The organism is Streptomyces sp. HSS9-12 (assembly GCF_054963655.1).
Window position 1 is genome coordinate 55,086 of sequence record NZ_JBUEGC010000012.1, and the last position, 57,389, is coordinate 112,474.

The following is a 57,389-nucleotide window of genomic DNA, read 5'->3' on the forward strand; positions in this document are numbered from 1 at the left end:
CGAGAACGACGTGCGCGAGGTGTCGATCGCGGCCGTCGGTCCGCGCTGGGCGGATACGGATCTGTCACCGCTGGTCGGCTGACATGCGACGTCCGTGTGTACGTTCCGACAAGACGTCGGCAAGATGTTGCGCGTGCGGTGCCAGGCGTGGTCACATGGATACAGAAGGACTGGTTAGGTCTACCTAACCATGCCTGCCCAGCTGCCCCAGGAGGCACCCATGCCGCGCCATGAGTCCGACGCTGACGCGCTGAGGCCGGGGCGCTCGAGCGACGAACCGTCGATGAGCCAGCTGCTGGCGGCCTGTGCCGCCGCGTCCGCGGTGTCCACACCGCCGGAGGCTCCGGAGGCGGCCACGGAATCGGGGAACGACGAGCGGCCGCAGGGGCCCCAGAGCGGGATACAGCGGGACGCCGCGTAGCCCGTTCGAGTGAATCAGGCCACTACGACGACCTTGGTGCCGACGGTCGCGAACGACCACATCGCGGCGCCGTCCGCGCGCTTCTCGCGGATGCCGCCGGTCTTCTTCTCGGCCTGGGGATCCGGCATCGAACCGTCCACCGCCGCACTGAAGCCGATCGTCACGCCCCCGGCCACCGTGAACCGTACGACGTGCTCGACGGGCACGTTGTCGGAGCCGGTGACGCTCGCGGAGCGGGACGCGACCGCGTACTGGCCGGGCGCCGGGCTGACCGTGCTCGGTACGACCGGGAAGGTGCGGGTGACCGTACCGTCCGCGCCGACCAGCCACACCCGCCGCTCATCCAGCGCATAGACGACGCGCTTGCCGGCTCCGGAGTTCGCCGGAACGGCGGGCTGCTTCGGCTCGGGGGCGGCGCTCTGGCCGGGGGAGCCGGGCCGGCCGGCGGAGGCCGAGTGGCCGGGGCGGTCCTTGCCTTGGCCATGGGGGGCGGTGGCGGCCGCCTGGTAGGCGAGGAAGCCGACGGCGGCGAGGGCCGCGGCGGTGAGCCCGGCCACGATCGTCCCCGAGTTGCTCCGTGCCACGCTGTGCCACCCCTTCGTCCCGCGTAACAGCTGTGCGGGCTGACCGTAGCACCGCAGCCGCCCGCCTCCGGGCGGCGGCGCGGGCAGTGGGCCGGACAGGGGCCCGCCGAACGCGCCGTACGCTGTACCCGTGCTGCTGCTCGCTCTTGACACCGCCACCCCCGCCGTCACCGTCGCGCTCCACGACGGGGCCGGCGTCGTCGCCGAGTCGCACGAGGTGGACGCGCGCCGCCACGGGGAACTGCTGCTGCCCGCCGTCGACCGGGTGCTGGGCGAGGCCGGGGTGCGGCTCGGTGATGTGACCGGGATCGTGGTCGGGGTCGGCCCCGGGCCGTACACGGGCCTGCGCGTCGGGCTCGCGACCGCCGCCGCCTTCAGCGCCGCGACCGGCATCCCGACGCACGGGCTGTGCACCCTGGACGGCATCGCGTACGCCGCCGGGCAGGCCGGCCTCGAGGGCCCCTTCACCGTGGCCACCGACGCCCGGCGCAAGGAGGTCTACTGGGCCCGGTACACCGACCCGCGGACCCGGATCACCGAGCCCGCCGTCGACCGGCCCGCCGAGATCGCCGGCCTGGTCGCCGGGCACCCGGCGGTCGGCGCGGGCGCGCTGCTGTACCGCGAGGCGTTCCCGGAGGTGCCGGACGGCATGCCGGAGCACCAGTCCGCGGCAGCCCTGGCGGCGCTCGCCGCCGAGAAGCTGGCCGCGGGCGAGGACTTCCTCCCCCTCCGGCCGCTCTACCTGCGCCGCCCGGACGCCCAGGTGCCGGCGAGCTACAAGGTGGTCACGCCGCGATGAGCGCGCGCACTGTCGGGACCGCGGGGGCGGTCGCGCTGCGTGAGATGCGCTGGTGGGACCTGGAGCCGGTGCTCGAGCTGGAACACGAACTGTTCCCCGACGACGCCTGGTCGCGCGGCATGTTCTGGTCCGAACTCGCCCACGCCCGCGGCCCGTACGCCACCCGGCACTACGTCGTCGCGAACGACGGTGGGAAGATCGTCGGCTACGCCGGGCTCGCCGCCGTCGACCGTACCGGCGACGTCCAGACCATCGCCGTCGCCCGCGAGCACTGGGGCACCGGCCTCGGCGCCCGCCTGCTGACGGACCTGCTGTCCGCCGCCACCGCGTTCGAGTGCCGCGAGGTGCTGCTGGAGGTACGGGTCGACAACACCCGCGCCCAGCGCCTCTACGAGCGCTTCGGCTTCGAGCCCATCGGCTTCCGCCGCGGCTACTACCAGCCGGGGAACGTCGACGCGCTGGTCATGCGCCGTACCGGACCCGTCGCGGACGAGAGCAACGACAAGCGGGCGGCCAACCAGTGAGCGCCGCAGTCAGGAACGTCGGCACCGGGTCCACGGGCCCGGCGGCGGGCGAACGCCAAAGAGGGAGAACGACCATCCATGGCTGACGAGCCACTTGTCCTCGGTATCGAGACCTCGTGCGACGAGACCGGCGTCGGCATCGTCCGTGGCCACACCCTCCTCGCCGATGCGGTCGCCTCCAGCGTGGAGGAGCACGCCCGCTACGGCGGCGTCGTCCCGGAGGTCGCCAGCCGCGCCCACCTGGAGGCGATGGTCCCCACCATCGAGCGGGCGCTGAAGGAGGCCGGGGTCGCGGCGAGCGACCTCGACGGGATCGCCGTCACCGCCGGTCCCGGCCTGTCGGGCGCGCTGCTGGTCGGTGTCGCCGCCGCGAAGGCGTACGCGTACGCCCTCGGCAAGCCGCTGTACGGCGTCAACCACCTCGCCTCCCACATCTGCGTCGACCAGCTGGAGCACGGCGCGCTGCCCGAGCCGACGATGGCGCTGCTGGTTTCCGGCGGCCACTCCTCGCTGCTGTTGTCGGCGGACATCACCGGCGACGTACGGCCGCTGGGCTCGACCATCGACGACGCCGCGGGTGAGGCCTTCGACAAGGTCGCCCGCGTGCTGAACCTCGGCTTCCCGGGCGGCCCGGTCATCGACCGCTACGCGCGCGAGGGCGACCCGAACGCGATCGCGTTCCCGCGCGGCCTCACCGGTCCACGGGACCCGATCTACGACTTCTCCTTCTCCGGCCTCAAGACCGCCGTCGCGCGCTGGATCGAGGCCAAGCGCGCCGCGGGCGAGGACGTGCCGGTCGCCGATGTGTCCGCGTCCTTCCAGGAGGCGGTCGCGGATGTGCTGACCCGCAAGGCCGTACGGGCCTGCGAGGACAACGGCGTCGACCACCTGATGATCGGCGGCGGCGTGGCGGCCAACTCGCGGCTGCGGGCGATGGCGGAGCGGCGCTGCGAGGACGCGGGGCTGAGGCTGCGGGTCCCGCGGCCGAAGCTGTGCACGGACAACGGGGCGATGGTCGCGGCGCTCGGCGCGGAGATGGTGGCCCGGGGGCGGCCCGCCTCGGCCTGGGACCTGTCCGCGGACTCCTCCCTGCCGGTGACCGAGACCCACGTACCGGACCCGAACCACCCGCACACCCACGACCACGACCACTTCCACGAGTTGAGCAAGGACAACCTCTACTCATGACCGTCGCGCTGATGTGGGAGGCGCGGGCCGTCGAGGGGCGCGGCGCACAGCTGCTGGAGTGGGCCCGCGGCCAGCGGCTCGACCCCGCCCCCCTGCGGCAGGAGACCTTCCGCGCCCCCGAGGACCGGGTGCTGGTGATCACTTGGTGGGACGCGCCGTACGACGCGGAGCTGCCCGAACTGCCCGAGCCTGACGGGAAGTTGGTGCGCCGCGCGGTGCACCGCTGGCGCTTCGAGCAGGTCTAAGCGGGCTGTCCCAGCAGCATCGTGGGGGCGCCGGCGACCCGAGTCAGCACGACCACGCAGGAGTTCGGCCCCTCCAGCTTGAGCTTCTTGCGCAGCTCCTCCGGCTCGACGGCCGAGCCGCGCTTCTTGATGACGGCGACCCCGACGCAGCGCTCGCGCAGCAGCGCCTTGAGCCGCTTGAGGTTGAACGGCAGCACATCGGTGATCTCGTACGCGGTGGCGTACGGCGTCGGGCGCAGCTCGTCCGCCGTGATGTACGCGATGGTCGGATCGATCAGCCGGCCCCCCACCTGCGCCGCCACGTCCGCCACCAGACGGGCACGGATCACCGCGCCGTCCGGCTCGTACAGCCAGCGCCCTACGGGGCCGGGCTCAGGGTCCGGCAGGCCGCTGCCGACCAGCGAGTGCGGGCCGGGGAGCAGGGTGGCCCGCCGCCGGCCGGGCGCCGTGCCGAACCAGAGCACGGCCTCCTTCACATCCCCGCCGTCCGAGATCCACTCGGCCTCGGCGTCCTCCGGTACGGCCTCGTGCGGCACGCCGGGCGCGATCTTCAAGGCCGCGTACGGGGTGGCACGGGCCATCTCGACCGCCCGGGACAGCGGCGGTGAGTACGCCTCGGGGTCGAACACCCGGCCGCGGCCCCCGCGCCGCGCCGGGTCGGCGAACACCGCGTCGTACGGCGAGGTGTCCACCTCGGCGACGTCGGCGCAGCGCACCTCGATACGGTCCGCCGACCCCAGCGCCTGCGCATTGGCGCGGGCCACGGCGCAGGTCAGCGGGTCCCGGTCGACGGCCAGTACTGAGATGCCCGCCCGGGCGAACGCGATCGCGTCGCCGCCGATGCCGCAGCACAGGTCGGCGACCCGCCGTACGCCCAGGGCCGCGAACCGCTCGGCGCGATGGGATGCGACCGAGGTGCGGGTCGCCTGCTCGACGCCGTGCGCGGTGAAGAACATGCGGTGGGCGTCCTCGCCGAACTTGGGATACGCGCGCTGCCGCAGCCGGGCCTGCCCGAGCGCGGCGGACACCAGGCCGGCCGGGTGCTCACGGCGCAGCCGGGTGGCGGTGGCCAGCTCCTGTGCGGGCTCGTAGTCGCGCAACTGGGCCAGCAGGGCCTGGCCCTCGTCGGTGAGCAGCGCGGAGAAGGAGTCGAGGTCGTTCACCGGCCCATTGTGGGCCAAGCGGCGGACGGGGAGGCAGGAACCAGTACACGTTGCGGGCCGCCCAGTCCTGCGGGTATCCGGGCCGTCCCGCTGTGGAACGAGGAGGCGTTCCCGGACCGGATGGAGTACCGCCTGGCGATGCACCGGCTCGTCCCCGCGCCATCGCAAAGGGGGCCTCGCCGTTTGTTCAGCTGCTCGTGCAGGCATCGGCCAGATCAGGAAGGCCAGACTTTTTCTGGTTTGCACCGGAGTGGGATAGTTGGTTACCAGGGACCTTTTGTGGCCAGGATGTCGTAGAGAGCATGGGGTGTGACGACGATGGCCTGGATGTCTGCGCTCATTGCCGCCGCCCAGCGGGGTAACCGGGCGGCGCGGGTCGCCGCCGGCCTTCGGGGCGCCGGGGTGAGCTGGCCGGTGCCGTGGCCGGGGCTGGCGGATCGTGGTGAGCGTGGGCAAGGGGTTGCCGGGTCGCGCCCGGTGTGGTTCGCCCAGGGCGAGGCGGCCGGCCTTGGCCGGGTGACGGTGGCTTACGAGCGGCAGGGCTGGGGGGAGCCGGTGATCCTGCTGCATGGGCTGGGCTGCGACCGCCGGGCCTGGGAGCCGGTCGGCCCGCTGCTGGCCGAGCAGCGGGAGGCGATCGCGATGGATCTGCCCGGCTTCGGGCAGTCACCCGACCTCGACCCGGCCGTGCCCCGGACGCTGGAGACAGCGGTGGCCTGGATGGGCTCGGTGTTCAGCGCCCTGGGGGTGGAGCGCCCGCACGTGGTGGGCCACTCGCTGGGTGGACTGATCGCGCTGCACCTGGGGCAGGCCGGTCTCGCCCGGAGCGTGACGGCCCTGGCCCCGGCAGGGTTTTGGACCGAGGCCGAGCGACGGTATGCCTACGCGGTGCTGAACGCGGCCCGCCAGGGCGTGCGCCTGGTGCCGGACGCCGCGCTGGGGCTCCTGGTGGGTAGCCCGCCCGCCCGCGCCGTCCTGAGCAGCGTCTTGTACGGCACGTCGGGCCCGTGTGCGCCGGGGGCGGTGGTGGAGGCGTTGCGGACGCTGCGGGAGTCGGCCGCCTTCACGGCGACCTTGCGGGCCGGTCGCGCACCGGGCCTGTTCACCGGTGACATCCCTGATGTGCCGGTCAGCATCGCCTGGGGCACCTGTGACCGCCTGCTGCCGCCGCGGCAGGCCGCCCGGGTGCAGGCCATGATTCCCAACGCGCGCCTGGTGCCCCTGAGCGGCTGCGGACATGTGCCCATGCTGGGCGCGCCCGAGCTGGTCGCACGTTTCATCCTGCATGCCACCGAGCCGCCGAAGGCCCAGCCGGTGCCGTTCCCGGGTCGGACGGCCAGCGACGAACGGTGAGATTCCGCCCCCATCGCGGTGTCAGGGCCCTCCTTCCGGGAACCATGCAAAAGGTACTAAAGGTGCATGACTCGCGAAAGGGAGTCGCTATGACACTGCCTGTACGACGCGGCACCTCCAGCACTCTTGCCCCCCAGCGCTGGACCCGCGGCCCCCTGGCAGAGTTCGATGACATCTTCGGCCGGCTGAGCAGTCTGCTGGCATCCACCGTCGGCGGAGCCATGGCACCGCTGGGAAGCCTGGGCTCCGCTGGCGGATGTGTCGGAGACCGAGGACGCCTCCTGATCGAATGCGACGTGCCCGGCGTCAAGCGCGACGACCCCGACATCGAGATGAGCGGCCCGGAGCTGGTCATCACCGGTGACCCGGAGCTGGTCATCACCGGTGACCCGGAGCTGGTCATCACCGGTGAGCTGAAGAAGCGCGAGCGGGCCGGCGTGCTGCGCCGCAGCACCCGCAGGACCGGCCACTTCGAGTACCGCACGAGGCTGACCAGCGGTATCAACGCCGAAGGCGTCGAGGCCAGCCTGAGTGAGGGCGTGCTGACGGTGAAGGTGCCCAAGGCCGAGGCGGCCAAGCCGCGCCACATCGAGATCACCGCCGGAGATTGACGGCATTCCGCATCCGCTTCAGTCGGTGCGACGGCGGCACGGAAGGCCCGGGACCACAGGAAGCCACACAGGTCCGGGGGCCGTCATGCCGTACATCACGCCACGCTGTGCGGTATCCGCGGCGAGCGCCTGGCCCCTTTCCTGCTGGTTGGGCGGCCTTCATCAACACGACGTTCCAGATGTCGGCCGCAGCGACCGGCCCAAGAGCCCATTCCCCCCCGAACGCGCGGTGATCAGCCGCCTGAACCCCCAGGAGAACCCATGGCAGTGATGGAGGCACCCCTCGCAGCGAGGACCCAGACCCTCATACCGGCGCTGAAGGACGCCCGTGCGTCCCACGCCGACATCGTCGACCGCATTCGCACTGATGTGACCGTCACACCTCCCGGTCCCTACCGGCAGATGCTCCAGCGCCAGGTCGACGACGTGCTGGACAACCTTGAGCGCATCGACGACCACCTGCGCCAGATCCAGGCCCACGACATCGTGGACCGCACCGTGGAGGTGACCCGGTCCCTGGCCCGCACCACCATGCGCATGACCAGGCTGCCCCTGACGGTCGGAGCAACCCTCGTCACCAGGTTGCTGACCGACCGGCGCTCGGCCGACCAGCGGCGGCTGCTGAAGAACGCGGAGGAGGAGTACGCGGTCGCCGCACGGGCGCTGGCGGTCAGCCGGGCCGGGGAGAGCATCGCCGAGCAGGTCTACGACCAGGAATCCGTCGACCTGCTCGCCTCGCTGCGCCGCCAGGACCAGCAGCTGCTGCAGCAGCTGGAGGGCAGTGTGGCCGAGCACGCGCGGGCCGTGGTGGCGGCTGCCGACGGCTTGCGCCGCGAACCCATCGGTGGGCCGGTCGGGGCGCTCACCCGCGCGGTGCGCACCGCCGTGGACCGGCTGCGGGAGGCGACCCGCACCGGCGGGCGGCGTACCAGGGATACCGCCGCCGGGGTGGTGCGGGAGATGCCCGATGCGACCCGCGTGGCCGAGGGAGTCCAGGGCGCGGTCATGCGGGAGCAGGACCTTCCCATCCCGAACTTCAGCCAGCTGAGCGTCAGCGAGGTTCAAGATCGCCTGCGCCCGCTGTCCCAGTCGGACCTTGCGGTGATCGAGGGATATGAGCGTACGCACGCCAACCGGCGCGGGGTGCTGGAGGCCATCGAGCAGCTGCGCGGCAGCGAGCCGTGGCCGGACTACGACACCATGGACGCCGATCAGATCACTGCCCAGTTGCAGAACGTCTCCGCCAGCGTGGCCCTCCAGGTGCTGGAGTACGAGCAGCGCCACCGGCGCCGCCAGACGATCACCAGTGCCGCTGAGGGGCGCGTCCCCATGTAGATGTCCTGCCCTTGGCCGTTGCCTGTCCCGCACCGCCGACGCGGGGCAGGCCACGCTGGTGTCGCCTCGGCGGCGTTGCTGAACTACGCAATCGGCCGAGCAAAGCGCCGCGCCCAAGCGCCACGCATCCGCTCGGGAGCACGGCATGCACGCCCTCAGGCATTTCCATGCCTCCGTGCTGCTCGACGCCGGCGAGAGCATCAGGGCCGTGAGCGTGTACCTGGGACACGCCGACCCGGCACTGACGCTGAGGGTCTACGCCCCACCTGATGGCGAGCAGTCGGACGCGCACCAGGCGAGCTGTCGATAGGCCCTTCCAGGGGCCCGGCCAGGGCCCTGACCAGGGCGGAGACGGCCCACAGACGGCCCAAGCGGACGAGCGGCGCCCCCATCGGTGCGAAAGCGCTGGTGGGGGCACCCCGGCACCCTGTTGGCACTCTAGTTGACTGAGTGCTAACGCCGTCATAGTCTCGGCGTTGGCACTCTCTACCAGGGAGTGCCAATACACGCGAGCGAGCCGAAGGGCGCGCCCGTGCCGAGAGCGATGAGGCCGAGCGCAGCGGAGCGCAGTGCCGAAGAGCGTCGGCAGGGGGTCCAAGCGCCCGGAGGTGAGGGAGCGACAAACACAGCGACGGGCAGATCCGGCACCCGCGACGACGGATCTACCAGGTCGCCACCTCAGACAGATAACCCCGTGAGATCTCCGAAGGGGGAGGTCGGATCGTGACGACCGCCAGCACCAAGGTTGCCATCAAGCCGCTTGAGGACCGTGTTGTGGTCCAGCCGCTCGACGCCGAGCAGACGACTGCTTCCGGCCTGGTTATCCCGGACACCGCCAAGGAGAAGCCCCAGGAGGGCGTCGTCCTGGCCGTGGGCCCGGGCCGCTTCGAGGAAGGTAACCGCGTGCCGCTCGACGTCAAGGTCGGCGACGTCGTGCTGTACAGCAAGTACGGCGGCACCGAGGTCAAGTACCACGGCGAGGAGTACCTCGTCCTCTCGGCTCGCGACGTCCTCGCGATCGTCGAGAAGTAGGACGGGCAGTGGGGGTGGCCCCCACATGACTCCGTAGCACGTTTTTCGACTGCGCCCCGGCTCCCGTGTCTCAACAACCGGGCGTTCGGGGCGCAGTTCTTCCGAGCGATAGCGGCCGCTCCCGGTAGGGGCTGAGCATCGCAACGAGAGGACATACGCAACTCATGGCGAAGATCCTGAAGTTCGACGAGGACGCCCGTCGCGCCCTCGAGCGGGGCGTCAACAAGCTTGCCGACACGGTCAAGGTGACGATCGGCCCGAAGGGCCGCAATGTCGTCATCGACAAGAAGTTCGGTGCTCCGACCATCACCAACGACGGTGTGACCATCGCTCGCGAGATCGAGGTCGAGGACCCGCACGAGAACCTGGGCGCCCAGCTCGTGAAGGAGGTCGCGACCAAGACCAACGACATCGCGGGTGACGGCACCACCACCGCGACCGTGCTGGCCCAGGCGCTGGTCCGCGAGGGCCTGAAGAACGTCGCCGCCGGCGCTTCCCCGGCGGCCCTGAAGAAGGGCATCGACGCCGCCGTCAAGGCCGTCGCCGACGACCTGCTGGCCACCGCCCGCCCGATCGACCAGAAGTCCGACATCGCCGCCGTTGCCGCGCTGTCCGCCCAGGACAAGCAGGTCGGCGAGCTGATCGCCGAGGCGATGGACAAGGTCGGCAAGGACGGTGTCATCACCGTCGAGGAGTCCAACACCTTCGGCCTGGAGCTCGACTTCACCGAGGGCATGTCCTTCGACAAGGGCTACCTGTCGCCGTACATGGTGACCGACCCGGAGCGGATGGAGGCCGTCCTCGACGACCCGTACATCCTGATCCACCAGGGCAAGATCTCCGCGATCGCCGACCTGCTGCCGCTCCTGGAGAAGATCATCCAGGCCGGAGCCAGCAAGCCGCTGCTGATCATCGCCGAAGATGTCGAGGGCGAGGCCCTCTCCACTCTCGTCGTCAACAAGATCCGCGGCACCTTCAACGCCGTCGCGGTGAAGGCTCCCGGCTTCGGCGACCGCCGCAAGGCGATGCTCGGTGACATCGCGGTGCTGACCGGCGCCACGGTCGTCGCCGAGGAGGTCGGCCTCAAGCTCGACCAGGTCGGCCTTGAGGTGCTGGGCTCCGCCCGCCGCGTGACCGTCACCAAGGACGACACCACCATCGTCGACGGTGCCGGCAAGCCGGAGGATGTGCAGGCCCGGATCGCCCAGATCAAGGCCGAGATCGAGACCACGGACTCCGACTGGGACCGCGAGAAGCTGCAGGAGCGGCTCGCGAAGCTGGCCGGCGGCGTGTGCGTCATCAAGGTCGGCGCCGCGACCGAGGTCGAGCTCAAGGAGCGGAAGCACCGTCTGGAGGACGCCATCTCCGCGACCCGCGCGGCGGTCGAGGAGGGCATCGTCTCCGGTGGCGGCTCCGCGCTGGTCCACGCCGCCAAGGTGCTCGAGGACAGCCTCGGCAAGCAGGGCGACGAGGCCACCGGTGTCGCCGTCGTGCGCCGCGCCGTCATCGAGCCGATGCGCTGGATCGCCGAGAACGCGGGCCTGGAGGGCTACGTCATCGCCGCCAAGGTCGCCGAGCTGGAGAAGGGCCACGGCTTCAATGCTGCGACCGGCGAGTACGGCGACCTGGTGAAGGCCGGCGTCATCGACCCGGTCAAGGTCACCCGCTCCGCGCTGGAGAACGCCGCCTCCATCGCCTCCCTGCTGCTCACCACCGAGACCACGGTGGTGGAGAAGAAGGAAGAGGAGCCCGCCGAGGCCGGTCACGGCCACGGGCACGGGCACGCGCACTGACCTCCCGGTCAGCGACCGTAAGACGCCTCGGGCCCGGCCTCCCTTCGGGGATGCCGGGCCCGGGGCGTATCTCCGGTATCCCCGCCCACTCGCTCCGCCGGCGCGGGGTCGGCTACACCTCGACGAGTCCCAGCCGGCGGAGCATGCCAAGGGTGTCCCAGTTCCACCAGGCCTCGGCGATCTTGCCCTCGGTGAACTGCCGTCACTGGGGCCCGTACCGGCGGCCGGTGCGCGAGGTGATCCCACTCAGCGCGCTCCTCGGCGCCAGCTTCACCAGGCCCGTCAGCGCCTTGTAGCGGGGGTCCGGCACGGACACCGTCTTCCCGCGCGACAGGTCCTTCATCGCCGCCGCGACCAGCCGGTCCGCGTCCAGCCACATCCACCCGGGCACATTGCCGGTGTCCATTCCCGCCCGCTCGTGGAACTCGGTGCGCACAAAACCCGGGCACAGGGCCATCAGCCGTACGCCCGACCCGGCCAGATCCCGCGCCGCACCCTGGGTGAACTGCACCACCCACGCCTTGCTCGCGCCGTACGTCCCGCGCGGTACGAACGCGGCCACCGACGCGACATTGATCACCGCGCCGCGCCCGCGCTCCCGCATGCCCTCCGACGCCGCGCTGGTCAGCCGCAGTACGGCCTCGCAGTGCACCTTGAGCATGGTCAGCTCGTCCGCCATCGGGACCTCGAGATAGCGGCCCTTGTTGCCGAAGCCCGCGTTGTTGACCAGCAGGTCCACCGGGTGCTTGCGCCCCGCCAGCCGCGCCTCGACCGCCGCGATCCCATCGTCCGTCGACAGGTCCGCGACCAGCACGTCCGCCTCGATCCGGTGCCGGTCGTGCAGCTCGGTCGCCTGCTGCCGCAGCCGCTTCTCGTCGCGGGCCACCAGGACCAGGTCGTAGCTGTCCGCCGCCAGCCGCCGGGCGAAGGCCGCTCCGATGCCCGCTGTCGATCCCGTAATCAGTGCAGTCGTCATGTCCGAACGCTAGCGCGGCGGCTGGTCGTTGCTCAGCCCCGGCTGGTACGCCTGAGTACCTTTGCCCGGGCCTCCGGGTGCAGCGCGTCCAGCGCGGGCAGCAGGCGTGGCAGCAACTCGGGTTCGAGCGTCTCGGCCCGGAACATGAAGGACACCGTCACCTCGTGGTCCGGCCGGTGCACGATCCCGATGCCGTCGCCGGCCTTGATCTCACCCGGTTCGATCACCCGGAGATACGCCCCGGGCGCCGCGGCCTGCGTGAACCGCGTCATCCACCCCTTCTCGCCGAGCCAGCCCACAAAGGTCCGGCACGGGATACGCGGGGAGGTCACCTCCAGCACCACATCGCGGCCCACCCGCCAGTGCTCCCCGATCAGTGCACCGTTGACGTCCAGCCCGGAGGTGGTGAGGTTCTCGCCGAAGACACCGCACGGCAGCTCGCGCCCCAGCTCCCGCTCCCAGAAGTCCAGGTCCTCCCGGGCGAAGGCGTACACCGCCTGGTCGTCCCCGCCGTGGTGCCGCAGATCGCACACGGCGTCCCCCGCCACTCCGCTGGCGCCCTGCCCCTTCGGCCCGGGAGCCGCCACTCGTACGGGGGCGTGGGCCGGCCGCTTGTCGATCCCGGTGACGCCGCCCGCCGCGTCGGTGTATTCAACGGCCTTGGGACTGCCCACATTCACAGAGAGAAGCTTCATCAGTGCAGGCTAGAGGCCGGAGTTCAAGCGGCGACTGACTTTCGGTCTCGCGTCCCCAAGCCCGGCTCATGCTGGACGCGTGACCGAGGCTCGTCATCTGCGGGTGCCGCGCGTCGTGGCCACCACCGGTTCCTTCTCCGGTGCCGCTCGCGAGCTGGGCTGCACCCAGCCCGCCGTCAGCCGGCAGATGAAGGCCCTGGAGCAGTCCGTGGGTACGTGTACGTCTGGAGGGCGCGGTACCGGTGCGGGTGGAGCCGGAGGTACGGCGCGAAATCGTCGCCCTCACGCTGCCGGACCTTGCCCGGGTGCAGGCGGTCGAGGCAATGCTGGAGCGTCTGGCGATGGCCGCCAGCCGCTGAGGTTCACAGAAGGTGCTTCAGTCGTTGATCACTTGGTGCCGGTGCTGACCAGCCGGTGCCGGGCCCGGCCCATGAGTTCTTCGCGCTCGTCCTCTGTCAGTCCGCCCCAGACCCCATAGGGCTCCCGTACCGCCAGTGCGTGCGCCGCGCACTCGGCGCGGACGGGGCACCGCATGCAGACCTCCTTGGCAGAGGCCTCGCGCGCACTTCGGGCCGCGCCGCGCTCGCCCTCCGGGTGGAAGAAGAGGGAACTGTCGACCCCTCGACAGGCGGCGAGGAGCTGCCAGTCCCAGAGATCGGCATTGGGACCGGGAAGGCGGGAGAAGTCTGCCATTGGTCATCCCCTCGGAGACGTTCCGCTGGATTCCGGTGGACACACTGCCCACGACCGTACATCCACTGTGTAAGTAGATGTAAATATGACTCATTGCGAATCTAGGCTCAGACACTGACGGATGGAAGAAAAGCCACCAAATAGGTCATAGGCCATTCGGATGATCCAGCCCCGCGCTGCGAGTGCTCTGTATTCGATCCCTCACGTAGAGTGTTGAAAGCGGTCACAGGAGCCCGTAACTCTTTCGGGTGACCGTCGTTGAGAGTGCGGAGGCGGTTGACGCTGCAAGTACTCGGGCAGAGGTCCGAGAGCGGGTCAATTGCTCAGGTGACGATTCGTACCAGCCTGGAGGCTCAAGGTGACGCGCATCAGCTGCGGAGGGCGGCCATGACTTCCGTCCTCGTCTGCGACGACTCCCCGCTTGCCCGAGAGGCGCTCCGCCGCGCGGTCGCGACCGTGCCCGGCGTCGAGCGTGTGACGACGGCGGCCAACGGCGAGGAAGTCCTCCGCCGCTGGGGCGCCGACCGTTCGGACCTGATTCTGATGGACGTGCGGATGCCGGGGCTCGGTGGCGTCGAGACCGTGCGCCGGCTGCTTTCCGCGGACCCCGGCGCCCGGATCATCATGCTCACCGTCGCCGAGGATCTGGACGGCGTCGCGCTCGCGGTGGCCGCCGGTGCGCGCGGCTATCTGCACAAGGACGCCTCGCGGGCGGAACTGCGGGCCACCGTGACCCAGGCGCTCGCCGACCCGACCTGGCGGCTCGCCCCGCGCCGGCTGCGCTCGGCCGAGATGGGCGCCGCGCCCACCCTCACCGCCCGCGAGATCCAGGTGCTGGAAGGCATGAGTCACGGCCGTTCCAACGCCGAGATCGGCCGTGAGCTGTTTCTCTCCGAGGACACGGTCAAGACGCACGCCCGTCGGCTGTTCAAGAAGCTCGGAGCCTCGGACCGTGCGCACGCCGTGGCGCTCGGCTTCCGCTGGGGTCTGGTCCGCTGAGGCTTCCGGCTCCGTCGGGACCTGGTCCGCTGAGTGAGCCGACGCGCTCACATCAGGGGTCCAGGTGCAGGGGCCGACGCGGAGGGTTCACGCAGACCGACGTAGAGGGGACACCCAGAGGGGTCGCGGTACGCGCCGACCGACTGCTGGTGCGTGCTGCGGCCCCGTGCGGCGTCGGCGTCCACTGCCGAAACCGAGGGCGGATGCCGCATCCTTGAGGTATGACCCCTCCCCGGCTGGGGGCTGGGGTCTGCTCACTCGGCCCGAAGGCCGCAAGACGGACAAGCCCTGTCCGGCGCCCCAGGCGCGGGTCAGAAGCTACCAATGAGGTCTCGGGCACGGCATGGGTAACACCCGAAAGGGGGAGGCGTGGGACGTGAGTGCGAGCGCGGCAGTGCATAACACTTCAGCGCACAACCACGGACGCGGTGCCGCAGACCGTTCACGGTCAAGGCACCATGGACCGATGCGCGACGACGAGAACCTGGGGGCCCCCATGAGCGGAGGCCCGGGGGAAATCGGTGCCCTCGTCCAGCGTGCTGTCGACGGGGACGAGCGGGCCACCCACGATCTGCTGGCCCATGTCCACCCGCTTGCGCTGCGCTACTGCCGTACCCGCCTGTCGCGGCTGCCCGGCGACGCCCGGCACTTCGTGGACGACCTGGCACAGGAGGTCTGTCTCGCGGTGCTGTGCGCGCTGCCGCGCTACCGCGACACCGGGAGGCCCTTCGAGGCGTTCGTGTTCGCCATCGCCGCCCACAAGGTCGCCGATCTGCAGCGGGCCGCGATGCGGCACCCGGGCAGTACGGCCGTGCCCTCGGACGAGATGCCCGAGCAGCCGGACGAATCCCTCGGCCCGGAGGAGCGGGCACTGCAGAGCAGCGACGCGGAGTGGGCGAAGAAGCTGCTCGCCAACCTTCCCGAGAACCAGCGGGAGCTGGTTTTGCTGCGGGTCGCCGTCGGGCTGACGGCCGAGGAGACCGGGCAGATGCTGGGGATGTCGCCGGGGGCCGTCCGGGTGGCGCAGCACCGCGCGCTCAGCCGGCTGCGCGCCCTTGCGGAACAGTAGGAAGCCACAAGTGACACGGCCCTGATCGGTCGTGGAATGAGACACCAGCGGAGCCCGTTAGCATGGGAGTCCGCGCCGGTGCAAGACCATCTGGGAAGGTGTCATGACTGCCAACGTCGACGCAGTGCCCGAGAAATTCGCCATGCTTGGGCTGACATACGACGACGTGCTGCTGCTGCCGGGCGCCTCGGAGGTGCTGCCGAACGCGGTCGACACCTCGTCCCGGGTCTCGCGGAACGTAGGCGTGAACATCCCGCTGGTCTCCGCGGCCATGGACAAGGTCACCGAGGCCCGGATGGCCATCGCCATGGCGCGGCAGGGCGGCGTCGGTGTCCTCCACCGCAACCTCTCCATCGAGGACCAGGCCAACCAGGTCGACCTGGTCAAGCGCTCCGAGTCCGGCATGGTCACCGACCCGATCACCGTCCGGCCCGACGCGACGCTCCGCGAGGCCGACGAGCTGTGCGCGAAGTTCCGCATCAGCGGGGTGCCGGTGACGGACGCGGCCGGCAAGCTGCTGGGCATCGTCACCAACCGCGACATGGCCTTCGAGCACGACCGCACCCGCGAGGTCCGCGAGGTCATGACCCCAATGCCGCTGGTCACCGGCAAGGTCGGGATCTCCGGCGAGGACGCGATCGAGCTGCTGCGCCGCCACAAGATCGAGAAGCTGCCACTGGTCGACGACAACGGTGTGCTCAAGGGCCTGATCACGGTCAAGGACTTCGTCAAGGCCGAGAAGTACCCCAACGCCGCCAAGGACTCCGAGGGGCGGCTGATCGTCGGCGCGGCGGTCGGCGTCGGTGACGAGGCGTTCGACCGGGCGCAGGCGTTGGTCGAGGCCGGTGCCGACTTCCTGGTCGTGGACAGCGCGCACGGTCACAGCCGGGGCATCCTCGACATGATCGCCAAGGTCAAGTCCAACATCGCCGTGGATGTGGTCGGTGGCAACGTCGCCACGCGCGAGGGCGCGCAGGCGCTCATCGACGCGGGCGTGGACGGCGTGAAGGTCGGCGTCGGCCCGGGCTCCATCTGTACCACCCGTGTCGTGGCCGGCATCGGCGTCCCGCAGGTCACGGCGATCTACGAGGCCGCGCAGGCGTGCCACGCCGCGGGCATCCCGCTGATCGGCGACGGCGGTCTGCAGTACTCCGGCGACATCGCCAAGGCGATCGCGGCCGGTGCCGACACGGTGATGCTCGGCAGCCTGCTCGCGGGCTGTGAGGAGTCGCCGGGCGAGATGGTCTTCGTCAACGGCAAGCAGTTCAAGTCCTACCGGGGCATGGGCTCGCTCGGCGCGATGCAGTCGCGCGGCCAGGCCCGGTCCTTCTCCAAGGACCGCTACTTCCAGGACAACGTCCTCTCCGAGGACAAGCTGGTCCCCGAGGGCATCGAGGGGCAGGTGCCGTACCGCGGACCGCTCAGCTCGGTTGCCCACCAGCTCGTCGGCGGGCTGCGTGCGTCCATGGGGTACGTGGGCGCGGCGACGGTGCCGGAGCTGAAGGAGAAGGGCCGCTTCGTCCGGATTACGGCAGCGGGGCTCAAGGAGAGCCACCCGCACGACATTCAGATGACGATGGAGGCGCCGAATTACACTCGGCGCTGAGGGTCGCCTCGCCGGCGGGGCCGTTCCACGGCGGCGGGGTGTTTCCACGGCGGTGGGGTGCCGCGCGCCTCAGCTTTCGCGCCCGTCCCTTCATGGGGCGGGCGGGATCTTTGTTGGTGTGTGCCCGTGGGTCCGGGTGCCGGGGCCGGGGCCTCCGGGGGTGGGGGTCCTGGACTGGGCATTTTCGGGCCTGGCGGCCCTGAATACCCTTTTACGTCCAGGACCCCCACCCGCCCCTGGCCTTCGGCATGGGGAACCCCAACGACACCCGACCCCTCCCGTTACGGCCCGCCCGGTCCCGTTTCGGCACCGGGTCCTCCCGTCGGTGGGATGACCCGGCTCTCGGGGATACTGGTAGCGGCAGACGTAGAGGGAAAGGCCACACAGGTGACTGAGATCGAGATCGGGCGCGGCAAGCGCGGCCGCAGGGCGTACGGGTTCGACGACATCGCCATCGTCCCCAGCCGGCGCACCCGGGACCCGAAGGAGGTCTCGATCGCCTGGCAGATCGACGCCTACCGCTTCGAGCTGCCCTTTCTGGCCGCCCCCATGGATTCGGTCGTCTCCCCGCAGACCGCCATCCGCATCGGCGAGCTGGGCGGTCTCGGTGTTCTGAACCTCGAGGGTCTGTGGACGCGGTACGAGGACCCGGAGCCGCTGCTCGCCGAGATCGCCGAGCTGGATGAGCGGAACGCGACCCGCCGGATGCAGGAGATCTACGCCGCGCCGATCAAGGAGGAGCTGATCGGGCAGCGTCTGAAGGAGGTGCGCGACTCCGGTGTCGTCACCGCCGCCGCGCTCTCCCCGCAGCGCACCGCGCAGTTCTCCAAGGCCGTCGTGGACGCGGGTGTGGACATCTTCGTGATCCGCGGCACGACCGTCTCGGCCGAGCACGTGTCGGGCCGCGCTGAGCCGCTGAACCTCAAGCAGTTCATCTACGAGCTGGATGTGCCGGTGATTGTGGGTGGCTGCGCCACGTACACCGCGGCGCTGCACCTGATGCGTACGGGTGCGGCCGGTGTTCTCGTCGGCTTCGGCGGCGGCGCCGCCCACACCACCCGCAACGTCCTCGGCATCCAGGTTCCGATGGCGACCGCCGTCGCGGACGTGGCCGCTGCACGCCGGGACTACCTCGACGAGTCCGGCGGCCGCTACGTCCACGTGATCGCGGACGGCGGCGTCGGCTACAGCGGCGACCTGCCGAAGGCGATCGCGTGCGGTGCTGACGCGGTGATGATGGGCTCGCCGCTCGCCCGCGCGACCGACGCGCCCGGCCATGGCCACCACTGGGGCATGGAGGCCGTTCACGAGGACGTGCCGCGCGGCAAGCGGATGAACCTCGGCGCGGTCGGTACGACCGAGGAGATCCTCCTCGGCCCGTCCCACACCCCCGACGGTTCGATGAACTTCTTCGGCGCGCTGCGCCGGGCGATGGCGACGACCGGCTACTCGGACCTCAAGGAGTTCCAGCGTGTCGAGGTCACGGTCGCGCCGGCCCAGCACCAGAAGCGGTGACTCCCCCAGCTACCCCTGGGGGCACTCCCTCAGCTACCGCTGGGGGTACCCCACCCGGGCCGCCAGGCCCAGGGGGATTACCGCTGGGGGTGTGCCCCCAGGAGGTGTCCCCACGCGCTGAGCGGATGACGAAGAGGGGCCCTGGCATGCCAGGGCCCCTCGGGTTTTTCCCGCCCACCTGAAAAGGGGTGGGCGGGCGGGAGAACTCCGGCGCGAGCGCCGGGGAGAGGCGGGGCGCCGGGTTCGGCCTGGAACCCGCGCCGGTTAGAGGCGGTGGGTCGTGCCGGGCGGGGCCGCGCCGCGGGTGTCCAGTAGCAGTTGGGCCTTCACCGCCAGGCCCTGCAGGTCGTACGTACGGTGGTGCTGCAGAAGCAGCGTCAGGTCGGCCTCCGCCGCGGCCTCGTACAGTGACTCGGCACGCGGCACCGGCCGCCCCAGCACTCGCCACTCCGGGACGTACGGGTCGTGATAGCTCAGCTGCGCCCCCATCTCCATCAGCCGTGAGGCGATCTCCCGCGCGGGCGACCCCTCCTGGTCGCCGATGTCGGGCTTGTAGGTGACCCCCAGCAGCAGCACGCGCGCGCCGCGCGCCGACTTGCCGTGCTCGTTGAGGAGCGTGGCGCAGCGCTGGATGACGTACCGCGGCATGCGCATGTTGATCTCCTGTGCCAGCTCCACCATCCGCAGCGGGTAGCCGAGGCTGCGGGCCTGGTACGACAGGTAGTTGGGGTCGATGGGCACGCCGTGGCCGCCGACGCCCGGTCCCGGCCGGAAGGCCTGGAAGCCGAACGGCTTCGTTTCGGCGCAGCGGACCACGTCCCACAGATCGACCCCGATGTCGTGGCAGAAGACCGCCATCTCGTTGGCGAGCGCGATATTGACGTGCCGGTAGTTGTTTTCCAGCACCTTCACGGTCTCCGCCTCGCGCGGCCCGCGGGCCCGTACGACCCGGTCGGTGACCCGTCCGTAGAAGGCCGCGGCCGCATCCGTGCAGGCGGGCGTGAGGCCGCCGATCACCTTGGGCGTGTTGGCATAGCCGTAGCGGCGGTTGCCGGGGTCGAGGCGGGTGGGGGAGTAGGCGAGGTGGAAGTCGCGCCCGGCCCGCAGTCCGGAGCCGCTCTCGAGGATCGGGCGCAGGAATTCCTCGGTGGTGCCGGGGTAGACAGTGGACTCCAACAGGACAAGGGTGCGCGGGCGCAGACGGGTCGCCAGTTCCTGGGCCGCCTCGCCGACCGCCGTGAGATCCAAGGTCCGGTCCTCGCTCAGCGGTGTGGGGGCGCAGATCACCGCCGTACGGACCCGGCCCAGTTCTGCCGGGTCCGTTGTGGCCCGGAAGCCCCCCGAGAGCATCCGGCGGATTTCGGCGGCGGTGAGGGAACCCTCCACAGGTGGGTGGCCGGCCCGCAGTTCGGCGATGGCGCTGGTGTCCGAGTCATAGCCGATCGTGGAGATGCCGGAGGCGGTGGCGGCCTGGGCGAGGGGGAGACCGAGGTGGCCGAGTCCGACGACCACGAGGTCTGCGGGCATGGCTGGGCCGTCCTTCCGAAGACGGTGATGTATGGCGCTATGTAAGGCTAACCACACATATGACTGATATTGAGGATTGACGGGCAGGTGGCGGGCGGATGGCGGGTACGGGAGCAGGGTGGCTGCGGGCCCGGCGCGCGGTCAGAATCGTCGAGCGGGGGGATGGTGTGCCGGACCACTACGGGAGGCAGCAGTGAGCACAGCGACACTGGGACCGGCCGAGCGCAGCGAGGCGCTTGCCCGGATGGCGGAGCGTGAGCTGGACATCCTCGTCGTGGGCGGGGGCGTGGTCGGCGCGGGTACGGCGCTCGACGCGGCGACCCGCGGCCTGGCGACCGGCCTGGTCGAGGCGCGCGACTGGGCCGCGGGGACCTCGTCGAGGTCGAGCAAGCTGATCCACGGCGGACTGCGCTACCTGGAGATGCTCGACTTCGCGCTGGTGCGCGAGGCGCTGAAGGAGCGTGGGCTGCTCACCCAGCGGATCGCGCCGCACCTGGTCAAGCCGGTGCCGTTCCTCTACCCGCTGCGGCACAGGGGCTGGGAGCGGCTGTACACCGGAGCGGGCGTGGCGCTGTACGACCTGATGTCCATCTCCTCCGGGCAGTCCCGCGGCATGCCCGTCCACCGGCACCTCACGCGCCGTCAGGCGCTACGGGTGGCGCCCTGCCTGAAGAAGGACGCGCTGGTCGGCGCGATCCAGTACTACGACGCTCAGATGGACGACGCCCGGTATGTCACCACCCTGGTGCGTACGGCGGCTTCATACGGCACGTACGCCGCCAACCGGGCCCGGGTCGTCGGCTTTCTGCGCGAGGGAGAGCGCGTCGTCGGTGCCCGGGTGGCGGACGTGGAGGCCGGGGGCGAGTACGAGGTGCACGCCCGGCAGGTGGTGAACGCCACAGGGGTGTGGACGGATGAGACCCAGGCGCTGATCGGGGAGCGGGGCCAGTTCCACGTACGGGCCTCCAAGGGCATCCACCTGGTGGTGCCGAAGGACCGGATCCACTCCACGACCGGGCTCATTCTGCGCACCGAGAAGAGCGTGCTGTTCGTGATCCCGTGGGGCAGGCACTGGATCATCGGCACCACGGACACCGACTGGGACCTGGACAAGTGTCATCCGGCCGCGTCCAGGGCCGACATCGACTACCTGCTGGAGCACGTGAACGAGGTGCTGGCGGTGCCGCTGACGCGTGACGACGTGGAAGGGGTGTACGCCGGGCTCCGCCCGCTGCTGGCGGGCGAGTCCGAGGCGACGAGCCAGCTGTCGCGTGAGCACACGGTCGCGCATCCCGTGCCGGGCCTGGTGGTGGTCGCGGGCGGCAAGTACACGACGTACCGCGTGATGGCCAAGGACGCGGTCGACGCGGCGGTGCACGGGCTGGACCGCCGCGTCGCGGAGAGCATCACCGAGGATGTGCCGCTGGTCGGCGCGGAGGGGTACCGGGCGCTGTGGAACGCGCGGGCCCGGATCGCGGCCGACACGGGCCTGCATGTGGCGCGTATCGAGCACTTGCTCAACCGGTACGGCGCGCTGGCCGAGGAAGTCCTCGAACTCATCCGGAGGGACCCGTCGCTGGGCGAGCCGCTGATCACGGCGGAGGACTATCTGCGGGCGGAGATTGTCTACGGGGCGTCGCACGAGGGCGCTCGGCATCTGGACGATGTGCTGACACGGCGTACCCGCATCTCGATCGAGACCTTCGACCGGGGTACGCGCTGTGCGCGCGAGGCCGCGGAGCTGATGGCGCCGGTCCTGGGCTGGGACAAGGAGCAGATCGAGAAGGAGGTCGCGCACTATGAGAAGCGGGTGGAGGCGGAGCGGGAGTCGCAGCTTCAGCCGGATGACTTGACGGCCGATGCGGCGAGGCTGGGGGCCCCGGACATCGTTCCGCTCTGAGCGGCGCGCACCGAAGGGGCGGGTCAGGGGCGCGGAGCGCAGAACTCCGCGTCCAGGGCCCGCTTTTCGGCGCGGTCGTCCCCCACGGCATCCGTGTTCACGCGATAGCTGAACACATGGCTGCCGTCCGCCGTGCCCGCCGCGCGGACGTAGCTGCCGAGGATGCTGCCGTTGTGCCCCCATACGGTCACCCCGCACGACAGCTGTGTGGGAAAGATACCCAGCCCGTACCGCCCGTGCGACCCCGAGGTGTCCCGCATCTGCCGCAGCTGCTCGGGCGGGAGCAGAGCGCCGCTCAGCAGGGCGGAGAAGAAGCGGTTGAGATCGCCGAGTGTGGACACCGCCTCGCCCGCGGCCCCCGCGCCGGACGGGTCGAGGTCGGTGACGTCCACCGGCCGTGGCGTGGCACGTGTGGGGGGCGGCGGAGCCGGGGTGGTCGGGGATGGCGCGAACAGCATGGTCGGCGTGGCCGGAGCCGGGCTGGATGCCGTTGGTGAGGTGGCCGAGGCAGGCGCCGTTGTGGGCGCGGCCGAGGCGGTCGGCGACGGTGAGCTGGGTGTGGTCGAGGCAGGCGCCGTTGTGGGCGCGGTCGGGGCGGTCGGCGACGGTGAGCTGGGTGTGGTCGATGCAGGCGCCGTTGTGGGCGCGGTCGGGGCGGTCGGCGACGGTGAGCTGGGTGTGGTCGATGCAGGCGCCGTTGTGGGCGCGGTCGGGGCGGTCGGCGACGGTGAGGCGGTCGGCGCGGCCACGCCTGAGTACGCCCGGCCGTGCGGGCCCGGCAGATCCTCCCGCGTACCGGGGAAGGACGTACCGGTCAGCCCCAGTGGCTTCAGGATCCGCCGCTCGATCTCCCGCGCGTACGGCTGCCCCGTCACCTTCTCGACGATCAGCCCGAGCAGCACGTAGTCGGTGTTGGAGTAGTGGTAGCCCGAGCCGGCCGGGAAATAGGGCGTGTGCCGCAGTGCCGTACGGACCAGCTGCTCCGGCGTGGTGCGGGAGCCGGCGCGGTGCGCGGCGAGCCCCTGCCCGAAGAACCCCGCACTCAGCCGCCGGTCCGTCACGTAGTCGAACAACCCACTCGTATGGTCCAGGAGTTGGCGGATGGTGATCCGGCGGCCGTCGTTGCCGTTGCCACGTACCAGGCCCGGCAGATGGGCCTCGACCGCGTCACTCAGGGACAGCCGGCGCTCCGCCACGAGCTGGAGCACGACGGTCGCCACGAAGGTCTTGGTGATGCTTCCGGCCCGGAAGCGGTCGTAGGCCCGGATGTGCCGATGGCTCCGCAGATCGGCTACCCCGGCGGCCGTGAAGCGCCCGCCCTTTCCGTGTTCCCAGGACATCGCGGCCGCGCCCGGCGCGTCCCTGGCCGTCATCAGCCGCCCGACGGCCGCCCGCACCGCGGGCCGTTCGGCGGGCGGCTGTCCGTGCCGAGGCGCGCCGCAGCCGCCGGCGAGCAGCGCGACCGCCACCGCCAGCGCCGCCGGCTGTGCGGTTCGCTTCGGCATGGGCACCTCGAGTCTGGTACGAGGACCCATCATGCCCCTGGGGTGGGGGGCCGCTGTCAAGCGGGGGCCCTGGGCATGGACCCGGGCCTTTTCCGCCACGGGGCATGAGGGAGAATGGAGGCTCTGCCGGGGCGGGGTCGCCCGAGTTGGACGCAACGCCAAAGACATACCAACTCGGTGCGAACGTGGATTGATTGCGCTGAGGGGATGCATGTCGAAGGCGGAGAAGACACAGGGCAGCACAGGTCGTCTCCTCGCTGGGCGCTACCGGCTCGGGGAGGTGCTGGGCCGGGGCGGCATGGGCACGGTCTGGCGGGCCGTTGACGAGACCCTGGGCCGGACAGTCGCGATCAAGGAACTGCGGTTCCCGAGCAGCGTCGACGAGGACGAGAAGCGGCGCCTGGTCACCCGTACGCTGCGCGAGGCGAAGGCGATCGCACGCATCCGCAGCCATGGCGCGGTCACGGTCTACGACGTGGTCGACGAGGACGACCGGCCGTGGATCGTCATGGAGCTGATCGAGGGCTCCTCGCTCGCGGATGTCATCCGGGAAAAGGGCACCTTGACGCCGTATCGGGCCGCCGAGGTGGGACTCGCCGTCCTGGAGGTGCTGCGCGCGGCGCACCGCGAAGGCATCCTGCACCGCGATGTGAAGCCGTCCAACGTGCTGATCTCGGACGACGGGCGGGTGGTGCTCACCGACTTCGGCATCGCGCAGGTGGAGGGCGACCCCTCGGTCACCTCGACGGGCATGCTCGTCGGCGCGCCCTCGTACATCTCGCCGGAGCGGGCGCGTGGCCACAAGCCCGGCCCCCCGTCGGACCTGTGGTCGCTGGGCGCGCTGCTGTACGCCTGTGTGGAGGGCGTGCCGCCGTACGACAAGGGCTCGGCCATAGCGACGCTGACGGCCGTGATGACCGAGCCGCTGGTGCCGCCGAAGAACGCGGGCCCGCTGGCGGAGGTCATCCATGGCCTGCTCGTGAAGGACCCGGAGCTGCGGCTGGACGAGGATGACGCGCGAACGCTGCTGACGGACGCGCTGACCGCCCCGGAGGAGAAGGAGCCGCCGGCGCCCGAAAAGCCCGAGCCGACGCAGGTGATGGCCGTGCCGGCGCAGCCCGCGGAGGAGTCCGCCTCCGCGGCTTCGCGGCGGGCGGAGGTGGAGACGCGGCTGCGTGGTGCGCTGCAGTCCGTACGGAACGCGGCGGCCGCGGCGAAGGCCAAGCCCGTTGCGGCCGCGCCCGCATCCCGGTCGGGTCCTTCCTCCGGTGCCCCGGACCGCCAGCCCCCACCGTCGTCGATCACGGATGTGGTACCGAAGCGGACGCTGGTGATCCTGGCGGCGGTTGTGGCCCTGATCGTCCTCGGTACGGTGCTTGTGTTCGCGCTGGACGGCAGCGGCGGTGGCCAGGGCAAGGACGCCAAGGCCAAGGACGACAAGGCTGTTTCGAGCGGCGCGAGCGCCGGAACGGGGCAGGCCAAGCCCTCTGACAAGCCGTCGGAGACATCGCAGACCGATAGCGAGACAGGAGCACCGCAGAAGCCGAGTCAGGGGTCCGTCCAGCCCAAGGACAAGCAACCGGGCAACACCAAGCCGGACGAGAAGTCCGGCTCCGGCGGGCTGCCGAGCGGCTTCGAGCGGATCCGGAACGACCGCTTCAAGTTCAGCATCGCCATGCCCACGGGCTGGAAGCTGCTGCGGATCGCCGGAGCGGGCTCGGGCGCCGTCTACAGCAAGTCCGGCGGCTTCCCGCGTCTGCAGGTCGACTTCAGCGACCAGCCCAAGTCTGACGCGGCGGCCGCCTGGCGCAGCGCTGAACCCGCGGTCCGCCAGAACGCCAACGGCTACTTCAGGGTCAGGATCACCCCGGTCAACTACCGCGGCTACCCGACGGTCGCCGACTGGATCTTCGAGCAGACCCTGAACGGTGAGCGGGTGCGGGTGCTCGACCGCGGCATGAAAGTCGACAGCACGCACGGTTATGCGATCATGATCACGTGCAAGAAGAGCGAGTGGGACGGCAAGGAGTGCCGCACGCTGCGTGACACGGCGTTCAAGACCTTCAGGCCGCTGGGTGCGTGAGAGGCTGCAGAGCGGAAGAGCGGACGGGCTGAACCGTACAATTCGCGGGGGTTCGGACGTCCGCTCGGCAGGGCCCGGCCCGGGCACGTATCGTGAAACCACGCGGACCGTACGCAGCCGCAACAAGCCGGGAAGCGACCGAAATTGACGGTTTCGGGCGTGTGAGACGCATGCTGGGGAGGCGTCGTGCACGACTACGCGGGACGGGTGCTCGCCGACCGCTACCGCCTGCCCCGACCGCCCTCCGACGAGTACGACTTCGTCGAGACGCGTGCGTTTGACACGTACAGCGGCCAGGAGGTCATGGTCCGTCAGCTTCCGCTGCCCGAGGTCGTCGACGCGGAGTTCGTGGACGCGGAGGTCGCCGGAGCCGACGGGCGGTACCGGGCGCAGGGTGGCGTGGCTCGTACGGCGCGGCGGGTGAGCGACCCGGCGGTGCAGCGGGCCATCGACGCCGTGCGAGCGGCCGCCGGGGTACCCGACCATCCTCGGCTCGACCAGGTCTTCGACGTGTTCGCCGAAGGCGGCAGTCTGTGGATCGTCAGCGAATGGGTGGTCGCGCGGCCGCTGTCGGCGCTCCTCGCCGAGCGGCCGATGTCGCCGCATCGCGCGGCGGAGGTGGCCGCCGACATCCTCACGGCACTGCGCGCCGTGCACGCCCACGGCTGGACGCACCGCAATGTCACTGCCCGGACGGTGCTGGTCTGCGACGACGGACGCGCCATGCTCACGGGCCTGGCGGCCGGCGCGGCCGAAGAGGCCCTGTGCGGCTACGACCCGGTGCCGCGCGCCCGGGGCGCGGGGCGCGGCGTTGGTTCGGCCGGTGACGACCCGGACCACGGCCGCCCGGAGGCGAGCGCGCGAACACCAGCACATGCGCTGGGCTCGCCGGTCGGCGGCCGCGGCTGGGGCCCGAGCCCGGATCCGTCGCTTGACCCTTACGGACCTGCGGCGCCTGGCCCCTCCGGACCGGAGCCGGGTGTACCAGCCGAGCCCGATGCCGCGGTGCTCTCCGCCAACGGAGGCTACGCCGCCGAGGACGGCCACGACGGTGCGGTGGGTCCCGACCCCCGGACCGCGGGTGCGAGGGCGATCGCAGCCAACCTGGCGCGAGCCAGGACAGCCGCCGCACGTAACCGCGTCCGGCCCGAAGGCCCGGGAGACCTCGGCAGCGAGTACGGCGATTACGCCGCCACGCACACGGCCGGCCCAGGCGCTCTCCCGGCTCCTCGCCCCGGGACCGGTGCCTTGGCCGAGGCAGGCACGGGCGTGCCCGCGGGACTGCCCGCCCCGCGGGCCGCGCACGGCGAAACCGCCATCGAGGCACCGGTCAACGCTCAGTGGGACACATCGGCGGGACGGGAGACAGCCGGAGCCGGCGGCACCTACAGCGGCCCCGTCACGCCGCTCGCCGCCGAGCGCGCCCGCCAGGCCCGTATGGTCGTCGTCGGTGCCGTCACCGAGCGATGGGCTCCCGAACAGGCCCGTCCCATCCAGGACAACGGGCGGCCCGTGGCAGGCGCCGTCGGCCCTGCCACCGACTTCTGGGCGCTCGGCGCCCTGCTTTTCCGTGCCGTCCAGGGCCACGCCCCCTTCCCCGAGGAGAGCGCCGCCGAACTCGTCCAGCTCGTGTGCTCCGAGCCGCCCGCGTACGCGGAGGAGTGCGGCCCGCTGCGCCCCGTCGTCGAGTCACTGCTGCGTCAGGACCACAGTGAGCGCCCCGACATGGAGGAGCTGCGCGGCTGGCTGCACTCGCTCATCCGGTCCGCGCCGGAGCCGGACATCGGCAGCCGTACGGTCGTCGTGCCGTCCCTCGGCGGCAGCGGCGCCGTCCCGGCCCTGGGCACCGGCGTGGTGAACCCCGGGCGCCTGCCGGTGGTACGCCGCCGGGGCGAGCTGGTCCGCAGGCGCCGCGTCGGGTCCCCGGCGGTTGTCCACGGCCGCCACAAGAAGGCCAAGGGGCCGCGACAGCGCAGCCCGCGCAGCCTCGGGCTGCTGCTCGTCGGCCTGATCCTGCTGGCGCTGATCGCCACCGTGGCGTACGCCGCGCTGTTCCTGCCGCGTGCCGCAGAGCAGCAGGACAGCGGCGGCCGGGAGCGTACGGGCGCGGCGGGCGCGGCGAGTTCGGCCCCCGCCCAGGGCGGACCGACGCCCTCCCAGGACCAGGACACCCAGACGCCCATCTCCCAGCAGCCGCAGACGACCGCGCCCGCGGACCTCCCGCAGGGCTTCGCCCTGCGCACGGACCCGAGGGGCTTCGAACTGGCCGTCCACAAGGACTGGGAGCGGCGCGGCGAGAACGACCGCGGCCAGATCCGCTACCTCGGCGGCGACTACGAGCTGATCGTGGTCCCCGGCCGCGACTCCGTCGACACCTACGGCAGCGACCCGATGGCCTACCAGCAGGAGAAAGAGCGGGAGTTGGCGTCCTTCCGCTCCTCCCAGTGGTCCTCGGCCTCTGGCCTGCGCCGTATCGACGTCGGGCAGACGGCGATGGCGGAGGGCTCGTACACCTGGAAGGACAGCAGCGGCCGCGAGGTGTACGCCCGTAACCTCGCCATGATCCTCGACCGTCGCTACCACCTGGTGCTGGTCATCGGCCCAGCCGGCAAGCGCGACGACGTCGACCGCTTCTTCGAGCAGGCGGCCGACACCTACCGCGTCAGGTGATCGCTCGGCCTCTGCCGCACCGCGCAGGCCGCGCCGGGGATCTTTTCCGGGCAGCGGCAGGACAATGGGGCAGGATTGCACCATGGAGACCATTGGGGGTGAAGGCAGCGGCGGTCTGATCGCGGGGCGTTACCGGCTCGGTGCCCGCCTCGGGCGTGGCGGCATGGGCACCGTGTGGCGGGCCACGGATCAGCTGCTCGGCCGTGAGGTGGCCGTCAAGGAACTGCGCCTGGACGACGACCTGCCGGACGAGGACTGCCGCCTGCTGCGCGAGCGGACCCTGCGCGAGGCCCGTACGGTGGCGCAGTTCCATCACCCGAACGTCGTCGTCGTGCATGATGTGGTCGAGCAGGACGAACGCCCCTGGATCGTGATGGAGTTGGTGGACGGCCGTCCGCTCAGCGACCAGCTGGCCATCGACGGGCCGGTCGGCGCGCGTGAGGCGGCCCGGATCGGTCTCGCGCTGCTGGGCGCGCTGCGCGTGGCGCATGCGCACGGTGTGCTGCACCGGGACATCAAGCCCGCGAACGTCCTGATCGAGGAGGGCACCGGGCGCGTCGTGCTCACCGACTTCGGCATCGCCCGGATCGCCGACAGCACCACGATCACCGAGACGGGCACGTTCGTCGGCTCCCCCGAGTACACCGCGCCGGAGCGGATGTCCAGCGGCCCCACCGGACCGGAGTCCGACCTGTGGTCGCTGGGCGTGCTGCTGTGCGCGGCCCTGAGCGGCAAGTCGCCCTTTCACCGCCACTCGTTGGGGGCTGTGCTGCACGCGGTCGTCTACGAGGACTTCATCCCGCCGGAGGCCGCGGCACCACTGCTGCCGGTCGTACGGGGCCTGCTGGAGCGGGATCCGGAGCGGCGGCTGGACGCGGCCGGGGCCGAGTGGCTGCTGTCGGAGTACCTGCGGACCGGGCGGATGCCCGACGCGGCGCCGGCCGCCACCCGGCAGGGCGTCGCCCCGGTGCCGCCGGGCCGCTGGCGCGCGGCCCGCGCACGGGCCGCCCTGACGGCCGCGCTGCTGGTCGTGGCGGCAGGCGGGGCCGGGGTGGCGGCCGTGGCCATGCTGGTGGACCACAACGGCGGGGCCACCGCCGGCGGGCAGAGCGGCGCGAACGGGAATGGCCCGCACCCCACGGGGACCCAGCTCACCCCGTCCCCGACGGTGACCATCACCGAGACCGGCACCGCGCCGCCGACCGTCCCGCAGGGCTATCGCACCGTCTCCGACCCCGCGGGCTTCCGCCTCGCCGTTCCCGAGGGCTTCACCCGCTCCTTCCAGCCGCCGAGGGTGTACTACTACTCGGCCGGCGAACGGTTCCGGATCGGCATCCACATCCAGCAGGCCAAGCAGGGCGGTGCGCTGGCGGCGATGCGGAAGGCCGACGCCGAAGGCCCAGGCCACTACAAGGGTTACCGCGCCGGCACGGTCACCAGGACGACACACGACGGACACCCGGCCGCCCTCTGGGAGTTCACCTGGGACGGCTTCGCCGCGGACGGCGGGCCCAGGCACACCTTCGACCTCAGCTGGGACGAGGACGGCAGGATGTACGACATCTGGATCTCGGCTCCCGTCAGCGAACAGTCCTTGGCGCAGCGGCACTTCGACGTCGCGCTGAGCAGCTTCGTGGACACCGGTCCGCCGTCCTGAACCGACCGGCCACCAGGCGTGACGGGCTTTGTTACGGTGCTGCATCCGAACATGACCCGACTGCTACGGGCGTCCGGCCAGTCGCCATGATGGGCGCATGATGAACAATGGGGGACGGGTGAACGAGCCCACCAGCTACAGTCTTCAGCCGCCGCAGGCCGCCCCTGCCCAGCCGCCGCAGGCCCTGTACCAGGACGGGGGGCAGCAGAGCGCGTACGTGCCGACGCAGAGCGGCTCCATGCCCGGCGGTGGTGGCGGCCAGGGTGCCACCGCGGAGTCCGACCCCAATGCCGGCCGTCTGATCGGCGGGCGCTACCAGCTCGTCTCCCGCCTGGGACACGGCGGTATGGGAACCGTCTGGCGGGCGCGGGACGTGGTCGTCGACCGCGAGGTCGCCGTCAAGGAGCCGCGCGTACCGGACCATCTGCCGGAGCGCGAGCGCCAGACCGTGTACCAGCGGATGCAGCGTGAGGCGCGGGCCGCCGCCCGGATCAGCCACCCCTCGGTCGTCACCATGCATGACGTGGTGATCGAGGACGGGCGGCCGTGGATCGTCATGGAGCTGGTGCGCGGCCGTTCGCTGGGCGACCAGTTGCACGAGGGCACGCTCGACCACCGCGAGGCGGCCCGGATCGGCCTCGCGGTCCTCGGTGCGCTCGCCGCCGCTCACCAGGCGGGTGTCCTGCACCGGGACGTCAAGCCGGACAATGTGCTGCTGGGCGGTGGGGGTACCTCCCATGCCGAAGGCTATGGGGGAGACCGGGTCGTGCTCACCGACTTCGGCATCGCGCAGGTCGAGGGCGAGCAGGGCCTGACGGAGACGGGAGCGTTCGTCGGCTCGCCCGAGTTCGTCGCTCCGGAGCGGGTGCTGGGGCAGCGGCCCGGACCGGAGTCCGACCTGTGGTCACTGGGCGTCGTGCTGTACGCGGCGGTGGAGGGCATGTCCCCGTACCGCCGTTCCAACACCCCGGCGACGCTGCAGGCCGTGCTGTCGGCCGAGCCCCAGGCCCCCGCCCGCGGCTCCGGCCCGCTCGCCACCCTCATCATGCAGCTGCTGCGCAAGGACCCGGCCGCGCGCCCGTCGGTGCAGGAGGTCCGGCAGGTTCTCGAGCGCGTCGCGGCGCCGCCGCAGCCGACGGCGCCGCTGCCGGTCACCGGCGGAGCGAAGGCACTGAAGGCCAGCCGCAAGGCGCAACTCGGCCTCGCCGGGGGCGTACTGGCCGTGGCGCTCGCACTGGTTCTCACCCTGACGAAACCCTTCGCGGGTGACGAGCCGCCCGAGGGCTGGGTCGTGCGGGAGGAGGGCGAGATCGTCAAGGCGTCCCTCTCCCTGCCGAAGGACTACCAGCGGAAGGTGGACTCCGACACCGATGACGAGGGGCGCCTGACCTTCTACGACCCCAGCGGGGTGTTCAGCGTCGAGCTCGAGCGGGTGGCGAACGGCGAGGACGTCGGCCCGGTCGCCGAGGAGGCCAAGGAGTGGGCGACGTACTACAAGAGCGGTGAGGACTCCTCGATGAAGCACGTGACGTCCACGACGGCCCGGTCCACCCAGCAGGGCAAGCAGGCGGCGGACATCACCACCGTCTATCGGGCGTATGAGGACGTCACGGATCCCACCAACATCGTCTACCGGCGTCTCGACCACCTCTATGTCAATGACCGGAAGGTCTACTGGCGGCTGTCGATGACCATGCCCGACAAGGGCCCGGTCGCGGCGATGGGCAAGCAGTTCTTCGATGATGTGGTGAAGCACCTGAACATCGACGAACAACAGCTCTGAGCCACGCGGGCGTGCCCTCCGGCACGACGAAACGCCCCTGATCGGCTGGTTGTGCCAGTCATCACTGGCACAGTGGCGGAAAAGTGGTTACTACCGGGTACCCAACGGGGCCGCTCGCCAATACGCTGCCAGGCATGACGGACTCGCAGGGCACCATGACGAAAGCCGAACCCACCACGTCCGGCAACCAGGTCTTCACCGCCCCGGAGGGCACCCGCACCGCAGCCGACGTGGTGACCCCCGACCTGGTCGCCCGGCTCACCCGCGATGTGGTGGGCACCGGCTCCACCGCCAACCACACCCCCTTCACCGGGGAGAAGCTGGCAGACCTGCCCGAGTCCACGCCCGAGGACGTGGCCACCGCATTCGCCCGCGCCCGCGAGGCCCAGAAGGCGTGGGCGGCCACGCCCGTACGCAAGCGCGCCGCCGTGCTGCTCCGCTTCCACGACCTCGTCCTGGAGCGCCAGGCCGAGGTCCTGGACCTCATCCAGCTGGAGACCGGCAAGGCCCGGCTGCACGCGCACGAGGAGGTGCAGGCGGTCGCCGTCGCCGCCCGGCACTACGGACGCAAGGCCCCGGCGTATCTGCGGCCCAAGGGCCGCACCGGCGTCGTACCGACCCTCACCAAGGTCACCGAGCTGCGTCAGCCGCGCGGTGTCGTCGGCCAGATAGCGCCCTGGAACTATCCCTTCGAGCTGTCCGCCGGCGACGCGCTGCCCGCCTTCGTCGCGGGCAACGCCGTGGTGATGAAGCCCGACACCGAGACCGCGCTCACCGCGCTGTGGGCGCGTGAGCTGCTGATCGAGGCAGGCCTGCCGGCCGGGGTGTGGCAGGTCGTCCTCGGCGAGGGGCCGGTGGTCGGCCCGGCCGTCGTCGAGCATGCCGACTACGTCTCCTTCACCGGCTCCACCCGCACCGGCCGCGAGGTCGCCCAGAGCGCCGCCGCCCGTCTCGTCGGCTGCTCCCTCGAACTCGGCGGCAAGAACGCCATGCTGGTGCTGCACGACGCCGACCTCGACAAGGCCGCCGCCGGCGCGGTCCGGGGCTGCTTCTCCTCCGCCGGTCAGCTGTGCATCTCCATCGAGCGGCTGTACGTCCACGAGTCCGTCGCCGACGCGTTCCTCGAGCGCTTCGCGGCCCGTACGCGCGCGATGCGCCTGGGCGCCGCGCTGGCCTACGGCGCCGACATGGGCTCGCTCGTCTCGCAGCGGCAACTGGACAACGTCACCCGGCATGTGGAGGAGGCCGTCGGAAAGGGCGCGACGGTCGTCGCGGGCGGCCGCCCCCGGCCCGAGATCGGCCCGCTGTTCTACGAGCCCACGATCCTCGACGGCGTGGAGTCCCCGATGGCCGTCTGCGCCGAGGAGACCTTCGGCCCGGTCGTGTCCATCTACCGCTTCAGCGACGAGGACGAGGCCGTGGAGCGCGCCAACGCGACCCCGTACGGCCTGAACTCCAGCGTGTGGACCAAGGACGGCCGGCGTGGGCGGGCGATCGCCGCCAGGCTGCGCACCGGCACCGTCAACGTCAACGAGAGCTATGCCGCCGGCTACGGCAGCGTGCAGGCCCCGATGGGCGGCATGGGCGACTCCGGACTCGGGCGCCGCCACGGCTCCGAGGGCATTCTCAAGTACACCGAGGTCCAGACCGTCGCGCACCAGCGGCTGCTGCCGCTGGCCCCGTCCTTCGGCATGGACGACGCGCAGTACGCGGACTTCATGAGCCGCAGCCTGCGCGCGATGAAGGCGCTGCGGCTGCGCTGACCGTGCGCTGAGGCCTGCGGTGGCTTTTCCCACCCACTCGCTCTGCATAAGGCGGGTGGGCGGGTATGACCCCGGCGCGGAGCGCCGGTCCAGGGAATGCGGGGGACCGTCCGACGACCGTTCCGACCGGAAGGGAACATTCCGTGTCCGACAGCACCAAGGACCAGGACCAGGCGGAGCACAGCCCGTACGACTACGACGTGATCGTCGTCGGCTCCGGCTTCGGCGGCTCCGTATCCGCGCTGCGCCTGACCGAGAAGGGCTACCGCGTCGGCGTTCTCGAAGCGGGCCGCCGCTTCACCCGCGACACGCTCCCCAAGAACTCCTGGGACATCCGCAACTTCCTGTGGGCCCCCGCCCTCGGCCTGTACGGCATCCAGCGCATCCACCTGCTGAACAACGTCATGATCCTGGCCGGCGCGGGCGTGGGCGGTGGGTCCCTCAACTACGCCAACACCCTCTACGTACCGCCGAAGGCGTTCTTCCAGGACCGGCAGTGGGGCCATATCACCGACTGGGAGGAGGAGTTGAAGCCCTACTACGACCAGGCGCAGCGGATGCTGGGCGTACGGCTCAACCCCACCCTCACCCCCTCCGACGTTCATCTGAAGGCGGCGGCCGAGCGGATGGGCGTCGGCGACACCTTCCATCTGGCGCCGGTGGGCGTCTTCTTCGGCGACGGCCAGGACGCGGACGGCGAGGCGAAGGCGAAGCCGGGCCAGGAGGTGCCCGACCCGTACTTCGGCGGGTCCGGGCCGGCTCGCCGGGCCTGTACCGAGTGCGGGGAGTGCATGACCGGCTGTCGGCACGGCGCGAAGAACACCCTGAACGAGAACTACCTCTACCTCGCCGAGAAGGCCGGTGCGGTCGTCCATCCGATGACCACGGTGGTGGCGGTCTCCGAGGACGGCGAAGGCGGATACCGCGTCGCGACCGTCCCCACCGACAAGCGGCGCAGGGCCGAGCCGGTCACACTGCGGGCCCGCCAGGTGGTCATCGCCGCCGGCACGTACGGCACCCAGACCCTGCTCCACACCATGAAGGACGAGGGACTGCTGCCCCGGATATCCGAGCGGCTCGGCGTGCTCACCCGTACCAACTCCGAGGCGCTGGTCGGCGCGCAGACCGACAACCGCCGCTACCGCAAGAAGTCCGGCGCCGAACGGGTGGACTTCACCCAGGGCGTCGCCATCACGTCCTCGGTCCACCCCAATGACAACACCCATATCGAGCCGGTCCGTTATGGCAAGGGCTCCAACGCCATGGGCGCGCTGTCGGTCCTTCAGGTGCCGCACGGCGGCCGGATTCCGCGCGTGCTGGCCTACGCCGCGAACTGCGCCCGGCACCCGATGCTGTTCCTGCGCTCGCTGTCCAACCGCCGCTGGTCCGAGCGCACCATCATCGGCCTGGTCATGCAGTCCCTGGACAACTCCCTGACCACGTACCGGAAGCAGAAGGGCCTCGGCAAGGGCCTGCTCACCGCCAAGCAGGGACACGGCGAGCCCAACCCGGACCACATCCCCGAGGGCGCGGAGGCCGCGCGGCTGCTCGCCGAGGAGATCGGCGGCTTCGCGGGCAGCAATGTCGGCGAGCTGATGGGGACCCCGCTCACCGCGCACTTCCTGGGCGGCTGCCCGATCGGCGAGGACGCGGAGCACGGCGTGATCGACCCGTACCACCGGCTGTACGGGCACCCGGGCATCCATGTCGTCGACGGCGCCGCGGTGTCCGCGAACCTCGGGGTGAACCCGTCGCTGACAATCACCGCCCAGGCGGAGCGGGCGATGTCGCTGTGGCCGAACAAGGGCGAGGCGGACGCACGACCGGCGCAGGGCGAGGGGTACGTCCGGCTGCCGGCGGTGGAGCCGCGCTCGCCGGCCGTCCCGGAGAGCGCCTTCGCTGCCCTGCGACTGCCGGTTCTTCCGATTCCGGCGGTGCCGAAGAAGAAGTCCGCGGACGCCTGAGCCCCAATCTGCCCGGCCAGGCGGCGGCTTGACCCGGAATACGGCGAAGGGGCCACACTCCCCTCCAAGTGCGGCCCCTTCGCGGTGGCTCACGCCCGTCCCGTCGCGTGGGACCACGTGCGCCCACCCGCCCCTGAAAAGGAGCGGGTGGGCGGGAAAATCACCCGGCGCGAGGCGCCGGATCAGTTCAGCGTCGGGCCGGAGGACGTTACGCGACCTCGGCCCCCGCGGCCTTGCGGCGGCGAACGACGAAGATCGCGCCGGCGCCCACGACCATGGCGACACCGCCGATGGTGGCGATGGCCGGCAGCGCCGAGGAGGAACCCGTCTCGGCAAGGTTCCCCTGGGGGTTGATCTCCTTGTTGCCGGACGGCTTGGTGGACGGGATCGGCTTCTTGCCACCCTCCTGCGGCTTGGCGCCCGGAACGTGGCCCGGCTTCGAGCCGGCTGCGAGGACGTCGAACTCGTAGTAGCTCTCGCCACCGGAGTAGACGCAGTCGCCCGCGTCATTGGCGTAGACGCCGATGCTGAAGGCGAAGCCCATGCCCGCCGGCGCGGAGGCGTCCACGCTCAGACGCAGGCTGACCGAGTAGCTGGTGTGCGCCGCGACATCGGTGTAGCCCACGTAGCCGGCGCCCTCGTCGTTCTCGTCGAGGGAGATGTTCTGCCACGCCCCGGTGTCGGGGTCCCGGAACTGCAGCGTCAGGTGCCCGGTGTTGACGTCCCAGGTGTCCTCGTCGATCTGCGCGGCGAAGACGCCGAGGTCGACCCGCTTGTAGGCGGTGTCCGACTTGTTGGTGACGTTCAGCTTGAAGCTGTGGAAGCCGCTGCCCGCGACGATCTTCGAGGGCAGGCCGGAGAAGCTGGTGATGAGGTTGTCGTCGATCTGCAGCTCGTCGCCCTCGTCGCTGCACTCGACCGGGCCGTCGGACGGGTCGTCCGAGGGGTCCGCGGTGGGCTCGGTGCTGGTGCTCGGGTCCGGCGAGGTGGTCGCCGTCTCGGAGGTGCCCGGGTCGGCCGTCTCGGTCTCGGAGTTGCCTGGGTCCGGCGCCTCAGTGGTCGCGGTCTGAGAGGTGTCGGAGGACGGCTCGGTGGTGGTGGTCTCGGAGGTGCCCGGGTTCGGCGCTTCCGTGGTCGCGGTCTCGGAGGGGGTCGGTTCCTCCGCGTAGGCGGCGGGCGCGGCGAGCAGCGCAGCAGGAGCGATGACTGCTGTCGCGGCAGCAGTCGCCAGGGCGCGGCGGAGCTTCATGAAGACCTCTTCAGGGTCCGGAGTGCTGCCGACTGCAGCACAGGCATGGGTGGCCGTCGCGGTGGGGGGTATAAGGCGCGGTTGGGCCGTGCGTTTGCAGATAGGTGACCCATAAGCGGCACGGATGGTTGTGCGAAGAACCGTTTCGCGCATGTGACGCACGTCACAAGGGAGTTGGTCGGCCGCTCGGGCAACGCGAAGGGCCCAGTACCGCAGCTGTGCGGGGCGGTCCGGGGCCCTTCGCGTTGCCGGACCGACGTCAGGGCGGCGCCGGACGGCGTCGAGGGGCAGACCGTTCGTGCACGGGGAGAAAGGGAGAGCGAAGCGGCCGGTCCCAGGCGTCCCAGGAACCGACCGCCCCTTTGGCCGTGACCGGGCTGCTGTCCCCTGCTGACCGGTCACGCGCTGAAGCGTGGTCCCACGACATGCACCGCTTGAGTCAAGCCGGTCCGCACGTCACACGCTCCAGCGGTTCCGCCCTGTTGCTGCTGGGCGCCCCAATGAACATGGGCGGAGCCACGCGTGGTTCATTGGCCGCCCCTGGCTGGCACGGTCACCGGGACAACGAGGGGACTCCGGGGCCGGTCACGCGCCGTACGGGTGACGGGACCAGAACGTGCGCACCAGCCCGTACGCCCCGGCGCGTACGTACCAGCCGGCCCGTACGTACCAGCCGGCCCGTACGTACCGGCCCGTACGTACCGGCCCGTACGTACCGGCCCGAACGCGCCGGCCCGAACGCGCCGGCTCGCGCGACACGGCGCGCACCTCAGATCCGGCCACGGCACAGCTCCAGCAGCGTCATGGCCAGAGCGGTGCCGGGACGCCCCAGCTGGTCCCGGTAATGGCTGAGGATCTCCATCTCCCGGGACAGGTTCACCCGCCGTCCGCCGGAAGAGATCCGGGCCTGCTGGATCGCCGTGGACACGGCGATGCGTTCCTGTACAAGGCCGATGATCCGCCCGTCCAGATCGTCGATGCGCTCGCGCGCGTTGCTGATCAAGGCGGCGGCCTCGTCGGTCCGTGCGCCGGTGGTCTCCGCCGCGGTGGGGGTGCTCATCTCGCTGTCTCCTCGGGGATCTCGTCGGATGCCCTCGCCGGCCGGCCCCGGACCCGGAGAACGCAGGACGCCCCGGGCCTGGTGTCGGCCCGGGGCGCCTGGGAAGTCGCTTGTCAGTGGCTCAAGCAGCACAACCGACGAACCCACAGCAGCCGGACGGGCCGGTGCCATAGGTAAAGACGAAGGTCACGTGCTTGCGCATGGGCCCCAGTATGGCGGGAGCGGCCGGGACCGGCCACTTCGGGCCCGGATACTGAGACGGCGGTGCCTCCGCACAGCCCCGTTAGGATGGAAGTCCAGAATCCCCCCGAACCGCCGGAAGGCCGCCGAAGTGTCATCAGCGACCCCAGCCGCCGCCCCCGACGTCGTACTCGTCGTCGACTTCGGCGCCCAGTACGCCCAGCTCATCGCACGCCGCGTCCGCGAGGCCCGCGTCTACAGCGAGATCGTCCCGCACACCATGCCGGTCGACGAGATGCTCGCCAAGAACCCCAAGGCGATCATCCTCTCCGGCGGCCCGTCGTCGGTCTACGCCGATGACGCCCCGAACGTCGGGCGTGAGCTGTTCGACGCGGGCGTACCGGTCCTCGGCATCTGCTACGGCTTCCAGGCCATGGCCCGGGCTCTCGGCGGCACCGTCGCCCACACCGGCACCCGCGAGTACGGCGGCACCCCGCTGACTGTCGTCCGCACCGGCTCCACCCTCTTCGAGGGCACTCCCGGTGAGCAGTCGGTGTGGATGTCGCACGGCGACTCGGTCACCGAGGCGCCGGACGGCTTCACCGTCACCGCCTCGACCCCCGGCACGCCCGTCGCCGCCTTCGAGAACGACGCGAAGCGGCTCTACGGCGTACAGCACCACCCCGAGGTGATGCACTCCACCTACGGCCAGCTGGTGCTCGAGCACTTCCTCTACCGCGGCGCCGGCCTGCAGCCGACGTGGACGACCCACAACGTCGTCGAGGAGTCGATCGAGGCGATCCGTAAGCAGGTCGGGGACAAGCGCGCGATCTGCGGCCTGTCCGGCGGTGTGGACTCCGCGGTGGCCGCGGCCCTCGTCCAGAAGGCCATCGGCGACAAGCTGACCTGCGTCTATGTCGACCACGGCCTGATGCGCAAGGGCGAGTCCGAGCAGGTCGAGAAGGACTTTGTCGCCGCGACCGGCGTACAGCTGAAGGTCGTGGACGCCGAGGAGCGGTTCCTCGAGGCGCTGGCCGGGGTCAGCGACCCTGAGCAGAAGCGCAAGATCATCGGCCGGGAGTTCATCCGGGTCTTCGAGCAGGCCGCCAGCGAGATCGTCGCCGAGGCGGGTGCGCACGGCGAGACCGCGGAGTTCCTGGTCCAGGGCACCCTCTACCCGGACGTCGTCGAGTCCGGCGGCGGCACCGGCACCGCCAACATCAAGTCCCACCACAACGTGGGCGGCCTCCCCGAGGACCTGCAGTTCAAGCTCGTCGAGCCGCTGCGCCGCCTCTTCAAGGACGAGGTCCGCATGGTCGGCCAGGAGCTCGGCCTGCCGCAGGAGATCGTCCAGCGGCAGCCGTTCCCAGGCCCGGGCCTGGGCATCCGGATCGTCGGCGAAGTCACCAAGGAGCGGCTGGACCTGCTGCGCGAGGCCGACGCCATCGCCCGCGAGGAGCTGACCAAGGCCGGTCTGGACGGCGACATCTGGCAGTGCCCGGTCGTGCTCCTGGCGGACGTGCGCTCCGTCGGCGTGCAGGGTGACTTCCGCACCTACGGGCACCCCGTCGTGCTGCGCCCGGTCTCGTCCGAGGACGCGATGACCGCCGACTGGTCGCGTCTGCCGTACGACGTGCTGGCGAGGATCTCGACACGCATCACCAACGAGGTCGACGAGGTCAACCGCGTGGTGCTGGACGTCACCAGCAAGCCGCCGGGCACCATCGAGTGGGAGTGACTCCCCTGGCCTTCGGCATGGGGGACCCCACCCGATCTTCGTCAACGCCGACGCCGTCGCTCACACGTTTGGGTGGCGGCGTCGCCGTTGCCGCCCGTTACGCGGACACACGGCCGAGAATCCCCTCGATGGGAGGAATCGTGACCGGCAGAGCCCCTGCCCGAGTCCGTGCCGTCGGCCGCGCCGCACTGGCCGGTCCCGCCGCAGGACGGCTACACCGTGGACGATCTGCTGACGCTGCCCGACCTCCCGCCGCACACCGAGCTGATCGACGGGAGCCTCGTATTCGTAAGCCCGCAGAGGAGTTTCCACTCCCTGGCGCTGGACGTGCTGGAGTCAGGGCTGCGCAGGACGCTCCCCGAGCACCTGCGGGTGCGACGCGAGATGACGGTGGTCATCGACAAGCGCCAGGGGCCGGAGCCGGACGTCTCGGTGATCGGAGCGGAGGCCGTCTCCGGGGCGGAGGAGACGCACTACCGGGCCAAGGACGTCGTCCTCGCGGTGGAGGTGGTCGACCTCACCGAGATCGACCACCTGTAGCGGGCCGGCGACTGGGACGCGCGACGCGGCTCCAAGGTGCTTGCCTGAACCTCGCTCCCACTACGGCACAATTCCCTCTCATCGCATGAAAGTTTGCCGCGCACAGCATCGCGGCGGAGAGAGGTGGCGTTGCCCTGTGGCTGTGGAGTCGGCGAGAGGCGGTGCGGGAGCAGGCACCCATGGCCCCGATGACGGCAGTGGCTGCTCCTGCGGCGACTGCCCGCACGGCACGCGTGAGGGACACCGGCGCGCGGTCGCCGCGTTCATCGCGCGCCGGGAGGAACTGGCGGCGGGGAAGGGCGTGCCGGCCGCGCTCGCGCACTCGGCCGGGGCCTCCCGGCAGTGGGTGTCGGACGAGCTGACACGCTCGGCGGGTACGGCCGCCGAGGCCGGGCGCGCGGCGGGCCGGATATGGCAGCGCCGTACGCGCGCCGGGCTGCTGCTCGGGCCGGTCATCGGCGACGACAACCGGGTGTCCACCTCGCGGGCGGTCGCAGCGGTGTGGGTGCTGGTCGCGGTGGCCGGGGTGCTGCTGCCCGCGGCCCACCTCGCCGTCGCGGCGGACCGCCACCGGCTGCTCGAGGGGTTCCGGTTGGGGCGCGCCGCCGGGCTGCTGACCACCGTCGCCCTGACCTGCCTGGTGGCGGTCGCCGTACAGGGCATCGTGGCCGCACGGGTGCGGGCCAAGCGGCTGCAGAAGGTGCCGGCGGACCGGCCGCGCCTGATCGACCTGCTGACCGACGACGACGGGCGCGGCAGTTTCGTGGGCGCGCAGTATGTGGTGGTGACGGCCGCGGCCGTGGTCTTGGCCCTGGTGCTGATGGTGCTCGAGCCGCGGCGGCTGCCCCATCTGCCGTGGGGGATCGTGGCGTTGTCGGCCGTCTCCGCCGCCACGTATCTGGCCGCCGCGTGCGGGCAGGGCGGGCGGCCCGTCATCCTGTCGGTCGTCCGGGCCCGGGAGGCGGGCGATCTGGACGGGCCCATCCGGCCCGGCGACGACATCGAGATCCGGGGCACCGGGTTTCTGCCGCTCGGCGCACGGACGCCCGAGTCGCTCGCGCGGATGGTCGTACGGATCGGAGTGGTGCATGTGCATGTGCCGCTGGTGCCGGTCTCCGGGGGCTTCGCCAACCCGACGGACACGCTGCTGACCGTGCCGGTCCCGGCGGAGGTCGAACCGGGCAGGGTGGACGTACAGGTGGTTACCGCCGCCGGAGCGCAGAGCAACAGCTGTCCGGTTGACGTCGTAGATGGTTGAACCTGAATGAACAGTCGGCCGTACCCCTTCCCGGGAGGCGTACATGTGTGGGGAGAATCGTCCCCGCGCGGCGCCGGCGACGGAGGAGGGACGGTCAAGCATGGGGCATGCGAAGCGTTCGAAGAGTGGCGGCGGGCTGGCTGGGCCGGCCGGGCTTGAAGGGCTGAGTGGGCCGGTTGGCAGCCGGTCGTTCCGGGACTCCGCTTCGCGGTACGCGCTGTTGCCGCTGAGGCTCTTCCTCGGCGTCACCTTCGTCTACGCCGGGATCGACAAGCTCACCGATCCCGCCTTCCTCGCCGCCAACGGAACCGGCTCTGTAGGCGACCTGATGCGGTCGATACGGGACCAGGCGGCGATCCCGGCCATGGTCGACCTGGCGCTGCGGAACCCGGTGGGGTTTGGATACGGGATCGCCATCGGCGAGTTGGCGGTCGGGGTCGGCACGCTCGTCGGCCTGCTGAGCCGCCTCGCGGCGATCGGCGGCGTGCTGATATCGCTGAGCCTGTGGCTGACGGTCAGTTGGCAGACGCATCCGTACTACTACGGCAACGACCTGATCTACATGGTGGCCTGGATCCCGCTGGTCATCGCGGGCGCGCCGCAGCTGTCGCTGGACGCGCTGTGGTCGCGGCGGGGCCACTCGTCAGCACATATGTCGTCCGCCCAGCCGGTCCTCCACTGACCGACGCGGCCTGCTCCCGCGCGAAGGGCGGGGGCAGGCTTTGTGGTGGTGCGGGGCGCGGCGGTGCCCAGCAGGACCAGGCCAGCGATCAGCTTCGCCGGCTGGAAGTCATGGCGTCGCACGGAGCACCTCCAGCTGGCCGACACCGGCCTCGAGTTCAAGGACGAGCGTGCCGCGCGCTGTGCGGTCCCTCGGCGGCTCGAGGGTCAGCTCCGTTTGCTGTCCGGGTGCGACGTCGACGTCCTCGGGCCGGTCCCCGGGCAGTTGCACGTCACCGATGCCCACTCTGGCCGTCAGCCTCACCGTCGCGTCGGCCGGCACCACGACCTTCATCTGTCCGGCACCCACGGCCGCCTCCGTCACGATCACCTGCCCCTTCCGCAGCCGTACGTGGGACAGATCGAGCGTCCCGACTCCCGAGCCGAGCTTGTAGTCCGCCCGTACGGCCGAGGCCGATGCCGGTTTCCAGTCCACACGGGACCAGTCGGTGGTGATGCTCTTCGGGATGCCCGTCGCACCCGCCAGCAGCAGGCAGGTCAGCAGGGCCGGCACGAGCATGCCCCAGCCGGCCCGGCCGAACCACGCGCTGAGCGCGAATCCCGCGCCGAAGACGGCCAGCGCACAGCCGAAGCCGATCTCCAGGCTGGTGCCCAGCGGTTGAGAGCGCCAGCTGGTGAGGATCCCGGCCGCCGCGGCGGCCATGGCGAGCAGAAAGGTCCAGCCGCCGATCCACGGGCCTTCGCGGCGGTTCCGCCCCCGGGCCGTGTGCTTGGTGTCGTACGGTACGGCGCCCATCAGATAGCCGATGCCTGTCGGGCCGCTCGTACCGTCCTTGGTGATCGGCTCGCGCCACCAGGAGGGGCTGCCCGGCACCGGCGGCGCTGTCGTCTCCGGGGGCGCCGCTCCATGGCCTGCGGGGTGGGTGGCACTTCCCGCGGCCGGGCACGCCGTCGCCGGTCCGGCCGTGCCCTCGAGGTCCGCGCGGCGGCGGTGCTGCGACCAGTACGCCGCCCCGGCGATCGCGAACGACAGCGCCAGGGCGAAGGCGAGCACGCTGGTGTTGCCCAGCATCGACAGCAGCAGACCGCAGCCGGCCAGCGCGCACAGCAGTGCCGTCAGGGCCGGCCCCTCGACGCGCCCCGACAGCAGCCTGCGGCCCTCGTTCTCGTCCTCGCCGTCGAGCGGGATGAGCAACCAGGCGAAGCCGTAGGCGAGAAGACCGATGCCCCCGGCGACCGCGAGGACGGCCGCCACCAATCGGAAGACCACCGAGTCGATGTCGTAGTGCCGGCCGAGCCCGCCGCACACCCCGGCGATCACCTTGTTGCGGCGGCCGCGCCGCAGTGGCGGCAGCACGGCACGCGAATGCGCCCCTGACGCCGCGAAGGTGGTGCCGGAGACGGTGTGCTGGTCGGTCATGCCTCCATGCTGACGGCCCCGCGCCCCGGGCGGCAGTCGGTGCAACCCTGACCCATCCCTGAGATTGCCTTGTTGTCGTCGCCCGTTAAGGTGTCGAGTCCATGGCAAGAAGCCATGGCCAACGGGGAGCAGAGGCAGCGCATGGTGTCGGACGAAGGTCGGCTGATCGCTGGGCGGTACCGGCTGGTGGAGCGGATCGGCAGCGGCGGCATGGGCACCGTCTGGCGCGCCGAGGACGAACTGCTCGGCCGCGATGTGGCCCTCAAGCGGTTGCACGTCAGGGCCCACCTGTCGGACGACGAACTGGCCACGCTCTACGAGCGCACGCGTCGCGAGGCCCGCAGCGCCGCACGCATCACCCATCCCCATGTGGTCGTGGTGCACGACGTCGTGGACGACGACGGGCTGCCGTGCATCGTCATGGAGCACGTGCCCTCGCGCACGCTCGGCGAAGTCCTCAAGGAGGACGGGCCGGTGACGCCGGAAGAGGCGGCGCGTATCGGCCGTAGCATGATCGCGGCACTGCGCGCGGCGCACGCGGCCGGGGTCCTGCACCGCGACGTCAAGCCGGGCAACGTCCTGCTGGGTGAGGACGGGCGGGTCGTCCTCACGGACTTCGGCATCGCCATGGCCTCCGGCACCTCCACCCTCACCAAGACCGGCGAACTGGTCGGCTCCATCGACTACGTGGCCCCCGAGCGGGTCAAGGGCAGTACGCCGGGGCCCTCATCCGACCTGTGGGCGCTGGGCGCGACGCTCTATGAGGCGGTCGAGGGCCGACCGCCGTTCCGTAAGCCGACGCCCATCGAGACGGCGTACGCGATCGCCGTCGACCCGCTGGAGCCGATGACGCGGGGCGCCTCTCTGGCCCCGCTCGTCGAGCAGCTGCTGGCCAAGGAGCCGGACGAGCGCCCGTCGGCGGAGGAGGTGGAACGGAGGCTGCGCGAGCCCCTGGCGGACATCGCGACGACCGCGGTGGACCGCACGGAGATCGAGTCAGCCATCAAGGGCGCTCCGCGGCAACTGGCCTCCGAGGAGTCCGAGGACCGGCCGACGCAGGCCCCTCGTACGCCTCCGCGCCGCCGCCGCGTGGCCCTCTGGGTCGCCGGCGCCGTGGCCCTGGCCGCGATCGCCGCGGGCGGTGCGCTGCTCGGTCTGGGCGGGAAGGAGGGCAAGGGCGGCGACCCCAAGGGCACTGCGCCCCGTAAACCGACGGCAGGCGCGAGTGCTTCGGCCACGACCCCACCGCCGCCCGTCCCGGACGGCTATCACCTGGTCACGGAAAAGGACCTCGATGTCTCCTTTCCGGTCCCGGACGGCTGGAAGCCCATGACGTTGCCGAACCGCGACGAGACCAACGAGGTCGGGTACGTCGATTCATCCGGGCTGGTGGGCTTGCGGATCTCCGCACTGGACCTCGCCAGCAGCGACCCCCTCCAGCACTGGAAGGACGACGAGGCCAAGTCCGTGGCGGAAGGGAAGCTCCCCGGCTACCGGCAGCTGCGGATGGAGCGGACGGAGTACCGGGGGATACCGGCGGCGTACTGGGAGTTCACCTTCCAGGGAAAGGCGCGCGAGTACCGCGCCGCCGACCTCGGGTTCGGCCACCCCGGCGAGCGGGAGTACGCGATCTACCTCTCGGCGCCGAAGGCCGACTGGGCCCGCCACAAGCCGGTGTTCGACCGTGTACGCGAGGGGTTCCGGCTGCCGCAGCAGTAGCCGCCCCCTGCCGGGCAGGGGAGCGACCCTGAGGAACGGTCAGGGTCGCCCCTGATGACCGGGCCGTACCGGGCGTGTGACGATCGTGTGCATGACCGCCGCCTCAGGCCGCCCGTACTCCGCGCCGTCGCCGGACGCCCCCGACGACCCGCCGGTGCGCAAGCTGTACCGCAGTGCGGAGGGACGGATGCTCGGCGGCGTCACACGCGGGCTCGCAGGGCATCTGGGGCTGCCGGTGTCGTGGGTGCGCATCGTCTTCGTGGCCCTGTTCATGCTCGACGGGCTGGGCGCGCTGCTCTACGCCGGCTTCTGGTTCGTCGTACCGCTCGGCGTCGGTGGGGTGGCGGGCCGGCGGGCCGCGCCCGCTGAGACCGGGGCGGACGGCCGGCGCCGCCCGTTCGTCCGCAAGCCCGACAAGGGGCAGCTGTTCGCCCTGCTGGCGCTGGTCGTCCTGATGGGGGTCTTCCTCAACAGCGTCCAGCTCGGGGCCATGCACGCCTACATCTGGCCGCTGTTGCTGACCGGCGCGGGCGTCGCCCTCGTCTGGCGCCAGGCTGACAACGCCCGCCGCGCGCACTGGGTCGAGATGAGCCGGCGCAGGCGGCTGCTGCCACTGGCACGCGCCGCGGCGGGAGTGGTGCTGGTCATGGCCGGGTTCAGCGGATTCGTCGTCGTACGAGGGCAGGTCGCGCAGCTCGGCAACGTACTGACGGCAGCGCTCGCCGTCGTCATCGGCATCGCGCTGCTGGCGGGCCCGTACCTGGTGCGGATGGCGCAGGACCTTTCGGAGGAGCGGCTGATGCGCATCCGGGCACAGGAGCGGGCCGAGGTCGCGGCGCACGTCCACGACTCCGTACTGCACACGCTGACCCTGATCCAGCGCAGCGCCGAGGACCCCAGGGAAGTCGCCCGGCTGGCGCGGGCGCAGGAACGGGAGCTGCGCGCCTGGCTCTACCGGCCCGAAGGCCGGGGCAAGGACGCGGCCGAGGAGCCGGAGACCGTTGCGGAGGCGGTGAAGCGCACGGCGGCGGAGGTCGAGGACCACCACGGGGTGCCGGTGGAGGTCGTGTGCGTCGGCGACTGCCCGCTGGATGAGAAGCTCGGCGCACAGATGCAGGCCGCGCGCGAGGCGATGGTCAACGCGGCCAAGTACGGTGGCGAAGGCGGTCCGTTGCAGGTCTACGCGGAGGTGGAAGACCGCCGGGTGTTCATGTCCGTACGGGACCGGGGGCCGGGCTTCGACCTGGACGCGGTGCCGGCGGACCGGATGGGCGTCCGGGAGTCGATCATCGGCAGAATGCAGCGCAACGGCGGCACGGCGCGGCTGCGGTCCGCGCCGGACGGGGGGACCGAAGTGGAGCTGGAGATGGAGCGGGCATGACCGAGGAGACGGCTCAGCGCCGGGTACGGGTTGTCCTCGTCGACGACCACCGGATGTTCCGGACCGGGGTGCAGGCCGAGATCGGGGAGACGGCCAGTACGGGCGTCGAGGTGGTCGGCGAGGCCGCGGACGTGGATCAGGCCGTCACCGTGATCGCCGCGACCCGGCCGGAGGTCGTACTGCTGGATGTGCATCTGCCGGGCGGTGGCGGCGTGGAGGTGCTGCGGCGCTGCGCGACGATGATGGCGGACCCGAAGCAACCGGTGCGGTTCCTGGCGCTGTCGGTGTCGGACGCGGCCGAGGACGTGATCGGTGTGATCCGGGGCGGGGCACGCGGCTATGTCACCAAGACCATCACGGGCGCGGATCTCGTCGACGCGGTCTTCCGGGTCGCGGACGGCGACGCGGTCTTCTCGCCGCGGCTGGCGGGGTTCGTACTGGACGCGTTCGCCTCGACCGACGCGCCGCCGGTGGACGAGGACCTCGACCGGCTCACCCAGCGCGAGCGCGAGGTGCTGCGGCTGATCGCGCGCGGCTACGCGTACAAGGAGATCGCGAAGCAGCTGTTCATCTCGGTGAAGACCGTGGAGAGCCATGTGTCGGCAGTGCTGCGGAAGTTGCAGCTGAGCAACCGGCACGAGCTGACGCGCTGGGCGACGGCGCGCAGGCTGGTCTGACGCGCGGCCGGTCGCGGCGCTGCCGCGGCACTATGGGGCGTCGGCCTGCAGAGCCGTATTGATCCGCTCCAGCGCGGCGGTGAAGCGGCGGCGGTCTTCGTCGGCGACCGGTGCGACGAAGCAGTGCTCCAGGACGCGGGCGTGGACGTCGGCGGCCTTCAGGAACGCCTTTTCGCCCTGCCGGGTCGCCTCGACGAGCGTGACCCGGCGATCGGAGGCGGATGGCCGTCTGCGAACCAGGCCCGCCTCTTCCATCCGGTCGATCAGTCGCGTGATGCCGCCGCTGGTGAGGATGAGGTCTTCGGCGAGGGTGCGCTGGGAGACCTGCTCGCCGGGGTCCCGGCACAGGCGCAGCAGCACCTCGAACATCACGTGGCTGATCCCGCATTCGTCCCGCATGGCGGCATTGATGCGCTGTTCAAGGCGAGTTGTGGCCCGCAGGAGCAGCCCGAACTCGCGGACCAACTGGCCGCCGGCCACTTCGGCGGCGGTGCGTCGCTGTGATCCGGAGCCCATCCCGCTGGTCGCCTTCCTCTTGATCCGATCCGTCGGAGGTCTGCGGAAGGCATTCTACTGTGCGGGAAGTAACTGATTCATCAATTGCTGACTGCTCAGCAAACTCGTACGATGGGTTCCCGCCGAGCTCTTCAACCCCGGAAAGGCACCCCGCTCGTGATCCCCGGCTCTTCCCCTGCCCGGCCCACGGAGAGCGCCCCTCCCGCGCCGGCGGCGGGCCGCCCGCAGCGGCTACGACTGCTTGTCGTCCTCGGGGCGCTCTCGGCGTTCGGCCCCCTGTCACTGGACATGTACCTGCCCGGGCTGCCCGCGCTCGCCCGGGACTTCGCGGTCCAGGACGCCGATGTCCAGCTGACCCTCACCAGCTGTCTGGCGGGCCTCGCCCTCGGTCAGCTGCTCGCGGGTCCGCTCAGCGACCGCTGGGGACGGCGGGGGCCCCTGGTCATCGGCCTGGCCGGGTACGCCGTGGCCTCCCTGCTGTGCGCGCTGGCGCCGAACGTCACCGCTCTGGCCGGGCTGCGGCTGGTTCAGGGCGTGGCGGGCGCGGCAGGCATCGTGATCAGCCGCGCCATCGTCCGGGACCTGTACAGCGGAGCCGCCGCGGCCCGCTGCTTCTCCCTGCTGATGCTGGTCAACGGCCTTGCCCCGATCCTCGCTCCGGTCGTCGGCGGCCAGCTGCTGCGATTCACCGACTGGCGCGGGATCTTCACCGCGCTCGCCCTGATCGGCGCGCTGCTCCTCGCCGCCGCCGTACTCGTACTGGACGAGACCCTGCCCGCGGCCAGGCGCCGCACCGGCGGCCTCGGGCAGACCATACGCAGCTTCGGCGCGCTGCTGCGGGACCGGAGCTTCATGGGGTACGCCCTGGCGGGCGGCTGCGGCTTCGCGGCCATGTTCGCGTACATCTCCGCGTCGTCCTTCGCCCTGCAGAAGGTGTACGGGCTGGACCCGCAGCAGTTCAGTCTCGTCTTCGGCACCAACGCGCTGGGCATCGTGCTGCTCGGCCAGTGCAACGCCTGGCTGCTGGCGCGCAGCTCCCCGCAGACGCTGCTACGGGCCGGGCTGGCCCTGTGCGCCACAGGCGCGGGGGCGCTGCTGCTGTCGGTGCTCACCGGCCGCGGGCTGCCGGCCGTGCTCGCCTCGTTGTTCGTACTGGTCGCGAGCATCGGCCTGATCATGCCGAACTCCACGGCGCTTTCGATGGCGGAGCACCCGCAGGCGGCCGGCACCGCGTCCGCTCTGCTCGGCCTGCTCCAGTACGCGCTGGGCGGCGTCACCGCACCGCTGGCCGGCCTCGGGGGAACGGGGTCGGCGCTGCCCATGGCCGCGGTCATCGCCGCCTTCGCGGCCATGGCCGTCGTGGTGCACTATCTGGTTACGCCGGGCGGGTCGCGCCCGCGAAGGGCATCTGGTCGACAGGGGCGATCCGGACCGGGGCACCGGGGTGCGGAGCGTGAATCATCTGGCCGGCTCCGATGTAGAGCCCGACGTGGCTGACACCGGAGTAGAAGAACACCAGGTCGCCCGGGGCCAGCTCGGACCGGGGGATGCGCCGGCCGGCGGCGATCTGGGTGTAGGTGGTGCGGGGGAGGGAGACACCGGCGGCCTTCCACGCGGCCTGGGTGAGGCCTGAGCAGTCGTACGCGGCCGGGCCCGTGGCGCCCCAGACGTACGGCTTGCCGAGGGCGCCGTATGCGAAGGCGACAGCGTGTGCCGCCCGGGAGTTGGGAGCCTGCGGCATACCGGACATGCGGGCGGAGGAACCGAGCTGGTCCTGGGCGAACAGCGCCGCGCGCTGGGCGGGCGGCAGCTGGTCGAGGAGCCGCTGCGCGGCGGCGAGCCGGTCCCGTACTGCCCGCTTGTGCCGGCGCAGTTCGGCCTGGTCGTTCCGGAGCTGGGCCAGCTTCTCACCGGCGCGGCTGCGGAGCTGGTCGATGGCCCGCAACTGGTGGCCGATGCCGCTGACCGCGGCGGCCTGGCGGCTGCCCGCCCGGTCGATGAGCGAGGCGTGGTCGAGGTACTGCTCGGGTGAGGAGGAGAGCAGGAGCTGCAGGGCCGGGTCCACGCTGCCGGACCGGTACTGGGCGGTGGCCGTGGAGCCCAGTGCGTTGCGGGAGGCGAGCAGCCGGGCGGTCTTGCGGGCCGCCTCGTCCTGAAGATCTTCGACCGCCTTCCGCGCCTGCTCGGAGCGCTCCTTCGCGCCGTTGTAGCGCTCGACGGCCTCCTCGGCCTCCTGGTGCAGCTGGTCGACCTTCGCCTTCACCTCGGCCGGGGTGAGCCGGGGCTCGGCGTGCACCGCGCTGTCGAGGGTCGTGACGCTCGCGGCGCCGGCGAGAGCGAGCGCCGCGGCCGTACGGGCGGTGGTGCGGCTGAGCGTTCGGTGTTTGGGCTTTCTGTGCGAGGCCATGACGGCCGTCACATCCTTCTCACAATGGTGCGTACGTGCTGGGGGAGTGGCGTGGTGACGCTAGAGCCGCCGGACGTCATAAGGCCCTGAGATGACGGGAATTGGGCGGTTTGATCGTGGCCGTGAACGGAAGGTCCGGGTGATTTGCCGCAGGTCTGGGAATTTGCATCGCTGCTGTGACCGATGCCGCGATTGACGCACACCTCGGTGCTGGGCGCTGATATGGGCCCGGCTAGGCTCCGCCGCATGGACATACTCATCAATGCCTTCGTCGGCCTGCACATCATCGGCATCGCGGCCCTGCTCGGCGGATTCTTCACGCAGATGAAGGCGATGAGTGCGGGAGCGGCCCGCTTCGTCCCGGGCATGCTGCACGGCGCACTGACCATGCTCGTCACGGGCGTCGCACTGGTGGGCCTGAACGAGGCCGACGGTCAGGCCGTGAACAACATCAAGATCGGCGTGAAGCTGGCGCTGCTGGTCGTCATCCTCGGCCTGGTCTACGTCAAGCGGGACGAGGAGAAGGCCGGCAAGGCGGAGTTCGGGGCGGTCGGCCTGCTCACGATGGCCAACGTGTTCATCGCGGTCCTCTGGACCTGACGGCGGCGTCGCCCCTCCTCAAAGCTGGTGGCGCCGGCGCCCGGCGGCGGGGGCAAAGAGCCCACCCCGCAGGCGGGCGCCGGCGCCTGTCGGTGAAGGCGAGCCCGGCCGGAAGCGGACTGGCCCGCCCGCCCGGGGCCCGCCGCAGGCGGCTACGCCGGCCGCACGGCGCCGTAGATCGGCATGTAGTAGATCGACTCGGTACGGACGTTCTCCCCCGGCTTCGGCGCGTGGATCATCTGCCCGTCGCCGATGTAGATCCCGACGTGGCTGATGTCGTTGTAGAAGAAGACCAGGTCACCCGGCTGAAGGTCGGACGTGGCGACCCGGGTGCCGACCTTCACCTGGTCCCAGGTGGTGCGCGGGAGCGAGACGCCGGCGGCCTTCCAGGCGGCCTGGGTCAGCCCTGAGCAGTCGAAGGAGTTCGGGCCGGTGGCGCCCCAGACGTACGGCTTGCCGATCTGGGCCCGTGCGAAGTCGAGCACCTTGGCGGCCTTCGCGGCGTATGTGTCCGCGCTGGTGCTCGTCCCGGTGCCGGTGCTGTCGCCCGTGCTCTGGCTCTGCTCCTGCGCCTGCTGCTCCTGCGCCTGCTGCTCCTGCCGGCGCTTCTCCGCGGCCGCCTGCTGACGCGCCAGCTCCGCCGCCTTGCGCTCGGCCGCTTCACGCTTCTCGCGCTCGATCGCCGCCAGCCGGGCGCGCTCCTCGGCGGTCAGCTTCGACAGCAGGTCACGGGCCTCGGCGAGCTTGCGCTGGACCGACTCCTTGCTGCTCCGCAGCTGCTCCTGCGAATCGGTCAGCGTCGTCACGCTGCGCGCCGCTTCGGCGCGCTTCCGCGTGGTCTCCTCCTGCTGGGTCTGGAATTCCGAGACCGCCTGCTGCTGCCGGCCCGTCATCCGCTCCAGCATGTGGTCCTGGTCGAAGTAGTCCTGCGGATCCGAGGCCAGCAGCAGGGTCGCGGTCGGGGCCATCCCGCCGTTGCGGTACTGCGCGGCGGCATAGCTGCCGAGGATGCGCCGCGCCTCGTTGAGCTTCTCCGTCTGGCGTGCGACGTCGTCCAGCAGCCGGTCGGCCCGGACGCGCTGCTGCTCGGTGCGCTCCTTGGCCGCGTTGTACTTCTCGGTGGCGGTCCCCGCCTGCCGGTAGAGCTCGTCGACCTTGCGCTGGACCTCTTCGATCGACTGCTTCGGCTCGCTCGGCGCGGCACCGGCGTTCTGCGTGAAAAACGTCGCCGAAGCGAGGGCGGCCGTCGTCAGGCCGACCGCGGTGCGGCGTGAGTGATGTGCAGCGAGTATTCCGGTCCGCGGTTTGCGGTGCGACGCCAAGGCGCGCGTCTCCTTCCGTGGACCGCCTACCGGGTTAGCTGTCGGGTTCGGGCGATCGGAAGGTTGCCCTACGGTCCGTACGCGCACGAGTGCGCGATACGCGGTGCGCGCGTACTGACCGATTCACCCCGGTCTTGCATGTGGGTCCCCGGCTCCGGGTGCCTGTCCTGTCAGGGATGGCAGAGCCGGATTCGGCGGAGGCAGCCCGTGCTGACGCTGTTCGCCGGCGAGGGGTTCGGGCCGCCTGATCGAGCACCGTAGCCAACGCGTGGGGCTTCTGTGAAGACTGATGTGCGATATGCCCGAAACCTCGTCGTGACCAATTCGTTGTGCGCTGCACGAGGTGAGGTTTTTCGCCGTCCCGGCCGTGTTCAGTGGATGACTGGGCGACAATCCCCCGACCCGGAGCGCCGCGTTGGTGAAGCGGTGTGGGCTGTCGGTGGAGCGGCCTAGACTCGGTGGGCGATGAGCAGCCTCTTTGACGACAGCTTTCTGGCGGACCTCGAGCCCTCCGACGACGAGCACCCGCCGCCCGAGGACACCACCGGGCCCGAGGGCACGGCTGTGCCCGCGCCCGAGGGCGAACCGGCGGACCTCTTCGGTGGCGCCCTCGGCGCTCCGGTGGACCGGGACGCGTACTACCGGGACGGCGCTGTCCGGCCCGTCGTCGACCCCGCCGTGCTGCTCGAGGGGCTGAACGACCAGCAGAAGTCCGCCGTGGTGCACACCGGTTCGCCGCTGCTCATCGTCGCCGGCGCCGGGTCCGGCAAGACCCGGGTGCTCACCCACCGGATCGCGTACCTGCTCGCCCACCGCGGTGTCCACCCCGGACAGATCCTCGCGATCACCTTCACCAACAAGGCCGCGGGCGAGATGAAGGAGCGCGTCGAGGCTCTGGTCGGACCCCGGGCGAAGGCCATGTGGGTCTCCACCTTCCACAGTGCCTGCGTGCGCATCCTGCGCCGGGAGAGCAAGAAGCTCGGCTTCACCTCCAGCTTCTCGATCTACGACGCCGCCGACTCCAAGCGCCTGATGTCCCTGGTCTGCCGTGACCTGGACCTGGACCCCAAGCGCTACCCCCCGAAGTCCTTCAGCGCGAAGATCTCCAACCTCAAGAACGAGCTCATCGACGAGGAGACCTTCGCCGGGCAGGCGTCGGACGGTTTCGAGAAGACGCTCGCCGAGGCGTACGCGCTGTACCAGTCGAGGCTCCGCGAGGCCAACGCCCTGGACTTCGACGACATCATCATGACCACCGTGCACCTGCTGCAGGCGTTCCCGGACGTCGCCGAGCACTACCGGCGCCGCTTCCGGCACGTCCTGGTCGACGAGTACCAGGACACCAACCACGCCCAGTACACGCTGGTGCGCGAGCTGGTCGGGACCGGCGAGCACAGCGGGGAGCTGTGCGTCGTCGGCGACGCCGACCAGTCGATCTACGCCTTCCGCGGGGCGACCATCCGCAACATCCTCCAGTTCGAGGAGGACTACCCGGACGCCACCACGATCCTGCTGGAGCAGAACTACCGCTCCACCCAGACGATCCTCAACGCCGCCAACGCCGTCATCGAGCGGAACGAGAACCGCCGCCCCAAGAACCTGTGGACCGACGCCGGTGCCGGCGCCGCGATCACCGGCTATGTCGCGGACAACGAGCACGACGAGGCCCAGTTCGTCGCCGACGAGATCGACCGGCTCACCGACGCGGGCGACGCCAAGGGGGGCGACGTCGCCGTCTTCTACCGCACCAACGCCCAGTCCCGTGTCTTCGAGGAGATCTTCATCCGGGTCGGGCTGCCGTACAAGGTCGTCGGGGGCGTGCGCTTCTACGAGCGCAAGGAGGTCCGCGATGTGCTGGCCTATCTGCGCGTGCTCGCCAACCCCGAGGACACCGTCCCGCTGCGCCGCATCCTCAACGTCCCCAAGCGCGGCATCGGTGAGCGGGCCGAGGCCATGATCGAGGCACTGGCGCTGCGCGAGAAGATCTCCTTCGCGCAGGCGCTGCGCCGGGTCGACGAGGCGTACGGCATGGCGGCCCGCTCGGCGAACGCCGTCAAGCGCTTCAACGCGCTGATGGACGAGCTGCGCACGATCGTGGAGTCCGGCGCCGGGCCCGCCACGATCCTGGAGGCGGTTCTGGAGCGCTCGGGCTATCTGGCGGAGCTGCAGGCCTCGACCGACCCGCAGGACGAGACGCGCGTGGAGAACCTCCAGGAGCTCGCGGCGGTCGCGCTCGAGTTCGAGCAGGAGCGGCCCGAGGAGAGCCCCGGCACGCTCGCGGAGTTCCTGGAGCAGGTCGCCCTGGTCGCCGACTCGGACCAGATCCCGGACGAGGAGGAGCGGGAGGAGGGCTCCGGCGTCATCACGCTGATGACGCTGCACACCGCGAAGGGGCTCGAGTTCCCCGTCGTCTTCCTGACCGGCATGGAGGACGGGGTCTTCCCGCACATGCGCGCCCTCGGCCAGGTCAAGGAGCTGGAGGAGGAGCGGCGGCTCGCGTACGTGGGCATCACCCGCGCCCAGGAGCGGCTGTATCTGACGCGTTCCACGATGCGCAGCGCCTGGGGGCAGCCGGCGTACAACCCGCCGTCCCGCTTCCTGGAGGAGATCCCGGAGCAGTACGTCGCCTGGCGGCGTACGGGGCCTGCGGTGCCGTCGGCGTCGATGGGCGCGCTGGCCGGGGGCGGGATCGCGTCCTCGCTGTCGTCCGCTCGGTCGAAGGCGGGGGCGAGCGGCTCGGCCGCGCGCAAGGTCCAGGAGCGGCCGGTGATCGCGCTGGCGGTCGGGGACCGGGTCACGCACGACCAGTTCGGGCTGGGGACCGTGGTCTCGGTGGCGGGCAGCGGACACGACGCGAAGGCGACGATCGACTTCGGCGACGAGAAGCCGAAGGTGCTCCTGCTGCGGTACGCGCCGGTCGAGAAGCTGTAGCCCGAGACGCGCGGCTGTTGCCGGTCCGGCTCAGGCTGGGCCGGGCAGCCCGGCGTGCCTCGGGTCGGGCCGCTGGGGGCCGGGCTCAGCTGGGGTCGAGGCCGTGGCCGCGCAGCCACGGCAGCGGGTCGACGGCCGAGCCGCCGCCGGGGTGCACCTCGAAGTGCAGGTGCGGGCCGGTGGAATTACCGGAGTTGCCGGAGTAGGCGATGACGTCCCCCGCCTTGACCGAGCCGGACCGGATCTTGGTGCTGCTGAGGTGGCAGTACCACGTCTCGGTGCCGTCGGGGGCGGTGACTATGGCCATGTTGCCGTACGCGATGTTGTACTGCGTGCGCACGGTGCCGTCGGTCGCGGCCATCACAGGCGTGCCGTAGGAGACCGGGAAGTCGATGCCGGTGTGCACCGACATCCAGTTGACACCGGCCTGGCCGTAGTAGGCGCTGAGCCCGTGCTGCGAGACCGGCAGCGCGAACTTCGGGCGCATCGCCTCGCGGCGCGCCGCCTCCGCCTCCCGGCGCTTCTTCTCCTCCAGCTGCCGCTGCTTGAGGTCGATGCGCTCCTGCGTACGGCTGGCTCGGTCGGCGAAGTCGTCGGCATCGGCCGTGAGACCGGCCAGCTGCGTGTCGAGCTTGCTGTTGGCCGCGGCCGGCTGCACGGACGGCGCGGCGGCCTGCGTCGTTGTGTCGCTCTGGCTGTTGTCGAGATCGCTGACGGAGGCGGCGGCGATGCCCGCCACGCCCATGACGGCGGCGGACGGAACGGCGACCGTGAGAAGGGCGGAGCGCCGGGCGGGGGTGCGGCGGCGGTTCCCCGCGCGGCGAGGACCGGGAATGGGGCCCGGCTCGGCGGCGGTCACGACATCGGCTTCGGCGCCGTCCTCGGCGAGAGGCTCATCGGCGGGCTCGGTGACGTCACCGAACTCCGTGTCGTACTGGCTCTCGGCGTCGTACTGGCCGTCGAGGTCGTGGGCGGCCACGGCATCGACGGCGGCCGTGTGTTCAGGCTCGGCCTCGGGGGCCGGGTCGTACGACTCCACGGCGAAGGTGGCGTCGTAATCCGCGTAGGAGGCGGCGTCCCAAGTCTGCGTCTGCGCCTCGGCGTCGACAGCTGATGTGGTGTAACTGCCTGTGTCCCACTGGCCGGTTGTGTAGGACTCTACGGGTGCCGGTCCGTCCTGGGCGGGAATGCCCGGGTTTGTTGTCCCGTAGTCGACATACCCCCACGCGGTGGTGGTGTCGTAACTGCCGGTCTCGTACGACGCCTGGTAGGTACCCTGCGGGTCGTAGGTGCCGTAGCCGACGGTGGTGGCGTACTGGCCGGTGTCGTAGCTGCCGGTGTCATAGCCGCCGGCCTCGTACAGGCCCGTCTGGGGCTGACTGACGTCGTACTGACCGGTGCCGTAGTGGTGATGGCCCGTGCCGTAGGTATCGCCAGGCATGGCGCCGAAGAGCGGATCAGCGTCGCCGTACGGGCTGACCAGGTTCTCGAAGGTGCCGGTGGAGTAGCCGTCGTACCCGGCGTAGCCGTGCTGAGCGGCCTGCGCGTCGTACTGCGGATAGTGCCCGTACGAGGCGTCAGCCGCAGGGGCGGTCGGGGACGAGTTCCCCGACGGGTGACGGTCGTTCACCACCAACTTCTCTTTCGCCTCGGCAGCAGGAGAATTAGCGGCGACTGTACCCGGCGGTACGCGACGTCGACAATCTTTGGCAGGTTTCAGCCCGCCCGAGAGCGGGCATTTGGCCGCCTTTCGACGGACTGGGGACCGGAGATTGGCCCCTCGTTCGACTGCCGTTGGGCGAAGGTTCGCACCTTCCGGCCCCGGTCTCGGCCATGGATCGGCGGCCGGGGCCGGGTGGGCTCAGGCCACGGAGATCTCGTTGGCGGCCGTGGTGGCGCCGGAAGTCTGCGCCTCCAGCGCCTCGCGGATTCCCGCGGCGACGGCACCGTGCACCGGAAGTGCCAGATGTCCGATGCCGCTGACCCGTACGTTGTGCGAGATCAGGTCCGGGTGGTTGACCTGGGCGGACTCGAGCGGGACCACAAGCTGGTCGAGGTCGCTCCAGAAGCTGACGAAGTGCGTGGCGCATTCGGGGGCCGGGAGCGCCAACTCCTGGATGACATCGGAGTCCGGCCGCATCTGCCGCACTATCGGGTGGGCCGACAGCAGGGGCACGGCCCGGGTGCCGGAGTGCGGGGTGCCGAGGGTGACGAGGGTGCGTACGCGCTGGTCTCCGCCGAGCCGCTGGACGTAGTA

At 71.1% G+C, this 57,389-nt stretch carries 46 protein-coding genes, 4 pseudogenes and 1 riboswitch (2 of these 51 cut by a window edge); of the genes and pseudogenes, 34 read left to right on the plus strand and 16 right to left on the minus strand.

Annotated features, from left to right (window positions below):
* Together tsaE and ACY34J_RS08970 are read left to right on the plus strand one after the other, a co-directional pair.
* Positions 1-82, plus strand: partial view of a tRNA (adenosine(37)-N6)-threonylcarbamoyltransferase complex ATPase subunit type 1 TsaE gene (tsaE, locus tag ACY34J_RS08965; RefSeq protein ID WP_462726010.1) — the final stretch only. The gene continues 434 nt to the left of window position 1, outside the view; the window shows 82 of its 516 coding nt (coding positions 435-516); the start codon falls outside the window, past its left edge; its stop codon occupies positions 80-82.
* A gap of 138 nt (positions 83-220) precedes the next feature.
* Entirely contained in the window at positions 221-421 is a 201-nt protein-coding gene (locus ACY34J_RS08970) for a hypothetical protein (protein ID WP_462726009.1), read from the plus strand.
* A 14-nt stretch (positions 422-435) separates the two neighbouring features.
* Here the strand turns inward: ACY34J_RS08970 and ACY34J_RS08975 are convergent, their stop codons facing one another.
* Positions 436-1,005, minus strand: coding sequence for a hypothetical protein (locus tag ACY34J_RS08975; protein ID WP_462726008.1), 570 nt, complete (start codon positions 1,003-1,005; stop codon positions 436-438).
* A gap of 130 nt (positions 1,006-1,135) precedes the next feature.
* Here ACY34J_RS08975 and tsaB point away from each other — a divergent pair, with 130 nt between their 5' ends.
* From tsaB to ACY34J_RS08995, 4 genes are all read left to right on the plus strand, one after another.
* Positions 1,136-1,804 (plus strand): tRNA (adenosine(37)-N6)-threonylcarbamoyltransferase complex dimerization subunit type 1 TsaB, encoded by a 669-nt coding sequence (tsaB, locus tag ACY34J_RS08980; RefSeq protein ID WP_462726007.1) that lies wholly within the window; start codon positions 1,136-1,138, stop codon positions 1,802-1,804.
* Positions 1,801-2,328 (plus strand): ribosomal protein S18-alanine N-acetyltransferase, encoded by a 528-nt coding sequence (rimI, locus tag ACY34J_RS08985; protein ID WP_462726006.1) that lies wholly within the window; start codon positions 1,801-1,803, stop codon positions 2,326-2,328. The genes tsaB and rimI overlap by 4 nt, the downstream gene beginning before the upstream one ends.
* A gap of 78 nt (positions 2,329-2,406) precedes the next feature.
* Positions 2,407-3,516 (plus strand): tRNA (adenosine(37)-N6)-threonylcarbamoyltransferase complex transferase subunit TsaD, encoded by a 1,110-nt coding sequence (tsaD, locus tag ACY34J_RS08990; protein ID WP_462726005.1) that lies wholly within the window; start codon positions 2,407-2,409, stop codon positions 3,514-3,516.
* On the plus strand, positions 3,513-3,761 hold the full coding sequence (locus ACY34J_RS08995) for a hypothetical protein (protein WP_462726004.1): 249 nt from the start codon (positions 3,513-3,515) through the stop codon (positions 3,759-3,761). The genes tsaD and ACY34J_RS08995 overlap by 4 nt, the downstream gene beginning before the upstream one ends.
* Here the strand turns inward: ACY34J_RS08995 and ACY34J_RS09000 are convergent.
* Positions 3,758-4,924, minus strand: coding sequence for a class I SAM-dependent methyltransferase (locus tag ACY34J_RS09000; protein ID WP_462726003.1), 1,167 nt, complete (start codon positions 4,922-4,924; stop codon positions 3,758-3,760). The genes ACY34J_RS08995 and ACY34J_RS09000 overlap by 4 nt on opposite strands.
* Positions 4,925-5,251: 327 nt before the next feature.
* On the opposite strand from ACY34J_RS09000, the gene ACY34J_RS09005 reads away from it, so the two are divergent.
* From ACY34J_RS09005 to groL, 6 genes and pseudogenes are all read left to right on the plus strand, one after another.
* Positions 5,252-6,277, plus strand: a complete 1,026-nt coding sequence (locus ACY34J_RS09005; RefSeq protein WP_462726002.1) for an alpha/beta fold hydrolase — start codon at positions 5,252-5,254, stop codon at positions 6,275-6,277.
* A gap of 89 nt (positions 6,278-6,366) precedes the next feature.
* Positions 6,367-6,888: an Hsp20/alpha crystallin family protein gene (locus tag ACY34J_RS09010; protein WP_462726001.1), complete on the plus strand. Its 522-nt coding sequence runs from the start codon at positions 6,367-6,369 to the stop codon at positions 6,886-6,888.
* 261 nt (positions 6,889-7,149) lie between these two features.
* Positions 7,150-8,223 (plus strand): hypothetical protein, encoded by a 1,074-nt coding sequence (locus ACY34J_RS09015; protein WP_462726000.1) that lies wholly within the window; start codon positions 7,150-7,152, stop codon positions 8,221-8,223.
* A 115-nt stretch (positions 8,224-8,338) separates the two neighbouring features.
* A pseudogene (locus tag ACY34J_RS09020) lies at positions 8,339-8,552 on the plus strand (tyrosine-type recombinase/integrase); the annotation flags it as partial.
* Between the two features lie 394 nt (positions 8,553-8,946).
* A complete protein-coding gene (gene groES / locus ACY34J_RS09025; protein ID WP_462725999.1) occupies positions 8,947-9,255 on the plus strand; it encodes a co-chaperone GroES in 309 nt (102 codons plus the stop codon).
* A gap of 164 nt (positions 9,256-9,419) precedes the next feature.
* Positions 9,420-11,048 (plus strand): chaperonin GroEL, encoded by a 1,629-nt coding sequence (gene groL / locus ACY34J_RS09030; RefSeq protein WP_462725998.1) that lies wholly within the window; start codon positions 9,420-9,422, stop codon positions 11,046-11,048.
* A 202-nt stretch (positions 11,049-11,250) separates the two neighbouring features.
* Here groL and ACY34J_RS09035 read toward each other — a convergent pair whose 3' ends face one another.
* Positions 11,251-12,024, minus strand: a complete 774-nt coding sequence (locus ACY34J_RS09035) for an SDR family NAD(P)-dependent oxidoreductase (protein ID WP_462725997.1) — start codon at positions 12,022-12,024, stop codon at positions 11,251-11,253.
* A gap of 32 nt (positions 12,025-12,056) precedes the next feature.
* Entirely contained in the window at positions 12,057-12,719 is a 663-nt protein-coding gene (locus tag ACY34J_RS09040; protein WP_462725996.1) for an MOSC domain-containing protein, read from the minus strand.
* 79 nt (positions 12,720-12,798) lie between these two features.
* Here ACY34J_RS09040 and ACY34J_RS09045 point away from each other — a divergent pair.
* Positions 12,799-12,936 (plus strand): annotated as a pseudogene (locus tag ACY34J_RS09045) (helix-turn-helix domain-containing protein); the annotation flags it as partial.
* Positions 12,937-13,106: 170 nt separating this feature from the next.
* Here ACY34J_RS09045 and ACY34J_RS09050 read toward each other — a convergent pair.
* Positions 13,107-13,412 (minus strand): WhiB family transcriptional regulator, encoded by a 306-nt coding sequence (locus tag ACY34J_RS09050; protein WP_462725995.1) that lies wholly within the window; start codon positions 13,410-13,412, stop codon positions 13,107-13,109.
* A gap of 387 nt (positions 13,413-13,799) precedes the next feature.
* Between ACY34J_RS09050 and ACY34J_RS09055 the strand changes: the two genes are divergently transcribed.
* The 4 genes from ACY34J_RS09055 (at position 13,800) to ACY34J_RS09070 (ending at position 18,601) form a co-directional block, all read left to right on the plus strand.
* Positions 13,800-14,411 carry a response regulator transcription factor gene (locus ACY34J_RS09055; RefSeq protein WP_003948568.1) on the plus strand — a complete coding sequence of 204 codons (612 nt, stop codon included), beginning with the start codon at positions 13,800-13,802 and terminating at the stop codon, positions 14,409-14,411.
* Positions 14,412-14,877: 466 nt separating this feature from the next.
* The gene (locus tag ACY34J_RS09060) at positions 14,878-15,480 is read left to right on the plus strand and encodes a sigma-70 family RNA polymerase sigma factor (protein WP_462725994.1); all 603 of its coding nucleotides are present in this window, start codon (positions 14,878-14,880) and stop codon (positions 15,478-15,480) included.
* A gap of 103 nt (positions 15,481-15,583) precedes the next feature.
* Positions 15,584-17,086, plus strand: coding sequence for an IMP dehydrogenase (guaB, locus tag ACY34J_RS09065; RefSeq protein ID WP_462725993.1), 1,503 nt, complete (start codon positions 15,584-15,586; stop codon positions 17,084-17,086).
* Positions 17,087-17,473: 387 nt separating this feature from the next.
* On the plus strand, positions 17,474-18,601 hold the full coding sequence (locus tag ACY34J_RS09070; protein WP_462725992.1) for a GuaB3 family IMP dehydrogenase-related protein: 1,128 nt from the start codon (positions 17,474-17,476) through the stop codon (positions 18,599-18,601).
* 264 nt (positions 18,602-18,865) lie between these two features.
* Here the strand turns inward: ACY34J_RS09070 and ACY34J_RS09075 are convergent, their stop codons facing one another.
* Positions 18,866-20,128 (minus strand): nucleotide sugar dehydrogenase, encoded by a 1,263-nt coding sequence (locus ACY34J_RS09075; protein ID WP_462725991.1) that lies wholly within the window; start codon positions 20,126-20,128, stop codon positions 18,866-18,868.
* Between the two features lie 193 nt (positions 20,129-20,321).
* Between ACY34J_RS09075 and ACY34J_RS09080 the strand changes: the two genes are divergently transcribed.
* A complete protein-coding gene (locus ACY34J_RS09080) occupies positions 20,322-22,028 on the plus strand; it encodes a glycerol-3-phosphate dehydrogenase/oxidase (RefSeq protein WP_462725990.1) in 1,707 nt (568 codons plus the stop codon).
* Between the two features lie 23 nt (positions 22,029-22,051).
* Here ACY34J_RS09080 and ACY34J_RS09085 read toward each other — a convergent pair whose 3' ends face one another.
* Positions 22,052-23,746 (minus strand): serine hydrolase domain-containing protein, encoded by a 1,695-nt coding sequence (locus ACY34J_RS09085; RefSeq protein ID WP_462761945.1) that lies wholly within the window; start codon positions 23,744-23,746, stop codon positions 22,052-22,054.
* Between ACY34J_RS09085 and ACY34J_RS09090 the strand changes: the two genes are divergently transcribed.
* From ACY34J_RS09090 to ACY34J_RS09115, 6 genes are all read left to right on the plus strand, one after another.
* The gene (locus ACY34J_RS09090; RefSeq protein WP_462725989.1) at positions 23,745-25,616 is read left to right on the plus strand and encodes a serine/threonine-protein kinase; all 1,872 of its coding nucleotides are present in this window, start codon (positions 23,745-23,747) and stop codon (positions 25,614-25,616) included. The two genes, ACY34J_RS09085 and ACY34J_RS09090, sit on opposite strands and share 2 nt — an antisense overlap.
* Positions 25,617-25,802: 186 nt before the next feature.
* Positions 25,803-28,286: a protein kinase family protein gene (locus ACY34J_RS09095; RefSeq protein ID WP_462725988.1), complete on the plus strand. Its 2,484-nt coding sequence runs from the start codon at positions 25,803-25,805 to the stop codon at positions 28,284-28,286.
* A gap of 82 nt (positions 28,287-28,368) precedes the next feature.
* Positions 28,369-29,943, plus strand: coding sequence for a serine/threonine-protein kinase (locus ACY34J_RS09100; protein ID WP_462725987.1), 1,575 nt, complete (start codon positions 28,369-28,371; stop codon positions 29,941-29,943).
* 97 nt (positions 29,944-30,040) lie between these two features.
* Complete coding sequence (locus ACY34J_RS09105; RefSeq protein WP_462725986.1) at positions 30,041-31,726, plus strand: serine/threonine-protein kinase; 1,686 nt, start codon at positions 30,041-30,043, stop codon at positions 31,724-31,726.
* 134 nt (positions 31,727-31,860) lie between these two features.
* Positions 31,861-33,489, plus strand: coding sequence for a succinic semialdehyde dehydrogenase (locus ACY34J_RS09110; RefSeq protein ID WP_462725985.1), 1,629 nt, complete (start codon positions 31,861-31,863; stop codon positions 33,487-33,489).
* Between the two features lie 65 nt (positions 33,490-33,554).
* Positions 33,555-35,453: a GMC oxidoreductase gene (locus ACY34J_RS09115; protein WP_462725984.1), complete on the plus strand. Its 1,899-nt coding sequence runs from the start codon at positions 33,555-33,557 to the stop codon at positions 35,451-35,453.
* Positions 35,454-35,661: 208 nt separating this feature from the next.
* Here ACY34J_RS09115 and ACY34J_RS09120 read toward each other — a convergent pair whose 3' ends face one another.
* The 3 genes from ACY34J_RS09120 to ACY34J_RS09130 all read right to left on the minus strand — a co-directional run bounded on the left by ACY34J_RS09120 (position 35,662) and on the right by ACY34J_RS09130 (position 37,762).
* Positions 35,662-36,702, minus strand: a complete 1,041-nt coding sequence (locus ACY34J_RS09120; RefSeq protein ID WP_462725983.1) for an LAETG motif-containing sortase-dependent surface protein — start codon at positions 36,700-36,702, stop codon at positions 35,662-35,664.
* 585 nt (positions 36,703-37,287) lie between these two features.
* On the minus strand, positions 37,288-37,485 hold the full coding sequence (locus ACY34J_RS09125) for a hypothetical protein (RefSeq protein ID WP_462725982.1): 198 nt from the start codon (positions 37,483-37,485) through the stop codon (positions 37,288-37,290).
* Positions 37,472-37,762, minus strand: coding sequence for a chorismate mutase (locus ACY34J_RS09130; RefSeq protein WP_462725981.1), 291 nt, complete (start codon positions 37,760-37,762; stop codon positions 37,472-37,474). Before ACY34J_RS09130 ends, ACY34J_RS09125 begins: the two co-directional genes overlap by 14 nt.
* Positions 37,763-38,093: 331 nt before the next feature.
* On the opposite strand from ACY34J_RS09130, the gene guaA reads away from it, so the two are divergent.
* From guaA to ACY34J_RS09150, 4 genes and pseudogenes are all read left to right on the plus strand, one after another.
* Positions 38,094-39,680 carry a glutamine-hydrolyzing GMP synthase gene (gene guaA / locus ACY34J_RS09135; protein ID WP_462725980.1) on the plus strand — a complete coding sequence of 529 codons (1,587 nt, stop codon included), beginning with the start codon at positions 38,094-38,096 and terminating at the stop codon, positions 39,678-39,680.
* Positions 39,681-39,836: 156 nt separating this feature from the next.
* Positions 39,837-40,193: pseudogene (locus ACY34J_RS09140) on the plus strand (Uma2 family endonuclease); the annotation flags it as partial.
* A 163-nt stretch (positions 40,194-40,356) separates the two neighbouring features.
* Positions 40,357-41,478, plus strand: a complete 1,122-nt coding sequence (locus tag ACY34J_RS09145) for a hypothetical protein (RefSeq protein ID WP_462725979.1) — start codon at positions 40,357-40,359, stop codon at positions 41,476-41,478.
* Positions 41,479-41,578: 100 nt separating this feature from the next.
* Complete coding sequence (locus ACY34J_RS09150; protein WP_462725978.1) at positions 41,579-42,160, plus strand: DoxX family protein; 582 nt, start codon at positions 41,579-41,581, stop codon at positions 42,158-42,160.
* 108 nt (positions 42,161-42,268) lie between these two features.
* On the opposite strand, the gene ACY34J_RS09155 is transcribed toward ACY34J_RS09150, so the two are convergent.
* Positions 42,269-43,579, minus strand: a complete 1,311-nt coding sequence (locus ACY34J_RS09155; protein ID WP_462725977.1) for a PspC domain-containing protein — start codon at positions 43,577-43,579, stop codon at positions 42,269-42,271.
* Between the two features lie 114 nt (positions 43,580-43,693).
* On the opposite strand from ACY34J_RS09155, the gene ACY34J_RS09160 reads away from it, so the two are divergent.
* From ACY34J_RS09160 to ACY34J_RS09170, 3 genes are all read left to right on the plus strand, one after another.
* Complete coding sequence (locus ACY34J_RS09160) at positions 43,694-45,298, plus strand: serine/threonine-protein kinase (protein WP_462725976.1); 1,605 nt, start codon at positions 43,694-43,696, stop codon at positions 45,296-45,298.
* A 91-nt stretch (positions 45,299-45,389) separates the two neighbouring features.
* Positions 45,390-46,679 carry a PspC domain-containing protein gene (locus ACY34J_RS09165; protein ID WP_462725975.1) on the plus strand — a complete coding sequence of 430 codons (1,290 nt, stop codon included), beginning with the start codon at positions 45,390-45,392 and terminating at the stop codon, positions 46,677-46,679.
* Positions 46,676-47,356, plus strand: coding sequence for a LuxR C-terminal-related transcriptional regulator (locus tag ACY34J_RS09170; protein WP_462725974.1), 681 nt, complete (start codon positions 46,676-46,678; stop codon positions 47,354-47,356). The genes ACY34J_RS09165 and ACY34J_RS09170 overlap by 4 nt, the downstream gene beginning before the upstream one ends.
* Positions 47,357-47,386: 30 nt before the next feature.
* Here ACY34J_RS09170 and ACY34J_RS09175 read toward each other — a convergent pair whose 3' ends face one another.
* The gene (locus ACY34J_RS09175) at positions 47,387-47,872 is read right to left on the minus strand and encodes a MarR family winged helix-turn-helix transcriptional regulator (protein ID WP_462725973.1); all 486 of its coding nucleotides are present in this window, start codon (positions 47,870-47,872) and stop codon (positions 47,387-47,389) included.
* A gap of 111 nt (positions 47,873-47,983) precedes the next feature.
* Between ACY34J_RS09175 and ACY34J_RS09180 the strand changes: the two are divergent.
* Positions 47,984-49,192, plus strand: a pseudogene (locus ACY34J_RS09180) (multidrug effflux MFS transporter); the annotation flags it as partial.
* A 55-nt stretch (positions 49,193-49,247) separates the two neighbouring features.
* Here ACY34J_RS09180 and ACY34J_RS09185 read toward each other — a convergent pair.
* Positions 49,248-50,279 (minus strand): C40 family peptidase, encoded by a 1,032-nt coding sequence (locus ACY34J_RS09185; protein ID WP_462725972.1) that lies wholly within the window; start codon positions 50,277-50,279, stop codon positions 49,248-49,250.
* 246 nt (positions 50,280-50,525) lie between these two features.
* Here ACY34J_RS09185 and ACY34J_RS09190 point away from each other — a divergent pair, with 246 nt between their 5' ends.
* Positions 50,526-50,879, plus strand: a complete 354-nt coding sequence (locus tag ACY34J_RS09190; RefSeq protein WP_462725971.1) for a hypothetical protein — start codon at positions 50,526-50,528, stop codon at positions 50,877-50,879.
* 152 nt (positions 50,880-51,031) lie between these two features.
* On the opposite strand, the gene ACY34J_RS09195 is transcribed toward ACY34J_RS09190, so the two are convergent.
* Positions 51,032-52,201 carry a C40 family peptidase gene (locus tag ACY34J_RS09195; RefSeq protein WP_462725970.1) on the minus strand — a complete coding sequence of 390 codons (1,170 nt, stop codon included), beginning with the start codon at positions 52,199-52,201 and terminating at the stop codon, positions 51,032-51,034.
* 8 nt (positions 52,202-52,209) lie between these two features.
* Positions 52,210-52,408, minus strand: a riboswitch (cyclic di-AMP (ydaO/yuaA leader).
* Between the two features lie 258 nt (positions 52,409-52,666).
* Between ACY34J_RS09195 and pcrA the strand changes: the two genes are divergently transcribed.
* Positions 52,667-55,132 (plus strand): DNA helicase PcrA, encoded by a 2,466-nt coding sequence (pcrA, locus tag ACY34J_RS09200; protein WP_462725969.1) that lies wholly within the window; start codon positions 52,667-52,669, stop codon positions 55,130-55,132.
* An 85-nt stretch (positions 55,133-55,217) separates the two neighbouring features.
* Here pcrA and ACY34J_RS09205 read toward each other — a convergent pair whose 3' ends face one another.
* Both ACY34J_RS09205 and ACY34J_RS09210 read right to left on the minus strand, forming a co-directional pair.
* Entirely contained in the window at positions 55,218-56,762 is a 1,545-nt protein-coding gene (locus ACY34J_RS09205) for a M23 family metallopeptidase (protein WP_462726067.1), read from the minus strand.
* A 231-nt stretch (positions 56,763-56,993) separates the two neighbouring features.
* Positions 56,994-57,389, minus strand: partial view of an esterase/lipase family protein gene (locus tag ACY34J_RS09210; protein WP_462725968.1) — the 3' portion only. Its footprint extends 525 nt past the window's final position; 396 of the gene's 921 nt are visible here — the last part of the coding sequence; the start codon falls outside the window, past its right edge; the stop codon is at positions 56,994-56,996.

Bases quoted from the DNA above. Each gene is read 5' to 3' on its own strand.
- ACY34J_RS08970 (WP_462726009.1), top strand. From the start codon at position 221: ATGCCGCGCCATGAGTCCGACGCTGACGCGCTGAGGCCGGGGCGCTCG.
- rimI (WP_462726006.1), top strand. From the start codon at position 1,801: ATGAGCGCGCGCACTGTCGGGACCGCGGGGGCGGTCGCGCTGCGTGAG.
- tsaD (WP_462726005.1), top strand. From the start codon at position 2,407: ATGGCTGACGAGCCACTTGTCCTCGGTATCGAGACCTCGTGCGACGAG.
- ACY34J_RS08995 (WP_462726004.1), top strand. From the start codon at position 3,513: ATGACCGTCGCGCTGATGTGGGAGGCGCGGGCCGTCGAGGGGCGCGGC.
- ACY34J_RS09005 (WP_462726002.1), top strand. From the start codon at position 5,252: ATGTCTGCGCTCATTGCCGCCGCCCAGCGGGGTAACCGGGCGGCGCGG.
- ACY34J_RS09010 (WP_462726001.1), top strand. From the start codon at position 6,367: ATGACACTGCCTGTACGACGCGGCACCTCCAGCACTCTTGCCCCCCAG.
- ACY34J_RS09015 (WP_462726000.1), top strand. From the start codon at position 7,150: ATGGCAGTGATGGAGGCACCCCTCGCAGCGAGGACCCAGACCCTCATA.
- groL (WP_462725998.1), top strand. From the start codon at position 9,420: ATGGCGAAGATCCTGAAGTTCGACGAGGACGCCCGTCGCGCCCTCGAG.
- ACY34J_RS09035 (WP_462725997.1), bottom strand. From the start codon at position 12,024: ATGACGACTGCACTGATTACGGGATCGACAGCGGGCATCGGAGCGGCC.
- ACY34J_RS09040 (WP_462725996.1), bottom strand. From the start codon at position 12,719: ATGAAGCTTCTCTCTGTGAATGTGGGCAGTCCCAAGGCCGTTGAATAC.
- ACY34J_RS09050 (WP_462725995.1), bottom strand. From the start codon at position 13,412: ATGGCAGACTTCTCCCGCCTTCCCGGTCCCAATGCCGATCTCTGGGAC.
- ACY34J_RS09055 (WP_003948568.1), top strand. From the start codon at position 13,800: ATGACTTCCGTCCTCGTCTGCGACGACTCCCCGCTTGCCCGAGAGGCG.
- ACY34J_RS09060 (WP_462725994.1), top strand. From the start codon at position 14,878: ATGCGCGACGACGAGAACCTGGGGGCCCCCATGAGCGGAGGCCCGGGG.
- guaB (WP_462725993.1), top strand. From the start codon at position 15,584: ATGACTGCCAACGTCGACGCAGTGCCCGAGAAATTCGCCATGCTTGGG.
- ACY34J_RS09075 (WP_462725991.1), bottom strand. From the start codon at position 20,128: ATGCCCGCAGACCTCGTGGTCGTCGGACTCGGCCACCTCGGTCTCCCC.
- ACY34J_RS09090 (WP_462725989.1), top strand. From the start codon at position 23,745: ATGTCGAAGGCGGAGAAGACACAGGGCAGCACAGGTCGTCTCCTCGCT.
- ACY34J_RS09085 (WP_462761945.1), bottom strand. From the start codon at position 23,746: ATGCATCCCCTCAGCGCAATCAATCCACGTTCGCACCGAGTTGGTATG.
- ACY34J_RS09100 (WP_462725987.1), top strand. From the start codon at position 28,369: ATGGAGACCATTGGGGGTGAAGGCAGCGGCGGTCTGATCGCGGGGCGT.
- ACY34J_RS09105 (WP_462725986.1), top strand. From the start codon at position 30,041: ATGATGAACAATGGGGGACGGGTGAACGAGCCCACCAGCTACAGTCTT.
- ACY34J_RS09110 (WP_462725985.1), top strand. From the start codon at position 31,861: ATGACGGACTCGCAGGGCACCATGACGAAAGCCGAACCCACCACGTCC.
- ACY34J_RS09115 (WP_462725984.1), top strand. From the start codon at position 33,555: ATGACCCCGGCGCGGAGCGCCGGTCCAGGGAATGCGGGGGACCGTCCG.
- ACY34J_RS09120 (WP_462725983.1), bottom strand. From the start codon at position 36,702: ATGAAGCTCCGCCGCGCCCTGGCGACTGCTGCCGCGACAGCAGTCATC.
- ACY34J_RS09130 (WP_462725981.1), bottom strand. From the start codon at position 37,762: ATGAGCACCCCCACCGCGGCGGAGACCACCGGCGCACGGACCGACGAG.
- ACY34J_RS09150 (WP_462725978.1), top strand. From the start codon at position 41,579: ATGGGGCATGCGAAGCGTTCGAAGAGTGGCGGCGGGCTGGCTGGGCCG.
- ACY34J_RS09155 (WP_462725977.1), bottom strand. From the start codon at position 43,579: ATGACCGACCAGCACACCGTCTCCGGCACCACCTTCGCGGCGTCAGGG.
- ACY34J_RS09160 (WP_462725976.1), top strand. From the start codon at position 43,694: ATGGCCAACGGGGAGCAGAGGCAGCGCATGGTGTCGGACGAAGGTCGG.
- ACY34J_RS09165 (WP_462725975.1), top strand. From the start codon at position 45,390: ATGACCGCCGCCTCAGGCCGCCCGTACTCCGCGCCGTCGCCGGACGCC.
- ACY34J_RS09170 (WP_462725974.1), top strand. From the start codon at position 46,676: ATGACCGAGGAGACGGCTCAGCGCCGGGTACGGGTTGTCCTCGTCGAC.
- ACY34J_RS09175 (WP_462725973.1), bottom strand. From the start codon at position 47,872: ATGGGCTCCGGATCACAGCGACGCACCGCCGCCGAAGTGGCCGGCGGC.
- ACY34J_RS09185 (WP_462725972.1), bottom strand. From the start codon at position 50,279: ATGGCCTCGCACAGAAAGCCCAAACACCGAACGCTCAGCCGCACCACC.
- ACY34J_RS09190 (WP_462725971.1), top strand. From the start codon at position 50,526: ATGGACATACTCATCAATGCCTTCGTCGGCCTGCACATCATCGGCATC.
- pcrA (WP_462725969.1), top strand. From the start codon at position 52,667: ATGAGCAGCCTCTTTGACGACAGCTTTCTGGCGGACCTCGAGCCCTCC.